This is a genomic window from Virgibacillus sp. (assembly GCF_013393565.1).
Taxonomy (GTDB): Bacteria; Bacillota; Bacilli; order Bacillales; family Amphibacillaceae; genus Virgibacillus; species Virgibacillus dokdonensis.
Window position 1 is genome coordinate 1 of sequence record NZ_JABXHF010000009.1, and the last position, 57,671, is coordinate 57,671.

A 57,671-nucleotide genomic window follows, 5' to 3' on the forward strand; every position below is an offset into this window, starting at 1 on the left:
TCAGACCTTCCATTGCGACTGAAAAAGGATACCAAGGAGAAATTAACGGGGATGCAGATGTATTAGTTGCTTCTGATGTTGTAGCCGGTAATACACTATCCAAAAGTATGCTCCTACTTGCTAACGGCACAATGGCTGGCATTATTCTTGGGGCTCAAGTTCCAATTGTTTTAACATCTAGAAGTTCAAGTACACTGGAAAAACGATATTCTCTTCTGTTGGCATTACAAATTAGCCATGCACAAAAAGAGGAAGGAGTAAATGAAGATGGCGGATCGTATTCTATCTATAAATCCTGGAGCAACATCAACAAAACTTGCATATTTTGAAAATGATGAATTGATTTTAAGTAAAGAATTAACCTATTCCTATGATGATATTGCTAAATACGATTCTATCATGGATCAATATGATTTTCGATTTAGAGAGATTACCATGTGGTTAACAGAACAAAACATGACGAATGGTTCTTTCGATGCGGTTGTAGGTCGTGGAGGATTGTTACCTCCAGTTAATGCAGGTGCATATATTGTTGATGACGCAATGATAGATTGTTTAAAAAATCGTCCTGTCTTACAACACGCTTCAAATTTGGGAGCTACGCTGGCAAAAGGGGTTGCTCAAGCGTTTGGCACATTGGATTGTATGGCCTATATATATGATCCTGTAACGGTTGATCAAATGGATGATGTTGCACGAATTTCAGGGGTTGCAGACATAGAGCGTAAAAGTATTGGTCATGTGTTAAATATGCGAGCTGTCTGTATGAAAATTGCAGAAGAAAAGTTACAGAAGCCTTATGAAGAAAGCAATCTTATTGTAGCACATGTTGGCGGAGGAAGTTCAGCTAGTGTTCATAAAAACGGCCGTATGATTGATCTTGTATCTGATGATGAAGGTTTATTTTCAACAGAACGTTCTGGCGGTCTCCCATTAAAAGAAGTTATTCCATTGTGTTTTGAACGTACGAAAAAAGAAATGACGGATTTGACACGGAAAAAAGGTGGACTTGTCTCTTATTTTGGTACAAATGACGCTCGTATTGTTGAGGAAAAAGCTAAAAATGGGGATGAAAAAGCAAAACTTGTTTTAGAGGCGATGGCTTACCAAATAGCAAAGACAATTGGTGAACTCGCTACGGTTCTTTACGGAAAAGTGGATGGAATTATTATGACTGGTGGACTTGCTTATTCGGAGTTTATTACCGGTCTGGTGAAAGATAGAACCTCTTTTATTGCCCCTGTTTTCTTTGTTCCGGGGGAAGCAGAAATGGTAGCACTTGCTAAAGGAGCGAGGCGTGTTTTAGTTGGTCAAGAAAAAGCGCAAGTTTTTAAAGAACACGACAGAAAGGCAATTGTTGTGTAAAAAAAGTAGTAGGTGAGATAATGAAAATAGCAATCGCAGGATCTGGAGCGTTGGGTAGTCGGTTTGGCTACATGCTTTACGAAGCAGGAAATGATGTTATCTTAATTGATAAATGGAAAGAACATATTGATTCCATTCGGGAAAATGGTCTCATCGTTCAAGATGGAAATAACAGAAAAATAGTTAACATTCCTATCTTTTATCCCCATGAAGTGGCTGAGGAAGTTGATCTTGTCTTCGTTTTCACAAAATCAATGGGTTTGCAGGATATGCTAGAGGACATAAAACCAATTTTAGGGGAAAATACAAGTGTGATTAGTTTACTAAATGGAATTGGCCATGAAGATATATTAAAAGAATACCTTCCTGTTAAAAACATTTTTATGGGTGTGACCATTTATACTTCAGGATTGAAAGGTTCTGGCCACGTTATCTTTGAGGGATCTGGCACCATTGAAATTCAGAACTTTACACCAGGAGATCGTGAAGAGAAAAAGGCCTTACAACTTGTAGGTATGCTCAATCAAGCTGGTTTTAAAGCATACTATAGTGAGGATGTTAAATATTCTATTTGGAGAAAAGCATGTGTTAATGGAGCGATGAATGCAATTTGTGCACTACTTGATTGTAACTTGGCAGAGTTCGTATCAACGAATCAAGCCGAAATGATTATTCGTCATATCGCGAAGGAGTTTGTTAAAGTAGCCAAGGAAAAGGGAACAATACTAGATGAGGATGATATAGTTGAATATATTTTACAGTCTTCTAGAAAAGTTGGAAGTCACTATCCCTCCATGCACCAAGATCTCATTCAAAACCATCGTTTAACAGAAGTGGATTTTTTAAATGGTGCTGTAGCCCGAATGTCGAAAGAACTTAGCTTTGAGACTCCATATAATACATTAATTACGCAATTAATACACGCTAAGGAACAAATCATAATGGATGAATAGTGTTTGTTCTTCGTTATAGGGTACGAGATAACAAGGTAATTTAGGGTATAGAAGAGCGGTCATGATCATGACAAGTATGAGCCAATATCTCTTTGATGCTGTCTCCTTAGTCATGAATGATGCCCGCTCGTTGTCAAATCGATTGCGAATGTATCTTGTAGATTCCTAACATAAGTAGCGAGGAATTATAGCAATTCATAAAACCCAATTTTGAGGTGTTCTATGACAATCATTTTAAAATAACCTACCTTTATCTGTTATTCGCATAATTTTTTAAAAAACGAAAAATTTAGTTGGATTTCAAATAATTTTAGTTAATTCTTTTTTATCGTATCAATGAAACGTATAGCAATATCTTTTAAGTGTTCATTTTTTCTTTTTGCAATTCCTATTTTAAAATAATTTGCTTTATCATTAAGCGGTATCCATTTTAAATTGTTATAGTTACTCAGGCGTTCAAGTGCTTTTGGCATTAAGGTGACACCACCTGTAATAAGCGTATTCTGTAATAAAACTTCCCAGTTGTCATTCATAAAAATAATATTTGGTTGAAATCCATTTTCCTGACAGGATTTATGAAGTATTTTTCCCAATACGTAATTAGAAGAAAATGAACAAATGGAAGCACCCTTTAAATCGGAGAATTGTATGGATTTTTTCTCAGCTAATGGATGGTTAAAAGGCATGACAACAGCGACTGAGTAATCTGGATTAGAAGTGTTCAAGTTTTCAATAGTAATGGAAGGCTCATAAATAGGGAAAGATAATAATCCAATATCTAGTTCCTTGTTGGCGAGCATTTTTTGCAATTTAATAGATCCAGTTTGAATAAGGGATACTTCAACTTCAGGATGGGTAGAAGTAAAATGAACAATTTCTTTCATATATTGAATAGCAAAAAGAACAGTTAGGCCAACTTTTAGTGTTTTGTTTTCCTTTTGATGGAGTTGCTGAATGGTTTCTGTTAATTCATCTACATGAATAAGAATGTCTTTTCCTTTTTCATAGAATATGTTTCCTGCCTCGGTTAGTTTTAACCCTTGATTTGTTTGATAAAATAAACGAACGTTTAATTCTTCTTCTAGCTTTTGTATGTTCCAACTTAAGGTTGGTTGCGTCACAAATAAATTATTTGCTGCTTCTGAATAACTTTTAGAGTTTGCAATGGCTACAAAGTATCTAATTTGTCGAAGCTCCATAGTAACAAGCCCTTTCTTTTATCATAGATTAAATCCGTATTGATCAATTAATCACAGCAATAAAACTATGTATAGGGTGATGATTCTATTATAAAATGAACGGTTAAAAAAATAAACTTTCATAAAATTATTATTAATTGATAGAAGGATAGTAGTAGTTTTCAAGTCTTAAATTTTATTTTCAAAGGGGGTTTTCTGCGATTTTTATGGATAAAATTCTTTTAAGGATTTTAAAATACATGGAAGTCGAGAAGATTTAAATTTGGTTCTCTTGCGTTCTTGGAGATAATTGAAGCAAAAAGCTAAGATATTTGGAGCATTTCTATGACAGCTTTATGCTTTACATCGGCATGCACTATATGAAAGTAGAAATGTTCATTGGCAAATATATTCCTAATGAATGTCGTGTGTTTTTTCACTGCACGTACATGATATTTTGCTTGCTTAGAAACCATTTTTATCTTGCAAAATCTTCCTCCATACAGCATAATATTTTTATACTACTGCTTGGAGGATACAGATTTGAAAAAAGTATTGTTTTTAATTGTTATTAGTATTTTGAGCCTTTCATTGGCTGCTTGTTCTGGAGAAACTGAGAGCGAAGCAAAGGCAGAAAATGAAAAAGAGACGGAGCAAGAAAATAAGGAACAAGAAGAGGCAGATAATCAAAAGACGGAAGAGAAACAAGAACAAAACAAAGGTATGAATGTGGATAAAGCAACACAATTATTAGAGGATCATGTATTAGAAGAAAATGATGAAATACAAAAATTAACGATGAACGATGGAGAAATAAAAGCTTCCATTATAATTGGCGATAACGACACGATAAATGATAAAACTTTGTTAGCTCAAATTGCTTATAGTAGTGCCGGTGATGAATTTTTGCAACATGAAGGCTGGGAAGTACTAACCATAGATTTTGTTGATCTTGCTGAAGTATCGATGCATCGAAATGAACAAGAAACCGATGAAAATGATTTTGTTTATTTTCCAATGGATAAAATAATTGATCAGTTTGAGTCAGAAGCAAACTAAATACAAGATTTTTAAAAGGAAAACTAGAACAATAAAATATATATTACGAAAAGGCATCTTGACAAGGTGTCTTTTTTCACTATAGGAAAGTAAATACATCATTTAGTTTGCGGCTTTTGCTTTGTTAGAAAACTTAAGTCGCTAGATTTTATGATATAATCATATAATTAATTGAGAATAGTTATCAATTGCTGTATATTTGATAGTAACAAATCTATATAATGGAATAAGGAGAATATATCATGCAAATATACTGGACTAAAATAAATAAGATTATTGAAGAAGCCCCTGAAGTTAAAACGTACCTGCTAGACTGTCCGAAAGGCTTTACATGGGAAGAAGGTTCCCACACTCATTTTGCGCTGGAAGGTTTTAATGCAGGAGATAAACCAAACCGCTCCCTGATTCGCCACATGTCAATCTCAACTTTACCGAACGAAAATTCAATTGGGATTACGACACGCATCAGAGAGCAGTGTTCGGAGTTTAAAACGATTTTAAGGAATCTTGAAGTGGGCAATCAAGTTGCAATATTTAAAACGCATTCAAATGTACCCCTTAAAAGAGAAGACAAAAATGTTTATCTGCTGTCATCAGGTGTCGGTTTGGCAACTTTCAGACCATTGGTGCTTGAGTATTTCGAACGTGCGGACAACGTCAAACACATTCATTCTCTGAACATCGATTCATCGCAAGGTTTTTTATTCACTAATATTTTTGAATCTTCATTGGACAAGAAGTTCACATCACAATTTGTCGATAATCGTAAAGAATATTATGAAGAAGTGAAAAATCTTTCTGCAGACAAGGATGGACTATTCTATGTTGTAGGTAGCGACGAATTCATTGTGCAGAATATGGAGGTGTTGCGTGAGCAGGGCATTAAGGTGGGACAGATTATGCTCGACAAGCATGAACGACAGATGTCTGAATTTTTACCAATGTAAGAAGCTGTAAAACTCTCATTGCAAGAATTGCAAATGTATGTGGACAAATCTAATGCAGATAAAAGCAATAGATCTTCCTATCGTAAAAGTACTTTTAGGTTATGGGTACGGCTAATCAGTGGGGGGAAGAATCCCCCACTTTTGAAGATGAAATTTAAGTTGATCATAGATTTATCAACATGTATTTTTGGAACCAGTCAGAAGTAAAAATTTATCGTTAGTTAGCTCACATATTAATTGCGATCAATATTGTTCCAAAGAGCATTATAAAAATGGTTAGCCAAGTACCTATAGTAATTGATTCAATCCCTTTAAAAATAGCTGCACTAATTAAAATAGTAATTAATGGTTCTGTAGCTGCAATTACACTTACATAGGAAACTTCCATCGTTTGCGCAGCCAGGAAAAAGAATAGTGGACCAAGACTTGTTAGAACGCCAGCAGTTAAATAGAAAGGGTTCCTCGTAGTAAAGCTCTTCTTTAATTTTGCTGCTGTAAATTCTTTGCGAACGGTTTTATAAAGAATTAAGAAAATAAAAGAAGCCAAAGCTCCTATCCATGCACCTAAAAATGCGTCATTCGTTTCTATTAAGCCTTGTTTACGAAATCCTTGACCAACTCCGAAAGTTAAAGCTGATAATAAAGCCAACCCTACGCCTAGATACTGATGTTTCTTAGAATGAACTGTAAAGGAATTAGGGATATGTTCTTGTTTCGATGTCTTAGACGTGGAAATTCTTATTCCTTCATTAATTATTCCTCCAAGTAGGAGTACCATTCCAACGCCTGGTAAAAACGCAATATTTTCTTTAATAATAATAAGGGCAAACAAAGTTGTAAAAATGGGCGTTGAGTTACGAATTGCCGATGCTTTTGATGGTCCTATATATGAAATGCTTGAAAATAATGTAAATCTACCTATCCCTGTTGTACATAATCCAGCAAGTGAAAAGAAGAAGATAGCTGTCCATGAAAACTCAAAATTCCATCCTCTTATTCCAATAACAATGAAGCATAATAAACCCAAAAGAATTATATTTATGATAACAGTAATAAATAAGCCATTATCGTTATGAGTATCTCGCATGATACCTTTCTTTACAACCACGTTGTTTATAGCAAACGTGCAGGCTGATAAAATTGCAAAAGTAATCCCCATATTATCTCTCCTCAATAAAAATATGTTTTTTGAAATAGGAATCTTGTTCGTTAAATAGTTTAGGTGCTAAACTATTTAATTTTAAAAATCCCCCATCTGCAATTAAAACTGATCTACTACTTGCAGATGGGGCATTCAATCATCTACTTCGTCTAGTAATGATGAAAAAATCTTTATACATTTTTCAAAAATAGCAATTTCGTCAGCATTTAGCTGTTTACTAAGTTTTTGGTAAAAGTTCTGATGAAGTTCCATATGTGCTCGAAAAGCTACTACTCCCTTTTCAGTTAATGAAATTAACACTGCTCTTGAATCTTCGGGATGTGAAGTCCGAAAAACAATTTCTTTCTTTTCCAACCGACTAATAATCTGTGTGATTGCTCCTTTGGTAATTCCAAGTCGTTCTGCAATCTGGCTCATAAGTACATTTCCGTCTTCTCCAATTGCATCTACTGCATGAATCTCACTTGGAGTCAACGTACCTGCTTTACCAAAGGTACGAGGGTTTCGTTCGAGTCGTTGAAGTTGCAAGATTAATCTACCGATATGCTGGCTGTTAGGGATTAAATCGTTATTTGTAATGTATTTTTTATTCTTCATGTTATTTAGTATAGTACCTAAACTAAATAAAAGCAATTACTTTATGATATCAAAATTTAAGAATAAAGCGAGACAATGAAAAACAAGCCATGATATATTCAATCTATATAACCTGTGTTATAACTTGTTCCGTAGCACTCTTCTCTGAGAGCCTCACAGCATTTATATGCAAAGGTAAAGGTAGTAAAATCATCCCTATTTGTGTTCTAACAAATAGGGGTGAAGTTCACTACAGTTGATATTTCATATCGGGGTGTGAAAATATTTTCAAACACCTATTTCTTTTAGTTATATAAATACAGGTTCATATACTAATTTACGCAGAAGCGATTGGTTTACGAATGATTTTGACTTCGTAATAAGAGATGGTATTGGTAATAATGTATTCAGGTTTTCCGCCATCATGCGTATGTGCTTTTTTAAAAGCATCGCTCTTTATCCATTTTTTAAAAGAACTTTCTGAGTCCCATCGAGTTACGATATTTACCTCATCGTAATCATTTAATTTATCTGTTATTAGTACTTCAAGTCCCAAAAATCCTTGCATTGATTCAATATGACCTACTTTATTAAAACGCTCTATCAGCTTATGTGCTTGATTTTTTTTGATTTTCGTCGTATTTGTAACAATGTACACGATGTTACCTCCTTATATTAGGTATGATTAGTGGATAACCATCTTCAAATTTAATTCGTGCTTGTAGATTATAGACACTTTGTAAAAATTCTTTCGTTAACACTTCGTTGGGGATACCGCGTTGTACTATTTTACCTTGTTTTAATGCAATCATATAATTACTGTATGTTGCTGCTTGTTGTAAATCATGCAAAACCATAATAATAGTTATATTAAAATGCTTGTTAATATATTGCAGGAGTTCCATAACTTCAAATTGGTGTGAAATATCTAAATAAGTTGTTGGCTCATCCAACAATAAGATACTAGTTTTTTGGGCTAAAGCCATTGCAATCCGTACTTTCTGTTGTTCTCCACCAGACAAACTATAAAACAGACGATTTTTATAATTTGTTATATTTGTAATCTGCATCGCCTCAGAAATTATTTGTTCATCTTCCATAGATAATTGATTGCTAAAAAAATGTTTATATGGTGATCTACCAAAAGAAATGAGTTCTTTAACTGTTAAATTAGGTAGTTGATTTTTTGACTGCTGTAACATAGTAATTTTTTGCGCGAACTCTTTATTTTTATAACACTGGGCTTCTTTTTCATATATATAAACAGAACCTTGATCTGCCTTAAGTAGATTACTAATAATTTTTAAAAGCGTTGATTTACCTGAACCATTTGGCCCTACGATAGAACTAATTTTTTGGTTCGGAATAGTCAAAGAGATGTTATCCAATTTAAAATGATGGACATTTAATGAAATACAATTGGTTTGGATAGCATTCATCACAATATCCTCCGTTTCTTGAGTAAATATAAAAAGAACGGTGCTCCGAGGCAAGCAAGTAATATGCCAACGGGTATTTCAATCGGATCAAACCAAGATCGCGCAATAGTGTCTGCCAACACAACGAGTATAGCACCACTGATAATACTTAAAGGTAATAAAAAGATATAATCATCACCAATTAAAAGTCGAATCACATGTGGAATAACTAATCCGACAAATCCCACTAGTCCAGCTACACTAACAGCTACACCTGCTAATAAAGAAGCTAGTGTGATGAGTAAAAAACGTTGTATTTCTACATGTTCTCCTAAAAGTTTAGCTGAGTCATCACCAAGCAGTAGAACATTTGCAGGTTTAATAGCCAATACGGATAGAAGAAGCGCAAAAAGAGCATATGGAGCCATAAATTCCAGTTGATACCACCCTTTGCCAGTTAAGCCACCAGAGAGCCAAGGTAAGACAGCTTGAACACGGTCACTATATAAAACCATGATCCCGCTCATGATTGCCCCCAATAAAGCATTTATAGCGACACCGGCAAGTATAATTTTTACAGGAGAAGCGCCACGATCCCACGCTAATAAATAAATTAAGAGTGATGTAAAAAGTGCGCCGATAAATGCAGCTATAGGTAATAAGTTGATGAACTGTGGTAACAAAACCATCGTAATTATTGCTGCAAGTCCAGCACCAGATGAGACGCCAATGATTCCAGGATCAGCTAATGGATTTTTCATAACACCCTGTAATATAGCACCTGAAGCTGCTAAACACGCTCCTGTGAGTAATCCAATTAATACTCGTGGTAGGCGTATATCCATAATTATTTTTTTCTGCATGGTGTTTTCCTCTGTAAACAATGCAGTCCATATTTCTGTGAGAGAAATGGAAATTGGGCCATAAGAAATACCATACAGAGTGACAAGTATTAAGAGAAGAGGAGTAATAATCGTTATATATTTCCTACGCATACTTCTTTTTTGCACTGACATCCCACTATTCCCTCGTGTTTTTTAGTACATCATATAGATAATCAATGGATTCAATTACTTTTGTTCCAGGATTTGTTCCAAACAGATTAGAAGGAAGAATAACCAGGCGATTATTTTTCACAGCATCCAGTTCATCCCAGCCGGCTGTTTGCGACATTTCCTTTATTAAACTCTCTTTTACTTTTTCTGGATTGCCATGTGTCATTAAAAGAATGATTTCTGGATTGGATTCTATAATTCTCTCTGTGTTTAATTGTGCATACTGTGGATACATTTCTAAACTTGGATAATCACTAGCAATATTTATTCCTCCAGCTAATTCTAAAATATTTCCACTGAGAGAATTAGGTAATGCTGCCATGTTGGTTCCAGGTGCACCATAGATCAATAGTGTTCTAGGCTTTTTTTCTACTGTGTTTTCTTTTACTTCTTTTCGTTTGTTATCTATTTTATGTACGATTTGTTGTGCTTTATCTTGTTTGTTTAATAAATCTCCAAATAGAGAAATTTGTTTCTGAATGTCTTGCACCGAATTGGCACTTGTTAATACCATCTCAGCTCCAATATCTTCTACTGCTTGTATGTCCTTCATATTCATTGGATGGTTCCCTAATACGAGGTCAGGTTCTAAGGAAGTTATTTTTTCCAAATCTAAGCTATGATTAGAACCTATTTCCAGAGCGTCTTTAGCCTCGCTAACTATTGTTTTTCCTGATGGGCGACCAACTACTTTATGTCCTAAGGCATAGATAATATCTACGTCGCCATTGCTTAAAGCAACAATTTTTTCTGGTGCTTTTTCCAAAACAATCGTTCGCTTGGAGGAGTCTGTAACGGAAATTGTATCCCCTTTTGATTGCGTTTCATGTTGTTCTGATTGGTCATCCTGATTATTACATCCAACAAGGAATATAAGTAAAAAGAGTAAAGTAATAAATAAATAATTACGCATCTATATACACCCCTATTATTGATTTTCATTCGCAATTATCTGCAATTATATTGATAATGATTATCATTGTCAATATAATTGCAGATAATTGCATAAATAAAGAAAAAAACAGAAATAGTGGTTGACATTACATTTTATTTTGCTAAGGTATTAGTTGATGGGTAATTGAAAATGATTCTCATTATTAATAAAAGGGTGATCGTAATTAATTACAAATAGATTTTAAGACTTAGAAGTTATGAAAACTTCTTTTATTTTAATTCTATTTGAGAATGAGAATCAATATCTTTGGAAGCAGGGGGGGAATAAATGCAAAAACGTTGGTCTGAAATTTTAATACTTATTTTAGTACTCCTGTACTCTGTCTCCCATATTTGGTTTCCTGTAGAAACTAGTTATGCAAAGTCTAAGTTACCAAATGTAGAAGAAGGAGTATACTCATTGGATTACGTTATACTACACGCACAAACAGATTCAGTATCTATTGCCAATGACTATTTTGAGAAACCAGCAACATACATTGTACATAATGGTAAGCATTATATACGGTTTATGTTAAATCATAGTGAGTGGACCAAGGAGTTACAGTCACCTTTAGGGGACTCTTTTGTTGATGTGAAAGTAATTCAAGAGAATAAAAAGGAAAATACAAGAATAGTTCAATTTCAGGTAGATCGAGATTTAACTGAACCCATTGCGTTTAAAATGCATGTGTTTATTGAAACAATGGATCCTGTTTATGATCATCGATATACAGTACGATTTGATTTTGACTTAGATACTTTAAAGAAATTAGATCAACAAACGATAGAAAAAATGGATATAAGTGATGAAGATTTTTTAGCGATGGAAGAAAAGGATTCAAAGGTCTCCAATAAATCAACGGAACCAAAGGAATCAAATACATTGCTCTACGGTACTCTTTTATTGATTGCTTTAATAGTTTTTTCTGTAGTGTTTTATAAAATTAGAAAAAAGATGAGCTCGAAGGAGGAATGAACAAAGTGAAAAAGAAAATAATTTTATTTTTATTAATGTTAATAGCAGTCTTCTCTGTCGAAAGTACATCTATAGAAGCTGCGTCGAATTATGATGAAGGGGAATATAATTTACCTTTCACAGTATTGAAAGGGGATTCAAATGAGAGATCAATGACGAATGATTATTTAAAATCCCCAGGTAAATTAATTGTTAAAAATGGAAAGAATATCGTGCAACTTACTTTGAAGAATAGTTCATGGTGGAAGTCTTTTCATATTCAATCAAAGCCAGTCACTGTTGTCAGTGAGAGTAATGATACAAGGGTTGTTCAGTTTGATGTTGCAGATTTGAATCAGATACTGGATGCAAATATACATGTGGTTGTGCCAGATATAGATTATGACAACAAATATAATATTCGGTTTCAATTTGATACCTCAAGTTTAAAGATGGGAGATAAGACGTCTTCACCTGCAAATAATGAATCTAAGAATAACGTAGAAGCTGAAAAACAATCCACCGATGGAACGAAACATACTGGGAACAAATCAGAACCTGAAAAAAATCCAAAAACTTCAGATAACACCCCTGTTTTCTTATTGACAGCAACGTTATTTGCTTCAGGGTTCGTGATCTTAAGGAAAATATCAGTTAAATAAAAATAAACAGAAAAGAGGAGAAAGATGAAAAAATTAGGGGCTTTGTTTTTAGTTGCCATCTTAATCGTTATGGGCATTACTTCATCATTATCTTCATTATCAGCTGAGGAAGTTGATAAAGTATTTGCTAATGGAGAATATGAATTACCATTTGAAATTTGGAAAGAAAATGAGGACAAAGTATCAGTAGCTGATGGTTATATGGAGAAGCCAGCCAAACTGTTTATTGAAGAAGGAAAATACAAAATACAAGCTACTTTAAAAAACAGTTCATGGTGGCAGTACTTTAAAGTTAACAATGGGCAAGAATTTGTTGATGTTACAGTCATTAGTGAAAATAAAACAGATAATACACGTCTAGTACAATTTGAAGTTAACAATATTGAAGAAGTTGTAAATGCCAAAGTGCATATTATTGTTACGGGGATCCCCGGATTTGAATATGATAACAAATATAATATTCGCTTTAAATTTGATACGTCAAATATCCCATTGGCAGAAGAGCCAACTAATCCAGAAACGCCAAAGCCAGAAGAACCTGATTCAGAGTTAGAAAAGCCATCTGTTATCGAATTAGAGAATGGGAATTATACAATTAATGTTGCTACGTTACATGCCAAGGAAAATAAACCATCAGGAATGGCACGTTATATCGATGAATCGGCTTTTATATATGTAAAAGATGGAAAAACATATGTGAAACTTACCTTAAAGGATCATCAAACAGTAACTGGATTTCAAATTGATGGACAAGAACCAATACAAGAGGAAATAAATGAACAGCGGAATTCCAGAATTGTCACATATGCACTAAGAGAACTTATTACTCCAATGAAAGCACGGGTTCAGTACAAAGCAGGCGTTCACACGGGTGATCAATTATCTTTTAATGAATCTAGTATAAAAAAGGTAGAAAAAGAAAAACCTACAGATTCAAATGTGGGTCCGAAAGAAGATGCAAATAAAGACAAAAACGAATCAAATAACGATCCAGAGGATAAACATAAAAATAAACATGGAAATAAAAATAAGGAACTTAATCAAAATTCTTCAGACAGACAAAAAATTGATCCAAAGAACTTGAAGAATGGAGAATATTCTATTGCTTATAGAGTGTTAAAACAGGATACAGATCAGAAATCTGTAATGGATGATTATGTCATTAGTCCTGCTAGTTTAAAAGTAAAGGACGGAAAAAAAAGAGTTGCCATTACCTTTAAAAACAGTTCGTGGATTACCGATTTCAAAGTATACCACAATGGAAAGCTAATAAAACCCAAAGTTTTAAGTCATGATCCTAAAGCAGATACTCGTGTGATTGAATTTGCTGTGGAAAATTTAGATAAGAAACTGAATGAGTGGGTAAAAGTAGATATTCCAGAAATAGGTTATCATCATGAATATGATGTGCAATTTCATATTGATCCTAGTTCTATTGAGCTTCTTAGGGGTAGAGAAACGTATCCAAAAATAAAAGTAGAAGACGAAATACAGTTACCAATAAAAAAGCTAAATAATAATGGTCAGGGCCCAAAATTTGATCGTAATGCAGACCAAGGCGATAAACAGGAATTAGCTGCAAAGAAAGATGTAAATAAAACCAATAATCCAACCACTAATGATCCAGCTAAAATTATTTTGTTTGCTAGTTTATTATTTGGTTCGTTTATTCCTATAGCATTTAAATTACGTAAAAAATTCCGTTCTATTTAATAAAAGATTGATATTGGAGTCTTGTCACAATTGACAAGACTCCAGAATGCTATTTTCCAGATTTAAAATAATTGAAGTATGTATATAAGGAAAACAACAATGTTCTCAGGCAAGTAAATATTATTCAATTTTTTCAGTGTAAGGGTGGGGCAAACTTATGAAAAAAGCCTACATGTTTCTTTTGATTGTAGTAGTAGTCGTTGGGCTAGTAGGTTGCTCAGATGGAGGAAAAGCTACTGTGGGGGAAGTAAGTGACCCTGATAATAATCGTATTGTTTCAACTACAGTTGCCGTTACAGAAATAATGAATGCACTAAAACTAGACTTAATCGGAATTCCGACAAGTTATAAAGATTTACCAGAAAGGTATGATGATGTAACAGAAGTTGGTAATCCAATGAGTCCTGATATGGAACTAATTATGTCACTAAAACCAAAAAAAATACTGTCTGTGACAACACTAAAGTACGATCTAGAATCTGTATTTGATGATGCGGGCATAGATACGAGATATATTAACCTCCAAAGTGTAGAAAATATGCATAAAGCAATAATAAATCTTGGCAAAGAATTCGACCGTGAAGCAGAGGCAAAAAAAATCGTACAAACTTTTGACGAAAAGGTAGCAGACATTAATAAAAAGACGCATGGTAAGAAACCACCACGTGTTCTTATTTTAATGGGAGTACCAGGTAGTTATTTAGTAGCAACGGACCGCTCCTACATTGGAGATTTAGTTGAAATAGCTGGTGGTGTCAATGTGTTTTCAGGGGAGAAGGTTGAATACCTAGCTTCTAATACGGAACATTTACAACAGGCCAATCCAGATATTATTTTACGAGCAGCACATGGTATGCCTGATGAAGTCGTTAAGATGTTTGATAAGGAATTTAAAGAAAATGATATTTGGAAGCATTTTGACGCCGTGAAAAATGGTCGAGTATACGACTTAGAAGAACTTCTTTTCGGGACAACAGCTAATCTAGCAGCCCCGGAAGCATTAGATGAATTATATAACATGTTGTATCCTGAGGAAAATAAAGGTAAGGAGATAGAAAAGAGTGACCACAGTGAATAAGCGAATCATTAGTTTTGTAACAATTATTATATTACTCGTCTCCGTAATCCTGTTTTCGGCAATGTCAGGAAGTATTCGTGTAACCTTTATGGAACTTATTCAAGGTTTAATTTCGGGAACGAATAATGACGTCGAAGTAGTTAAAGATTTACGATTACCAAGGATTATAATCGCTATTTTTGCTGGAGCGGCATTATCTGTTTCGGGTGTACTTATTCAAGCAGTAATGAGAAATCCATTAGCTGAACCTGGAATTATTGGTGTATCTTCCGGTGCGGGATTTATGAGTATGTTGATGATAAGTATTTTTCCAACGTTATTCTTCTATACACCATTATTTGCTTTTTTAGGCGGTGCAATTGCATTTTTCTTGGTTTATTCATTTTCTTGGAAGTCGGGTTTAGATCCTTTAAGAATGATTTTAATTGGGGTTGCGATTAATGCCATTTTTACAAGCTTAAGTCAAACCTTTAATTATCGAGGTAGTTATACCTCTTCCATGGTACAAGAAGTAACTACTTCTACGCTATCTATGAAAAAATGGGCGGATGTTGAGATTATCGTTGTTTACGGTACAATAGGGTTGATTTTTGCCTGTTTGGTTTTTGCTTGGTGTAATTATTTAGCCTTAGAAGATAAAACTGTGAAAAGCTTAGGATTAAATGTAAATATTGCTCGATTTGTTATTTCATCAATTGCTGTTTTGTTAGCTGGTATTGCTACTGCAACAGCAGGTTTATTTTTATTTGTGGGTTTGCTTGTCCCACATATTGGTCGAATCTTAGTCGGTACTGATCATAAAGTTCTTATTCCTTTTTCAGCACTCTTAGGTTCTTTGTTAATATTATTATCCGATACATTAGGGAGAATTATTATTGCACCAAATGAAATTCCTGCTTCTATTATTATGGCGTTAATAGGAGGACCGTTTCTAATATTTTTGCTTAGAAAGAGTGATCGAGTTTATGGAACTTAAAGATATAACTTTTTCGTATGACCTTAAAAACAATCATTTGGTTGATGTAAACGGAGAGATTAATCGCGGGAAAATTACTACAATTATTGGGCCAAATGGGAGTGGAAAATCAACATTACTTGGAATAATGTCCAATCAAATCACTCCTCATAAAGGGTATGTTCGGTTAGACGGAAAACAATTAGTTGAATTTCGATCAAAAGAATTTGCCCGAAAGGTAGCCGTTGTACATCAAAGAAACAGCGCACCAGCTGATATGACAGTAGAAAAATTAATTAGTTATGGCAGATTGCCATATAAGTCATTTTTAGCTAATAATAAGCAAGAGGATGCTAAAGTAATTGAATGGGCACTCCAAAAAACAAATTTATCTAAGAAAAAAAACCATGCCCTATATACTTTATCCGGTGGAGAACAACAACGTGTTTGGATTGCGCTAACTTTAGCTCAACGTACTCCTTTTCTGTTTTTAGATGAACCGACGACTTATTTGGATATTTATTATCAATATGAGCTATTAGAATTTATTAAAAAACTAAATAGAGATTTAGGTATAACGATCGTTATGGTACTTCATGATATTAATCAGGCAATCCGATATAGTGACATTATTATTGCTATGAAACATGGACAAATAGTTAAAAAAGGTGTGCCCAAAGATGTAATTACTAATGAGCTTATGAAGGAAGTTTACGGAATAAATGTTTTAATCAAAGAAAACAAAGATACAGGGATTTATACAATACCCATTGGAATTTAAGATTCAAATGTGGAGTGATAAAATGAGTGGTAAGAAAATCAGAAAATCGCTTTCTAATCTGTTGATCACTATATGTCTTGGAGTGTTTGTCTATTCAGCATATGAATTAGTTTCATTAGGATTGAATTACTATCAAAATAGACAAGTACTGGCTGATGTACAGGATATATATGCAGCACAAACAAAGGCTTCAGATTCATCAGAAGTTGAGAAAGGTGAAATAAGAAAGCAATTTAAAGAGCTACACAAAATAAACCCGGACATTATTGGTTGGCTTGCTATTGATAAGACAAATATAAATTATCCAATTTTACAAGCAGAGAATAATGAGCATTATTTATATCGGAATTACAAAGAAGAACAATCAAGAGCCGGTAGTATTTTTATGGACTATCGTAATAATGTGAATGCATACAATTCAAATATTGTTTTATATGGGCATAACATGAAGGATGGGTCTATGTTTCATAATTTAAGAAAATATACGGATGAAGAATTTTTTTCAAACCATCGTAGCGTTTATTTTGATACGAAATATGAGAGCTATCAAGCAGAAGTATTCTCTGTCTATCACACGACAACAGACTTTGATTATATTCAAACACATTTCTCTACCCAAGATGAGTACAGACAATTAGTTAATGAAATTAAAGATAAATCAGTATTCCAATCTGATGTACACGTGAATGAAAAGGATACGATTATTACACTATCCACTTGTGATTATACACTCGACCCGGATGAGGGGCGCTTTGTTGTCCACGCAAAAATATCTGATCAGGAGTAAGTATATGTGGAGGCTTAAGTTGTGGCGTATCGTAAGCGTGATGGTTTTCTTGAGAATCAACACATCATCAGCTTTTGAAAATAAAAGAATTTACTGAATTTAGTGTTGTTTTTATCTTGTATAGCTATCCATTATTAGCCGTTATAATTAATGCTTATAGGTGAATGCCTGGAGAATATTTTCTATAATACGGAGTGAAATTATGGAAATAAAGAACTATTGCTTGAAAAATAAAGTTTATAAGCTAAACGACCTCATCACAATTAATGATGCCTATATTGGCGGTTTTGATAACCAGTCATTAATTAAACTCGTACAAAAAAATAAAGCTGCGTATGTGGAAAATGGCCTACTGATGTTAGAAGGGGGGCTTAATTTCGTACAAACGGTAAAGAAATTGGTGGTATCGAGTGGGCACTACCCACTCGCTCATGTTATTTGCTTCTTAATAGTAGATAAATAAAATACGGTGCTCCGATAATTGCCACGACAATACCTGTGGCAATGCCTTCTGGCTGCAATATATTCCTGCCAATCGTATCGGCTACTAGTAATAACCAAGCACCAATCAGAATAGTGATTGGCAGGAATAGCTGATGTCGTGGCCCGACGAGCCCTTTTGCGATATGTGGTGCCATTAATCCAATAAAGGCAATTCCACCTGTCACAGATACGGTTGCAGCTCCTAAGGCAACGGCTACCATTAATAATACGATTCTTTCTTTTTCTACATGCATACCAAGCCCAATACCTACTGGTTCACTCATCCCAAATATGTTTAACTGGTGTGATTTTATGTATGTATATGGAAATAAAATCAAAATCCATGGGAGCAGAGCTAAGATAAATGGCCAGTCTGTTCCCCATATATTTCCTGCCAACCAGTTAGCGATGAAGTCGACTTTCTCATTTTTAGCACCGGATGTGAGGATGACCATAAGACCAGATAATGCCATGGAAAATCCAACCCCAACAAGAACAAGATGGATAGGATTTAGACCGGTTTTTCTTTGGTAGGAAAATATATATATCAATATGGCAGTAGCCATAGCACCGATAAAAGCGACAACAGGTAGCATATATACAAAATTTCCTACTTCTATTGGCATAAATAAAAAGAATACGGCAATAGCTACACCAGCTCCCGAGTTTATCCCGATGATTCCAGGATCAGCTAAGTCGTTTCTAGTTAATGCCTGTAAAATAGCCCCAGAAAGTGAGAGTGCCATGCCGGCTAACACGATAATAATAAGTCGTGGTAAGCGAATAGAGAAAAACACGAAGTCTTCTTTAAATGTTCCGTTTCCTAAAATAGTCGGAATTAAACGATCCATAGACACAGAAGATGGGCCTACGCCAATTGCTATGATGGACGTCATGATAATAAGTAGTAGTAAAATGAATATAATGATACGTTGTTTGCGTATTAGTTGGGATGGAATCATTGAAATGCGCTTCCTCCTTTTCGCACAACAAATAGAAAGAACGGGAGTCCAAGAACAGCAACAATGGATACAACTGGTGTCTCCATTGGTGCATGAATCATACGTCCGACTAAATCTGCAAGCAACATAAAGATGGCTCCAGTAAAGATAGACATCGGAATGATATGACGATAATCAACACCAACAATCGCTCGTACAATATGAGGGATCATTAAGCCGATAAATGCCATATTCCCGACTAACGAGACGGCGGCTCCAGCTAATATAACAATCACAATAAATAACAGCCAACGAATTCGCCTTGTATTTTGACCTAAACCAGTGGCAACATCTTCATTTAAGCTGAGAATCGTTACTTGACGAGATAGAAGCAATGCAAATAGTAACCCGATTAAAATAAATGGAACAACAATGGACAGCTGTTGCCATGTCGTACCAATAGCACCTCCTGCTGTCCAAAGGGAGATGTTTTTGGAGATTTTAAAATATAAACCGATAGCATCCGCAACTGCTTGTAAAAAGATAGAAATGGCAGCGCCTGCTAATACTAATTTAACAGGGGTAAAGCCACCTTTTTGCATGGAGCCAATACCAAAGACGAGCCCTGCACCTGCTGCAGCCCCAATAAAACATGCCACCATAATTCCAAAAGTACTTACGCTCGGTAACATGGCCAGTGCGAATGCTAATGCAGCATTGGCACCGGAAGTTAAACCAAGTAACCCAGGATCAGCTAAGGGGTTACGTGTCATCCCTTGCATAATGGCACCGGAGACAGCAAGAGCTGCCCCAACAAACATCACGGCAACTTCTCTTGGTAAACGAATATCCCGAATAACGGAATAGCCTTCAGAACTACCTTTTTGGAAAAACGCAACAAAAACGTCAGCAAAACTCGTTTCTTTTGCACCCATTTTTGTTGCTATAAGGAATGTGAAGAAGCATACTATAATAGCGATGATTAATTTGATTGGAAAAGCCGTATGTTGGATTTCTCTTTTTACTTTCTTCACCGTTTATTCCCCTAAAAATTTTTCTTTGAAAAACTCCAATTGATATTCAAGTGTTGACGCATCATTAAAGTAAAATTCTTTTCCATTAACAACAAATATTTGATCATTTTGTACAGCAGGAATGCTTCGGAACGTATCCGACTCTAAGTAAGAAGTATCTTCTGCACCAGATTGATCACTAACAATTAAATAATCACCTGCAAAATCAGGGATAACTTCTTCTGAAAGAGCGTAATAACCATCTTTTAACGCCTGTTCTTTCACTGATTCAGGCATTTTTAGTCCCATGGCTTGATAGAGAATTTCGGTACCACGCCCCCAATTATCGCCAAACACATACCATTGTTTATCGAACTTTTCGATGACAGATACCGTAGCATCTTTGCCAATTTTATCTTTAATTTGTTTACCGACATCTTTTGCTTCTTTCTCAAAATTTTCTACCCACTTGCGGGCTTCTTCTTCCTTGTTTACGAGCTTGCCAATTTCAATATGTTGATCTAGGTAACCAGCTTTTCCGTAAGTAAATGTAACGGTCGGTGCAATTTCTTTTAACTTGTCTATATTTTTAGTGGAAGATAAGCCGATGATTAGATCTGGTTCTAGCTCGATGATTTGTTCCAAATTATCTTCAGAAACGGTGGCAGCGTCTTTTAATTCTTCAAAACGCGGGTTATCTTTCGCCCATGAGTCAGCACCAACAACATGGACGCCAAGTTTGATTAAATCTCCAGCAAATTGGCTAAGCACAACGACACGTTGCGGGTCGGCAGGAACTTCTACAGGACCGTCTTCAGATTCATAGGTAATGATATCTTTTTCATTTTCTGAAGCTGCTTTATCGTTATCTTCTTTCTTTTCATCGTTCGTATTACAAGCACTAAGTACAAGAATGAGGATGCTAAATAGCAGAATGAATTGTTTTTTCATCGTTATGTTGCTCCTTTTGTTTAATTAGATCGTAAGTGATGCAGATTGGTTTACCTGTACGTGGGTCTTTCCCTATTTCTCCGTCTATTTCGTATACATTTCGTAACATTTCTTTGGTAAGGACATCTCTGGGACTCCCAGTTTGAATAATTTGTCCCGAACGCATGGCAAGCAAGTGATCACTGAACCTAGCCGCTTGGTTGATATCGTGTAAAACCATTATAATGGTTCGACCTTCTTGCTTATTCAGTTGCTCTAGCAGTTGAAGAATGTCTAGTTGATGAGCCATATCGAGATAGGTTGTTGGTTCATCAAGTAGAATGATGTCCGTTTCTTGCGCTAAAGCCATGGCAATCCACACGCGCTGTCTTTGACCGCCAGACAATTCATCTACAGTGCGGTGTTTAAAATCTATTATAGCAGTTACCTCCATTGCCCAATGAATTACATCGATATCTGCTTGTTTTAATTTACCTAATCCACTTTGATGTGGAAAGCGTCCGTAAGATACCAATTCACCAACTGTTAATCCGCTTGCGCTATCTGGTGATTGGGGGAGGATGGCCATTTTCTTAGCAACGTCCTTTGTTTTCATCATGGCAATTTGGGAACCATCTAACAAGACTGAACCACCTTCATAAGGGATGATTCTTGTCATTGCTTTTAACAAAGTGGATTTTCCACAACCATTACTACCGATGATGGATGTGATCTGCTTATCAGGAATAGTAACGGATAAATTTTGTATAATGGGCACTTTGTCATAGCCAACAGTTAAGTCATTTGCGGTTAAACGAAACATTTTCTTATCCTCCTTTCTTTATGTATATAGCGAAAGGGTAAAGTTTATTGATCATACAGTGGAATTTTTTGAGAACGTTTACTCCCTGAATAACAAAAAATTGATTTACCCTTTAATTGAAAATGATTATCAATACCAGAATGATATACCGTATCTTTTTGTTTGTCAATTGCTAGTATTAAAATTAATATGGTGAAAAGCAAGCTTTATTAGTAACTCTACAAAAAAGGTTGCAACACGTTGTAAAATAGTATAAGATGGATGCAACTGATAATCATTTTCAATTGTGAGGAGCATTCAAATGATTCATATATCTGAGGCAGACGTGTATGATGTAACGATTGTTGGAGGAGGGCCAGCTGGGCTTTTTTCAGCATTTTACAGTGGTCTACGTGAATTGAAGACGAAAATTATTGAATATCATCCTTTTCTTGGTGGAAAAGTGAATGTATATCCTGAAAAAATTGTCTGGGATATAGGAGCGATGCCACCACTTCCAGGACAACAAGTTGTCGAAAATATGGTGCAGCAAGGGCTTACCTTTGACCCTGAGGTAGTGTTCAATGAGGAAGTTGTATCCATTGACAAAAATGAAGCTGGTTTCTTTGTTGTGAAAGCGTCCTCAGGAAATGTGCATTATTCTAAGACCGTAATCGTAGCAGTTGGTGGGGGGATATTAAATCCAAAACGTTTACCACTTGCTAATGCGAGCGACTTTGAAAATAAAAATCTGCATTATACGATAAAGAATTTGAAAGATTTTAAGAATAAGCGTGTATTAATTTCTGGTGGGGGAAATTCTGCCACGGATTGGGCTAAAGAATTATCAGGTATTGCGAAAGAAGTATATATTGCATGTAGAAGCGATTTTTCTTGCCATGAATCCCAGATTACATATTTACAAAATCATTCTGTTGTTTGCTTCACGCAAACTGAAATATCGGAATTAATGGCAAATGCCTCTGGCGATCGGATAGAAAAAGTAGCACTGAAAAATCGAGAGTCAGGTGTAAAGCAATATATTCCGATTGACGAGGTTATTGTGAACCATGGCTATGAGAGAGACAAATCATTATTAGAGGACAGCCCACTTGATATTCAAATCTTTGATAATTATTTTATAGCTGGATCAAGCAGTAGTGAAAGCTCTATCCCTGGCTTATTCGCTGCAGGAGATATTTTACATCATGACGGTAAGCTTCATCTTATTGCTGGTGCTTTTCAAGATGCAGCAAACGCAGTCAATCAAGCCAAACTTTACCTTGAACCCGAAGCAACGAAAACAGCAATGGTATCCTCTCACAATGAAAAACTATATAGACGGAATGAAAAAATCGTAGCGGATTTATTGAGGGAATAGAAAAATGCTGGTCTAAAGAGGAAGTATAAAGGACAGGTCAGATAAGGTTTATGAAAGGAAGGCGAGACTGATGGCATAAGCAACACTAAAGCTTATGCCATAGGTGATTTTGGCTGAACTTTCTAAGATGGCTAGGTTGTCTTAGCCTTCCTTTCGAGACGTAAAGCAGCCTTTAGAAAATGTTTTCTGAAGGCTTTAATTTTTGAAATGAAAATTTACAAGCTGGATAAAAATTTATGGAACACAATGAATTATGTTTTGTCATTTTGCCTTTTTATACGATAGAGCCACATTAACTATTGTAATAGTACAAACAAGCAAAATTACCTCTGCCCGTTTTTGCTTATATCTATTTATAGGACAGTAAAACGGATGTTACATATCATTTTGTTATTGAAGCACAGCTTTTCCGTTCAATAATATGTGTTGCTATTTCTACTTTTTTAGCTAGTTTCCTGTATCCTTTGATCCGTTCTAGAACGGTAATAATCGCTTCTTGCCCCATTTCATTTGTATTTACTTTTAATGTAGACAATGGGGGGTAAATATATTCCGTTGTATAGTCACCATTAAATCCAATGACCGACATGTCTTCTGGAACCTTTAGCCCTGCATCTTGCAATGCTTGCACTACACCAATTGCCGTTGGGTCGTTAGCAACAAACAAAGCCGTTGGTATCTCCTCAAGTTCTAGTAATTTTTTAGCGATTTCTTGCCCCGCTTCTATTCCCTTGTCTCCAAAAATAATCCAATCTTCATGATATAGATCTAGTGCTTTCATATAATTGGTGAAATGCCATTTACGTGAATCAGTGTTTAATAGATCAGATGATTCTTCGGCACCTAAGCAGCCAATTTGTTCATGACCAAGTTCTCTTAAATAGTCCAGTACCTTATACACAGCTTGTCTTGTATTAAATGAAATATGGTCATATTGATCGGCATAAGGATTTGCAAGACCAATAACAACTACATGTTGCGAATGAATATACTCACGAATAAAATCATGTTCATCTTTGGAAAGATTTCCGAGAATAATGGCGCCATCAAAAGTCGTATTCGTAGTAGAGATCGTTGTTAAATGATCCAGTGGTAAACTTACAATGGTCACATTCTTCTTCAGCGCCATATGCTCTAATCCATTACGAATGGAAAAGTAGAAGGCTCTATCTACAGTGCTTTTAAATGCTTCATTGTTATGAATCATTGCCACATGGTATTGCTTTGGTTTTGTCCTTTTTTTACGTAAGGGCTTATATCCTAATTCTTCAACGGCCGCCAGTATTTTCTCTCTCGTTTCATCCGTCACTGTAATGGTTTTGTCGTTATTTAATACGCGTGAGACAGTTGTTTTAGAAATACCAGCTTTTTTGGCGACGTCCTCCAACTTCACCATAAAAGCACCTCCAATTTTTGGCTTATTGTGAATCAAAATGTAAGGTGCTATGCCACACCAGCTGTCGATTCCAGCACCTTACATGATCATTTCGTTCCAATAGGTTTTATTAAATATCCATGAAAAGTTCTCCATGAGAGCTTGACGAGAAGCCAAGTTTTTCTAAGCTCTTTATTCATTTCGTGTTGATAAGAAGCGCTGTAATAGTCTTAGTGAGCAAGGTTTATGCTCGTTATTTTTTATAAATCCCCCGAAACACTTTTCCTTTCGTGTTTGTTGATTTCTTCAAGAACCTCGTTCCATTTTGTACCTACTAGAACGGTTTGATTTTCTGTCACCTCTACAAGTAAGCCGACCATTTCTGCGAAGATAACCGCGGCTTTATAATCCCATGCTTGTTGATCTCTTCTATAAAAGCAGCTCGCTTCTCCAATTGCTACTCGAATGATTTCGATAGCACAAACTTCTAGGTAACGAACACCTTTAAAGCGATTGGCAAATGCTTCATATTTTGCTTCCTTTAGGTAGCTGGGGTTAATATGGATAATTCCATATGCTGCTGTTTTTGGTCGGGTATTAATAAAAGCTCCCAAGTTGGTATGAGCGTGATATAGTGTGTCTTCCTTTACATCAAAAACGAGTCCAAATTTTTCTTCATTTCCTTCGAAGGCGATGGATATAGCAAATTCACGATGACGATAAATGAAGTTTGTCGTTCCATCAATAGGATCAATGTACCAGCTATTTTGTTTGTTTCCTGATTTTGATTCTTCCTCACCGACAATGCTATCATTAAATCTGTTGCTAATTTCACGAATAATATGCGTATTAAGTACTTTATCTAGATTGGTAACTAAATCTTTATCGTGATCTTTTTCTTCTATATTTTCAATGGAATGTTGCTCTAATAGAAGTTTGCAAGAGTCGATTAAGTTGATTGCAAATTCATATCGTGGCGATGTAGGTTCAAGGCTCATAGACGAGATTAACTCCTTTTTGTTCAAGATATACTTTTAATGGTAGTGGCCAATCTGTTTGAATAATATCAAAACCCATCTCTAGCAGCTTTCCCCACCCCAAATCTGGGTCTTCCAATAAGGAGATATCATCGTCAAATCCACCGCAAAGTGATAGGCGATCATTCCAAAGAACAATGGCGTTAATCATGGTGTGGTAGCCCATTTCTCGAAGTGTATGTAAAGTTTCCTTTGATACATAAGTTGCTTGCGGATCATCAAAGATCATTTCAAATCCAATGATATTAATGTGATTACGATACGACATAATGGTTTTAAAGTCAGTTTCACTCCAGACCTTTGGCAACGTCATATATTTCACCTCATGCTGTGCTAATACTTCCAAATAATCGGTTGCTTCAACATCTGTTTTAATTATAATAGATTCTCGTTGATCTTCAAATTGATCGAAATGTTCCAAAAGCTCTTTTCCCCATTTCTTGGCATGATCAACATGTAATAATGTATGGGGATGCTTTTTCATAGCTGCCATAAATTGTTTCACTGTTGGTGGGGAATCGACAGCTTGCATATTCATATTCAGTAAAGGCATACGACTTAATGCATCAGAGGTAAATTCGCGAAATTTTTCTTGTTGATTCAAGCGAATGGGCTCTTCATGCTCGTGAAAAATATAAAAGATACCGTCTTTTGATCGACTAATATCAAATTCTACAATATGAGCACCTTGACGAATGGCATTCAGCATGGACCGATATGTGTTGTAGGAAATATTCCCTCCTGCCGACCCTTGGTGACAAGCAATTAAGCAATCATTTTTTTCCAATAGATTGTTTAAGATAGTGGTGTATTTCATTTTGTACATCCTCCCTTATTTCTTCTTTTCTTTTAATAACCAGCCATAAACGATCGAAACGGTGATGGCGGCAATCGCCATCAAAATTGTCGAGAAGACATAGATTAATGCTTGTGTATCGCCAGTCGCTTCCACAGATGTATATCTGCGAATCAATAAACCGAGCGGCTCCTTTAAAGGATGCGATAAAAATGCTGCGATGTTATAGTCCGATAGTAGTGAGTTGAAATTTAAGACAATTAATGCGAGAACCGTTGGCAGGAGCATAGGTAAGACGATTCGACGAAACGTGTAAAATGAACTCGCACCGAGCGATTTTGCAGCCAGCTCATAATCCTGATCCACAGATTGATAGGAAGCTCGTAATAGTCTGGAAGTAATCGGAATGAGAATAATGATATACGCTAGCACTAATATTTCGGTTGTACCGATTAACACCTTGTTTCCAATAATTAATTTCGGCTCATCATAAGTGGTTAAAAATCCAATTGCGATTAACGTAGATGGTAGCATCCATGGTATTAAAAATGCATATTCAATAAACTGGGTAAAAAAATTGTCATGCTTTCTTCTTATGCCTACACCTAACAAAACAATTATTGTAACTGCAATTGCTGCTTGGATAGAAAAATTAGCACTATTAAAAAACGGGGTAATCTTTTCTATATCATGAAATACTGTTTGATAGTTATCTAGAGTAAATGCGGAAAAGCTTAATTTTACTTCATGAATGGCAGCAGAATTGGTAAAAGAGAATGCAATGATTAAAACCACTGGCATGACATAAATGATAAACAGTAGGTAAGCTATAGCATGAACAAAGATATGAAGTGCTTTATGATTAATCTTCTGTTTGACATATACTGCTTTTGTTTTTGATATAGAGAAAAAAGTTCCACCTTTTTCGAGTTTCGTGAATAAGATTAATAGCAAAATCGTTGTCAGTCCGAGTACTAACGAAAGCATAAGTGCCAACCCTTGTGACCCAGGGATTTTATTTAATTCTAAAATTAATGGGGCAATGGTTTGAAAGTCTTTTCCGCCAATAATTAAGGGAGCAGCAAATGCACTTAGCCCGCCCAAGAATTGCAAAATAGTAATGGCAAAAATGGTAGGCAACACGACAGGTAAAACAATTCTTCTTATAATGTAAAATGACGAAGCACCCATGTTTTTAGCAGCTTCAATCGTGTAGTTGTCAATGGATTTAATCGCATTTCCTAAGAACATCATATGTGAGGTTGTCGTAGATACTGTCATTACAAACAGAACAGCCCAAAACCCTCCAAACCATTGCACATTAAAATTAGGGAAAAACGAAGCAAGTGTCTTTGTCACAATCCCGTTTTCGCCGTAAATCATCGAGTAGCCTGAAACCAATATGATTCCGCCATAAATAAATGTTGTCATATATCCAATTTTTAATAGTTTAGCTCCTCTTATTTCAAAGTACTCGGAAACAAGTACAATAAAGACCCCAACAATATTCGTGGTAATTGCTAAGGATATAGCTAAGATGAAGCTGTTTTTTAACCCATCCATGGCAATGGGCGACTCGAATAGCTTACGAACAATAGCAAAGGAAAATCCTGATTCTGTTCGAAAACTTGCTAGAATGATGTTGAAGTTTGGATATATGAGAAAGGCAATGACAAACCATAGTAGAAAGGCGCCGATTAGTAGACGCATACTATTTTTCTTCCATTGTTTTACGTTTATAAGTTGTTTCATGTCTTTCATCGCCTCCCTACAAATGGATGAAATCACTTTGCTTTAGATACAATGTTACGTTATCGCCAATATTCATTTGGTTAGAAAGGTCTACCTCGACATTGCGAAGTGTCAGTCCAAAAACGGTTTTGAACGTATATTTGCTATAAATCCCAAAATATTCCACGTTTGTTACGACAGCATCCAGTTCTATCGCTTCTTTGATAGGCTTTGTGTGTACATGATTTAGACGAAGGTAGCTTTTCCCGCTTGGACGAGAAAGGTTCTTAGCGTTTAAAAAAGTAGCCAGTTCTTTTGTTTCTAAGACGTTGCTATCACCTATAAATGTTGCTACAAATTCCGATGTTGGGTTGTTAAATACATCGTTTGGCGTGCCCAGTTGTTCCAGTTTTCCATTGTTGAAGACAGCAATTTTATCAGACATTGTTAATGCTTCTTCCTGGTCATGTGTGACATAGACGGTTGTAATCCCAAATTGCTTTTGCAGTCTTTTTAACTCTACTCTCAATTGGTTTCGTAGTTTTGCATCCAAATTGGAGAGGGGTTCATCTAAGCATAGGATTTTTGGTTGAAGCACTAATGCACGGGCAATGGCAACCCGCTGTTGCTGTCCGCCAGATAGTTCGGAGGCGTTTCGCTGTAAATGCTCCTCGTTTAAATCAACCATCCGAGCAATTTCCAATACTTTCTCTTTTATTGCTTTTTTTGATAATCGTTTCACTCGTAACCCGAAGGCAATATTTTCAAATACATTCATCGTTGGAAAAATCGCGTATGATTGAAAAACGATGCCAACGCCTCTTTTTTCTACGGATTCCTCCGTCACATCTTTTCCATCAATAATAATTCGTCCTTTAGACGGAGAAACAAACCCTGTAATGGTTCGAAGTAAACTTGTTTTTCCACATCCAGAAGGACCTAACAGCGTAAAAAATTCGCCTTCATTGATCGTGATGTTAAGTTCATTCATGGCAATAAAATCATCATAGGCAATTTCAATATCTTGTAATTCAATCATTCATAATCCCCCATTGGTGGAATGACAGGTGTTTATTATCAGACAACCTGTCATTCATTATTGCGAATATAAGTTGTCGTATATGCAGATTGCAAAATTGCTGGAACATAGAAGGTAACTTAATTTTGGTTAAAGGCTTTTAGATCATAATTCTGTCATGCTAACCAATAGTGGGGGATGGAAGAATATCCCCCTTCATTACTTTCATGTTAGTTTACTGTGCATATTCAAGTGCCATTTTTTCACGCCATGCATCCATATGCTCATAGATATAATTCCAGTCAAGTTCTTGTGCTTCTAAACGATCAAGCAATGCTTGTATCTCTCCACCAATTTTCTCTAGTGCTTCTTTATTTGCTGGGGCTTGTCCAGTTTTTTCTCCCCAAGTTGCTTGGACGTCGGTAGAACCCCACCAGTTAATAAATTCTTCTGCGTTTTCCATTTTCTCCTCGTTACCAGTATGAATCTTTCCTACAAGAGCAGGTAAAAACGGTGTACCTACAGAAGGTTCCATAATATCTAGTTCGATATTCTTGTCACGAGCAACGGAAATCACGCCGCCTCCCCAAATGAATCCTCCCGTTACGTCTTCCTTCAGTGCTTCTTGCCAATCTTGCGGAGTTGGATTTACGGCATTTGCATAAATATCTTTTACTAATTTCCATCCTTCTTCTGATACGCCATGCTCACCATTATCGTCCTGATATCTTACAAGCATGGAAGCGAACAGAACAGCACCTGTCGTTCCAGAGGGTTCGAAAATATAGTATTGATCTTTATATTCAGGTTTTGTTAAATCAGGCCAATCTTGCGGTACTGGTGGTTGATTATTCCCACCAACTAAATCTTTATTGTACGTATAGTGAACGGTATCGATGGCCCATGGCCAGTAGTTGTTTTCTGGTCCAACTAAACTGGAATCGATATCTTCTGCCCAAATAGGAGTAAATGGTGCTAATATATTATTTTCTGCTAAAGCTAAATGCTCTAATGGAGAGCCTCCCAAAACAACATCCGCGAGTGGATTATTTTTTTCAGCGATAAGTCTGTCTTTCATTTCTCCTCCACCAGCTTGCACAAATACAACTTCAAAATCGAAATTTTGCTCTTCTACTAAACTTTTAGCTACTTCCTCGCGATCACCAGAAATTTGGTTGGTATACACGACTAATTCCGACTTCTTATCTGATTTTGCTTCAGTTGCTTCTTTTCCTTCCTCACTGCAAGCGGTAATGAATATAAGGGTTGAAACTATTCCAAGCATGAGCAATAATTTTCGCATAGTTACTCCTCCATTTTGTTTTAGTGAAATAAAAGATAAACTAACTGTTAGTTCACTGAAAATAATATATTGTGCATGTCAGCATTGCAATAGAAATCGGAATATTTTACAATCATTTAACGCTATATTTACAAACGAACAATTGGTATGTATGCGGAGGGGAATCTTTTTTATACATATTAAGAGGTTCTGTCAGATGCGTTTGGTGATATTCTATTTACAGATATTCTTTTCAATGGAGTACCCACTTTTTCATCGGCATACGTTTCATCTCGGGACCAATGATATGAAAATGAGTTCGTGTCACAGGAGTAGAAGCCGCCAATGGTTGCGTCTTGACCAGCAAAGAAACACGTTTATGACTTTGTGTTAGTGTAGGGGCGCTATAAATACAACACATTTACTAAAGATATAACGAAAATGCTGTGAAACTCCTATAATAAAAAACGACCACAGTTCCAACTGTGGTCAATAAATACGCCATCTTTTAATTAAGAGATTGTGTTATCGATCTGAAAAGGCAGAATAGTCATACGCGTTTGCCGAACAGGGGGCTATTTCATTAGCATTTCTAATTTAGCTTCCGTTTATTAAATTGTATGATAAAAAATGAATGCAACAAGAAAAAGGTGAGGGAGCGTTACTATAATTTATATAACAAGAAAGCAGATCGTTTTGGTGCCCCTCATTCTTATGTGCATATAACATCAGAGATGAAAGGACTGGAATGCCTGTTCTGTATAAAGAAAGTCCACCAGTTGCATGGCGAGTTGGCGTTGATTTGTATGTGAGTGAAGTTAATAATCCTCAGAATGTAAATTGGTTAGAAGCTTTGATTGGGCCAGGACATAAGCATAGATTAGGTTTGTTCAGAAAGGCTGTGCAACAGATGCAAGCCTGTCCTGTAAAGTTAATTGAGGGAGATGGGGTGGTGTTACTTTCTGAAATTGCTAAGCAAGCATCTCATAATGCGTCTTTATGCATTTTTCATACGCATGTAGCAAATCAAATGCTGCAAGAGGTAAAGCAACAATTGCTAACAAGCATACAAAAAGTGGGTGAAAATAGAGACGTTTTTCATTTGTATAACAATATATGGGATGCAAATCTTCATCTAGATTATGTGATAAAAGGGGAGAAACATATACATATTATTGGCCAGACAGATGGACATGGCAAATGGTTTAGCTGGAATTAGAAATTACCGCTTTAGCGATGACGACGTAAAATTCCTACTAAATTAAATATTCACTTTGTGGTAGAATATTTGGAATAGGAGGTAGGAAGATGCAAGCATTTATCAAATTCAGTCACTTTATCGGAAAAACATTTGCTATTTGGGTATTGTTGGTGGCGGTAATAGCTTTCTTGTTGCCAGAGCAATTTTTATGGATTGGTAATTACATATCAATTTTGTTGGGAATTATCATGTTTGGGATGGGGATGACATTATCGGTGCATGATTTTCGGGAAGTCGCTCGCCAACCGAAAAGTGTAGCTATTGGTGTTGTTTTACAATTTTTGTTCATGCCGCTTATTGCTTATGGTTTAGCAAAAGGGTTAAACTTACCACCAGAAATTTCCATTGGAGTTATTTTAGTTGGAGCTTGTCCCGGAGGTACAGCCTCTAATGTCATGACATTTTTAGCAAAAGGGAATACAGCTCTTTCTGTTGCTATCACATCTGTATCCACATTGCTTGCGCCTTTGTTAACACCTGCCATTATCTATTTTCTAGCGCAAGAGTGGTTACAGGTATCCGCATCAAGCATGTTTATGTCGGTTGTAAAGATTGTCTTGTTACCTATTGTTTTAGGATTAATTGTCCAACTTTTCTTAAAAGAACAAGCAAAGAAAACCGTTGATATTATGCCCCTTGTCTCTGTAGTTGCTATTGTTTTAATTGTTGCTGCTGTTGTTGCAGGTAGTAAAGACAAGATCATCGAATCAGGCTTGCTCATATTTGCAGTTGTACTATTACATAATGGGTTTGGTTATTTAGTTGGCTTCTTTATTGCGAAGTTATTTAGACTAACATACACGGATCAAAAAGCTGTTTCTATTGAAGTTGGCATGCAAAATTCAGGTTTGGGTGCGGCATTAGCTGCTGCTCATTTTAGTCCGCTTGCAGCAGTTCCTAGCGCCATCTTTAGCTTTTGGCATAACATATCCGGGCCCATACTGGCAACATATTGGGCGCAAAAAGCGAAGAAATAATGGAGAAGTAGCCCTGCTATCTGTGGGTGCTTTTTCCTTTCATTACGGATTTCTGCTTGTTAAAATAAAGCTCATTTGCTTATGGTTTAGAAAGAAATATTATTAAAATTTAAAACAGAACTTAAATAGGTTTATGCAGGAATAAAACTAGAAGAAGCGGTAATAGCTAGCATGCGGTTTTGGTAGCTAATTAAAAGGGCTTAATCCATTCAATATCAATAGGTTTATTTATTACATCGTAATAACCACTATTATAATGGATTAAACGATTTTCATAAATACTAAGTCCAATTTTTTTATTATCCGACATAATGGTAACATGGACACTTTTTTTGATGATACACCACTATTTCACATTGTTGTTCATTTTTCTAACATTGCATTTGCTTAAAAAATGAACTAATTTAATTTGCATCTGTTGAATTATCTGACACAAACTCAAAATCTATTACAATAGTTTCAAAATTTGTTGACTCATAATTAATAAGATCATCTAGTGCTTGCACTTTATTTTCACTTAGGTATAGTTAAATAGAGGAGGTGGGTGAGTTGCATCACAGATTATTTCGATCGTTCATCTTATTGCTGTTATTCGCATGTTTACTATCGAGTCAGGCTGTACAGAAAATCAATCAAATGCCTAATTTGATAGCAGAAGATACAACGATTACGTCTGTTGTACAAGCGTCTCAGGACGACGCGATACAAGTTACTTCACCTACTGTTCCGATGCCAAAGGATGCACTGTTTCTAACAAAAGCTCCTTTTGTTAAGGAAGATGTCATATTATATTTCCTAGAGGATTTTTTTCCAGATAAGGGTTTATATGCTACAGATACGCATCGAATGGTGGAATGGATGAAGTACCACTCCAATTATCTCTCTCTTCATGTTTCATAATTATTATGACAGCATGAAAGGAGAATAGAAAATGAAGTCATCACAAGAAAAAGCAGGGTGGAAAGAAACAATCATATGTTATGTAGTTATTCTTATTATTTTAAGCATTTTCTTAGGAACCATTGTAATTAGTGGAGAAATAACAGGCATACATTGGATGGATTATTTACGTAAGTTCGAATGGGATGTCAATATAGATTTATTAAGACAGCTGTTTTTGATAGACTAGAGGAGAGTGTTCCCCCAGGAGTTAGATGAAGCAATTCTAACTTCTGGGGATTTTTATTGGTTCTATACAAGTAATTATTACAAAGCTAATTTCAATATTTCCACCATATCTGTAGCATTTAATTTCTTAAGGTGTCCAATGGCTTGGGTGTTATTTTTCGTTGCACGATTTGCCATTTCTTCAAAATGTGTATCGTCAATTTCCAATTCACTCAAGCGTGACTTCATGCCCATACGGGTGAAGAAATCACGTGTCTTTTCGATACTTAATTGAATGATTTCTTCCTTCGAGTGAGCAAACGGATCAATGTTAAATACGCGAACGCCGTACTTAACAAAAATATCTGGGTGGAACTGACTTACATATTCCATCCAAGCAGGAAATACGATGGCCATTCCTTCTCCATGAACGATGCCATATTGCCCGCTAAGCTCATGCTCCATACGATGTGAGGCCCAGTCTGGTTCACGTCCTAATTCTAAGCTATTGTTATGCGCCATGACGGCAGTCCACATGACTTCTGCTCTTAAGTCATAATCTTCTAGTTGTTCCATCAATTGTTGCCCGCTAATTAAAAGTGATTGTACTGCACCTTCAAGAAGAAAATCAGTTAATTGTACATGCTCTATTTTAGTAAAGTAACGTTCTAAAAGATGTGTTAAAATATCGGATACACCTACGCCAGTGTGATAGCTTGGCAGTTTTACTGTGAATTCTGGGTTGAGAATCGAAAATGCGGGAATAATCAGGTTTGTTTCCACACCTAATTTGTGTTCTGCGTTAGAAACAATGGTAGCATTCGACATTTCTGAACCAGAAGAGGCAACAGTAGAAATCACGCCAATTGGTAGTGCTTGCTTTACTTCAGCCTTACCAATAAAGAAATCCCAGGCATCCCCGTCGTATAATGCACCAAAGGCTACAGCTTTTGCTGTGTCAATCACGCTACCGCCACCGACAGCTAAAATGAAATCAATTTCCTGCTCTTTTACAATTGTCACCAACTTGCGGATTAAGCTAATTTCAGGATTAGGAACCACATCTCCATTTTTGAAAATCTTTATATTTTTGGCATGAAGCTTTGTTTCAATGGTATCATAAATACCTAAATCAAAAATATAGTCGCCACTATAGAGTACAAGAACACGTTTAGAATGACTTTCTGTGTCAATAAGCTCACCAATACGACGTTCTTCGCCTTTCCCGAAGTAAATATTTGCTGGGTTATAGTAGTTAAAATTTTGCATGATTTATCTTAAACTCCTTTTAAAATATATGTTTTGTTGGGAAACGTATATTCATAAAGGAATCAATCAAATTAATAAATCAACTGTATATTATTATTTTGAAAGAAATGCATCCACTCTGGCGATGGCTTTTGGTCTGTAATAATGGTAGAGATGTGCGAAAAGTCATCAATTAAATGGATTGTGCGAAAATCAAATTTTGTATGGTCCACTACCAAATAATTTTTCTCTGATTGTTGTAAGAATTGTTTTCTAATCAGCGATTCTTCTTCGCTGTAATCGGTTGGACCAATATGCAAGCTTATGCCAGAGCTACTAATAAACGCTTTATCAATTAAGTATCGGGATATTACATTTTGGGCATTTACACCAATAAAGGAATGTGTTACATTCCTAAAGTTACCACCAATAATAATTAGTTTAATAGACTTGTGATCCTTTAAGACGTTGGCAATATCTAATGAATTAGATATAACAGTAATTTTTAATGTTGTCATACTTAAAAGTGTTGCTATAGATAATGATGTTGTGGAGCTGTCTAAAGCGACAGACTCTCCGTCTTCAATGAATTGCAAGCATTTACCAGCCATATTTTGCTTTTCTTCTTTTAACATCGTTTCTCTTAATAAAACAGGCACTTCTTTATCAAGTGTTTTGGGCTGATAAGCACCACCACGCACGCGTTTTAACTTCTTTTCCTTCTCTAAGGTTGCTAAATCTTTGCGGATTGTTTCTTCTGTTACATTTAACATTTTGCTCAAATCCGTCACTTTTACACTGCCGGTATTATTGAGTTGTTTTAAAATTTCTTGTAATCGATCATATTTCATCAAAACAATCTTTCCTTTACGATTTGCTACTTGCACTTTATCATAAAAAAACCGAAAAGTAAATGTTTCAGAACGTAATTGCAAACTTTTTGCAAACAAAAGCCAAAATATCAAAACAAAATAATTGTGATTTTCTTTGAAATGTATTGACATTCTGTTTTAACTCAATTACTATTAAGTCGTTGGGAGCGTATACATAAAGTTTCATATAAAGAATATAGTAGAAAGGAGTAAGGATTTGGGGGGGTTTTTGTTTTCTAACTATCATAGAGAAAAGGAGAAAAATCCTAATGCAGAAAACAGAAGAAAAAAACAAAACTTCCAATAAAGGGAGATTTATGGGGCTTGTCCCGTTAATTATCTTTTTGGCTTTATATATGTTAACAGGTTTAGTGTCAGGTAGCTTTGAAAACATGCCATTGATGATTGGTATATTAATTGCTTCAGGCGTTGCATTAATGATGTCGAATAAAGACAATCCGACAAAGTTTGAAGAGCGAGTGACGATGTTTTGTAAAGGTGGTGGCGACCACACATTGATCTTAATGGTTGTTATCTTTATTTTAGCAGGAGCATTTCATGGTGTAGCTAGTGGAATGCATGCTGTTGATTCCGTAACAAATTTAGGTCTTAGTGTTCTACCATCCAATTTAATTTTGCCAGGCTTGTTTATTATTGGTTGTGTACTTAGTTTCTCTATGGGAACGTCTATGGGGACGGTTGCGGCTTTGGCACCATTAGCTATTGATATTGCTGATAAAACAGGATGTAATGTAGCATTAGTATGTGGTGTTGTTGTTGGTGCGGCTATGTTTGGTGATAATTTATCGTTTATATCTGACACAACCATTGCAGCAACGCGTACACAAGAAATATCTATGAAAGATAAATTTAGAGCAAATATTTTAATGGTTTTACCAGCAGTAGTTATTAATATGATCTTATTGGCTTTTGTTCCGATTAATACGGTTTCTATCTCTGGATCTTATGACTACAACATAATAAATATCATTCCATATGTGTTAGTTATCGTTTTGTCATTAGTTGGTGTTCAAGTTATTACAGTAATGGTTACAGGGATATTTGCAGGTATGTTTATTGGTTTATTCCATGGAGATTTTACAATTATTGAGTTTATGAAGATTGCCCATGATGGTATGAGAGGCATGGAAGATATGGCTATTATTGCTATTTTAGTCGGTGGGCTTGTTGCATTAATGAAATATCTTGGAGGAATTGATTGGCTACTTCATACGCTTACTAGAAAGACGAAAACAGCACGAGGTGGGGAACTTTCCATTGCAGCCCTTGTTAGTTTAATGGATATTTCAACTACCAATAATACGATTTCCATCATCGCTGCAGGACCGCTAGCGAAAGATATTTCCGATGAATTCGGTATTTCTCGTTCGCGTACGGCAAGTTTACTAGATATATTTTCTGCCGCATTCAATGGTTTATTACCATATGCAGGACAATTATTAGTAATTGGCGGCATGGCAGGAGTATCACCTGTTAGTATCATGCCTTATAACTGGTACTCCATTCTAATGATAGTGATCGGTTTACTATCTATTGCTATTGGCTTTCCAAAAGGGAAAGATGTAAAGGTTAACTAATCATGTGAATTATATAACAATCGATATACGTAGGAGCTTCTTCTAGAAGACAGTTGCCCAACTTGTCTATCATCAGTTTTGGGAAGTTCCTCGTGAACGATAGCAAAAAATGAATATTCTTTCGTACCTTGAATATTTTACACGCGGAAGGTAAGATCGGTATTCTCCGTGAAACCTTTTATATTCAGTTATAAAAGAACAACTTATATACTAATAGTAACATTTGTTAGAAAAAATAACATGCAAAGAGCTTGAATATAAATATCTTTTAAGAAAACGTTAAGTCCTTACAGATTTAATTAAATTACAGGAGGAAAGTATGATGTCCAAATTCACACAGCATTTTTTAATGGCGCATGAAGACGTGAAACAGTTTGTGACGGATGAATTAAAGCTATTTCCAATGGATGCAGAGCTGAAGGTAAGTGAAATTGGTGATGGTAATATCAATTATGTGTTTAAGGTTGTCGATAATAAATCAGGGAAGCGTGTCGTTGTGAAGCAGGCGGATGTGCTACTTCGATCATCTGGTCGTCCGCTTGATATTTCAAGGAATAAGATTGAAGCTGATATATTAAAAATACAATATGAGCTTGTACCAGCATTTATTCCGGAAATTTACAATTATAATGAAGCGATGAGCACATTAACAATGGAAGATATTTCTGCTTATAAAAATCTGCGCTATGAATTAATGAATGAACAAATTTTCCCAAACTTTGCCGAAGACATTAGTACATTTTTAGCAAATGTACTTTTACCTACTACGGATTTATGTTGGGATCGTCATGAGAAAAAAGAGCTTGTTAAAAACTTCACCAATATAGATATGTGTGATATTAGTGAAGACCTTGTCTTTACGGAGCCTTATTATAACTATAAAGACCAAAATATTATTATTGAAGCGAATGAACAGTTCGTAAAAGATCATATTTATCAAAATGATGTGCTAATTGGTCATGTTGCCGCATTACGTAATAAGTATATGAATCAAGCCCAAGCATTAGTGCATGGAGATTTGCATTCAGGCTCCATTTTTATTAATCAAGCAGGGGTTAAAGTCATTGATCCAGAGTTCGCTTTCTATGGTCCGATGGGCTACGATATTGGAAATGTTATCGGTAATTTATTCTTTCCATTGGCAAGAGCTCACTATTACAATGGAGACGGAAAATTTCAAGTATGGTTAGCAAACACAATTTGTGATGTGTATGATAAATTGAAGGAAAAAATGGCAACTGTTTATGACGAAAGCGTGACGCTTCCGCTTTATAAGAATACATCTTTTAAAACGACTTATCTAAGTGAAGTAATGGCTGATTCTTTAGGGTATGCAGGAACGGAAATCATACGTCGTGTTATCGGTGATTCCAAAGTAAAAGAAGTATCCGAGGCGCCACTAGGTGAAGAACGTATTGCTATGGAACGTGCGTTACTTAAAATGGGAATGGAGTTAATTATGCAACGAAATGAGATCACAACAGGGGAAGAGCTAGTTCGTCGATGTCACCAAATAATGGCTTAACAACTGCATAAGGAGGATGTTAAAGATGCAACGAGCGGATTATGATTTACCGTTTTTATTAACTTATGAAAATGTAGCTTGGTATGAGAATGGCAAAGTGCGCATATTGGATCGGAGAATTTATCCGACAGAGGTTCGATTTGTTGAATGTACGACACATCAAGAGGTTGCCCAAGCTATTACAGATATGGTCACACAAAGTGCTGGTCCCTATACAGCGGCTGGAATGGGTATGGCATTAGCTGCGTATGAAATATGCGGTAAAAAAGAAGCGGAGCAAGTAGCGTACTTGGAAAAAGCCGCTCATACGATTGCTTATGCTCGCCCAACTACGGCAAATCGGATGGGGAAAATTACGAGCAGTTGTTTAGAAGTAGGGAAAGCTGCGCTAGCAAAGGGGGAAGATCCTGTTGAAGCGATTTTTCTCTCCACGGTAGATTCTTTAAATCGTCGTTATTCCATTATGGATAAAGTAGGCAAGCACTTAATTAAATTAATGCCACATAATGGAAAGATTCTGACGCAGTGTTTTGGGGAGACAATAGTGGGAACTTTCCTACGTGCTGCTAAAGCAGAAAATAAAGATTTAGAAATTTTTTGCGCGGAGACTCGACCATATTTGCAAGGTGCTCGTTTAACGTCTAGCTGTGCCATTGATTTGGGCTTTCCAACAACAGTAATTACGGATAATATGGTAGCTTATGCTATGGAATACAAACAGATTGATGTGTTTACGTCTGCTGCGGATTCCATTGCTAGGGATGGACATATAGCGAATAAAATTGGTACCAATCAAATCGCTATCGTCGGACAGCATTATGAAGTTCCTTATTATGTGACAGGGATTCCAGATACCGATAAGCAAACAAAAGCGGATATTGTAATTGAAGAACGTGATCCGAAGCAAGTATTAGAATATCGAGGAATTCCTAATACCTTAGCTGGAGTTCAAGCTATCTACCCATCTTTTGATATCACAAGCCCATCTCGTATCAGCGGAATTGTGACAGATAAAGGCGTTTACGCTCCTAATGATTTGGATGCATACTTCAAAGAGGAGCAAGTCCGGTTTTATTAATTCTTATGGATGTAATGTGTCATATCTTTTACCATGATTATTTTTGGAAAGGATTGGTGACCGAGATCACAAGCTTTTTACTTTCTAAAATCTAATTGTTTGTGGTCACGTGAGAAAAATTTAAAGAGTGAGGATAATAGACATGAAATATGCTGAAGAACGGAAACAGATTGTAGATTATGGCAAGAAATTATTAGAAGAGAACTTAACGACAGGTACTGGCGGTAATATAAGTATCTTTATAAGAGAAGATCAAGTGATGCTTATTTCACCAAGTGGTATTCCTTATCCAGATATAAAGGAAGAAGATATTGTATTATTGAATCTCGATGGAGATGTATTGGAGGGAGATCGTAAGCCTTCCAGCGAGTATGATATGCACCGTATTTTTTATCAACGTACAGAGCATGTGAATTCCGTTGTGCATACACATTCGGAATATGCAACTGTTTTTGCATGCTTGCATGAAGAAATCTTGCCTCTCCATTATATTATTGGTTCGGTTGGCAATAAAGTTCGCTGCTGTGAATATAAAACGTTCGGTACGTATGAGCTAGCGGAAGAAGTTTTTCAAACGATTGGCAATGATAAAGGACTGTTGCTTGGTAACCATGGTGTGATTGCAGTTGGCGAGGATTTACCAGCGTCTTTTTCCGTTGCGAAGGACATCGAGTTTATTGCGAAACTGTACTATCGGGCGCGGAGTATTGGGAAACCAGTTCTGTTAAATCATGAACAGTTAGCTGAAGTTGTTGATAAATTTGGTACGTATGGACAATTAAGAACATACGGCCAAGGTTAAGCTACTTATAGTACAAACGATCAAGGGAATGTTTGGAGGAAATCACCTTTTCTTCAAACATTCCCTTTTAATTACCTTTTACGATATTTCTTTACTTTTCTGCACGCTATATTTTGTACATAGATACTAACTTTTAATACACTAATTGTTTTAAATGTATATAGCACCTTTCATCGGTTCCACATCAAAACTTTAAAGAATGAATTATTTAGCATGCTAATTTACAAAGAAGTTGAATCGCTAGCTATTAGCGGGTGAAATGTGTTGAAAAAGATAATAGTAGTATTCGACTACTCATCTATTTCAAATTTTAGAAAAGTAGGAAAAAGAAACTTTTTACCTACTGGAAACGTAATCTATGCAAAGGTATTGTTTTAATTTTTTTATAAATTAAAAGCGTATTATTTAACTGTAAGAAATCAGCCAAGACAACTTTGAATCATGTTCCAAAGCTGGTGTGAAAATGTCGCGTGGGTTTAAAACAAGTTGATAAAAACGCAATATAAGGGAGGTGAAGTGTACATGGTTTTTCGTTCCAAATTAGATGCATTCTTTTTTTACACTATAGGAAAGTATAAAATTTTAAGGATTATAGTATAAGAAAAACTAAGGCTTCCGCTAAGGGATTTGGCGGGCAAGCCAAGTTTTTCTAAAATTCATTTTTATTGTGGTCATTATTTTTGCTATAGTATCTTTTTTCCGCTATTTCTCGAAGGAGGAACCGAGCTGCCAGTAGTTATGCTATTGACATCCGTATTCCTTGTTGTGACAAGTTTTTTTCTTTGGTGTGTACTTTCCATCAAATACGTCTTTTATCAAGACTATCTATCTGTCAAAGGTGGACCGTTTAGAAGTCGAATTGCATATGAAAGCATTACGAAGGTCTCCGCTACTTCAACTATTTTTTCTGGTTATCGCTTATTGTCATCAAGAGATGCTATTGAAATTTCATATACGATTTTTGTGAGTGTGAAAGTATCCCTGAGAGACCAAAAAGAGCAGTGTCCAAACGCGCGGTTTCAAGAATGAGCTATATGAACGATCGCTTTCGATCGGAAGTATTTGCGGTATTATATGAAGCTTAAAATTAAATAGCATGATGAATATCCATTCATATTAGTAGTAGAAATGAAATCGTCGTGTTAGCATAGATCAAAATGGGTAATGTTTTAACAGGGTGATTTTAAGTTAATACCATTATCTTTATTGCTTAGATATGAAAAGAGTTTACTATAAATCTTTTATTTTGAGGAGGAGAATAATGAAACAACAACAACTCATTTTTAATGAACGACCTAATGGGCTACCAAATGCAAGCACGTTTGCCATGAAAGAAGTGGAGGTGGGGAGTCCAAAGCAGGATCAATTACTATTAAAAACGCTTTATATTTCTGTTGACCCGTATATGCGTGGCAGAATGGCAGATGGTCCATCCTATATTGCCCCATTTCAAATTGGCGAGCCTCTTAATGGTGGAGTTGTCGGGCAAGTGATTACTTCAGAAAGTGATCAATTCCAGCAAGGAGATATTGTTACGGGAATGCTAGATTTTCAAGAATATCATATAGTGAATGCGGATCAAGTACGTAAGGTAAATACATTTGGTTTACGTCCTAGTGTTGCTCTTGGCCCTTTAGGAATGCCAGGATTGACGGCGTATTTCGGGATGATGCATATTGGTGAGCCAAAACAAGGAGAAACGGTAGTTATTTCTGGAGCGGCAGGAGCTGTTGGACAAATAGCAGGTCAACTTGCTAAAAAAGCTGGTGCACGTGTAATAGGAATTGTTGGTTCTGAGGAAAAAGCAGCGTATATTACGGAAACACTGGGCTATGACCTTGCAATCCAATACAAGCTTGGCGATGTGCATGAACAATTGAAGCAAGCTTGTCCAAATGGTATCGATGTTTATTTTGAAAATGTAGGTGGAGAAATAGGCGATGCGGTATGGCCGTTACTGAATGCATTTGCTCGTATACCTGTTTGTGGTGCTATTTCGTCGTATAACTTGAAAGAGGGCGAAAGGGACATTGGTGTACGAGTACAGACGTATTTAATCAAAGCTAGAGCAAAAATGCAAGGCTTTTTAGTCGGTGACTATACAGAACATTTTAAGGAAGCATATGAGGAATTAGGCAAAGCGATAGCGAGTGGAGAATTAAAATACCAGGAGACAATTCGCGAAGGATTCGAGTCGATCCCTGATGCTTTCATCGGCTTGTTTACAGGTGAGAACATTGGCAAGCAATTGGTGAAAGTCGCAGAACAAGAATAATTAAGGGTGAGGAGCACAATCATTTTGATTGTGCTTTGCTCTATTTTAAAAGATAAGAAAGTATAAAATTTTAGGCTTTATAGAAAAGCGGTAGCTTTCGCATAAAAACTTGTGACAAGCCAACTTTTATCTCGGATATAATGTGCTGTAAGCCTCCAAATTTAAGAATTGGATGATGTGAGTTGAACAAGTCTACGTGTGGGAGATAATAGTACTTAAATCCTCGATTTGTTCAGAGGCTTTTAGGCACACCTTGTGGTACTTTAGAATCTGTGTGAGATAAAAGAAAGCCCCCACTGTTTGAAGATTTAACTTTATACGAAAGCTTTTTAGGTGTGATGGTTATACTTTATCCTATTCTGCTAAGCCAAAGATGTGCATTGCTAGGGGTTTTTTCGTCGATATAAAATCGTCTGTGTTATCTAAGTTATTCACGGCAGATTCGCATTGAAGTTGTGCGCTTTGAATGGGTAAAAGCACCTTTCAAACTTCTTAGTTGAGTATGTTAAATGTTTCACGTGAAAAACACCGTGTATTCTCTTTTTAATAATAAGAAGTAGGGTTGAAACAGGCGATGTGAAACAGCTAACTTTTGTCAAAGGTTCAAACAGGGTACAATGATTTTGAAAGGGGCATGTATACTTTATGGAAATGAAAGAGGAATTACCAGCAAATATAAAAGAGCAATTGCAAAATTTTGCAAGGAATACGACTGCTTATACAGAATTAATTCGTGAAGGTGGCTATATGGCTCCTAATAAGGAGATCATTATTGATGCCGTTACAGCACTTTTACTAGGGAAAAACATTTTATTAAAAGGTCCTACAGGGGCTGGGAAAACAAAGTTTGCTGAAACGCTATCTTATTTATTTCAGCAGCCGATGTTTAGCATTAACTCTTCTGTAGATATAGATGCTGAGAGCTTACTAGGGTTTAAAACACTTACTTATGAGGATGAAAAGCAAGTGATTGAATTTATCCCAGGTCCTGTGATAAATGCGATGGAGCACGGAACCTTTTTGTATATAGATGAAATTAATATGGCCAAGCCAGAGACACTTCCTATTATAAATGGCGTATTAGATTATCGACGTTCGATTACAAACCCTTTTACAAATGAAATTGTAACTGCGAGTAAAGGGTTTAATGTCATTGCTGCAATAAATGAAGGCTATGTAGGAACGGTGCCTTTAAACGAGGCGCTAAAAAATAGATTTATCGTGATTGAAATTCCTTATATTCAAGGTGGACAATTAAAACAGTTAATAGCGCAAAATACCAAGTTGGAAGATGAAAAGCTGGTGGATTTATTTGTAAAACTATCGAGCGATCTGATTGAAGCAGTAGCTCAAGGTAAAATTAGTGAGGATGCAGCTTCTATTCGAGCTTTATTAGATGCATGTGATTTAAGTAAGCATATACCTGCTAAACGTGCGATTCAACGGGCAATTGCTGATAAATTAGAGGAAGATCGCGAACGAGAATTTATTATGAGCCTCGCAGAAACATTATTTAGTTAGGAGTATGGAGGATGTATCGATTTCATCATAACATCGTAGACACCCAATTATTTCGACAGTTACAAGATTTGTCTACGGTTCTATCTGGAGTTTCTGACCTTACATTCACGTATCGTTTTGGTTCTTATATTGATATCGTTGATCGGGAAGTAACAGCAAGCAGAATGTGGGATAAAGCAAAATTTGAATACCGAGTAGCTGGTTTGAAAACAGACGTATATTTACGAACAATTGGAACGCTATCCTACACGGATGTACGTGCTGTGCAACAATACGTGGAAGCTTTAAATCGCTTTTCGTTACCTAAATTCGGCAGAAACTTATTTGCTTTATTAGAAGATATTCGACTGGAGGAGCAGATTAAACAGGAACGCCCTGGTACGAAAAATGTATTTTTACAAAGAAAATCTTATTTAAAACATCAATTTGACAAAGATCGAGCAGCCCATGTAACGAGAGGGCTTGCGCTTGATGAATTATTTTGTCTAATCTACTTACGCCTGCAATCAGACGTTGCCGAGCCGAGTTTCCCAATGGCAAGCGAAGAGCAACTGGATCAACTTAAAAGGTTAGCCGCCAATTTATACGAAGTGTTTGAAGCAAAAAGCACGTCTGATATTGCTCGCATATGTGAGCAAATGCTACATGTAATATCAGAAACCAGTCATTACGACATGATTCATGATTATTTTGTCCTCCCCATTCGCCATGTTCATACATTTGCAAAAGATACGTTATTTGATGAATTAACGCGAACGGACCCACTGGAAAATGACGATAAGGAGGAATTGGACGAAGACAAAAATGAATATATTGACGAAACTTTTTCGACATGGCATAGGGAAAATGAAAACAGTGATCGTAAACAAACCTTTCTGCAGTTTGAGTTAGAAGTCGGGACAAAAACGAATATGAAAGGGAATGGTGCGCGTGAGACCGAAGATGGCGATCAAGCAATGGGGACAATACAAGGTGCTGCTGGGCAAACAAAAAATAAGGATTATTCTGACCTAGAATCACTAGATAAACAAGAAAATAAACAAGGCCAACGTGCAGAAAATGTCTATGGGGAAGAGAATAAGGATGCGGTTAAGCTTTTAAAACAAGCGGGTGCTCCAACTAAATCGGAAGTGGCGCTTTATGAAGCGTATGTAAAAGATGTGGAGCCGTATAAGCGAAAATTAGAGAATATATTAAAAAAGACCATCGAACATAAACAAAATGCACCGAGGACGAATATAATGGCTGGCCGCTTATCGAGAAAGCTGTTACCAATTGTGCTTGATGAAAGGCCACTCATTTTCTACAAAAAGAATGAGAAATCGAAGGAATTTGATGCTGCTTTTACGTTGCTAATTGATTGTTCAGCATCGATGCAAGGGAAAATGGAGGAAACGAAGCGAGGAGTTACGCTGTTTCATGAGGTATTAAAAGCTTTTCAAATTCCTCATTCTATTATTGGCTTCTGGGAAGATGCAATGGAAGTTAAAGAGCATTATCAGCCAAACTATTTCCATGTTATTCATGCTTTTACTAATTCATTTTATGAACGTAATGGTCCTAAAATTATGCAGCTTGAACCGCAAGAAGATAATCGTGATGGTTTTAGCATTCGTGTAGCGACAGAGGAACTCGCAGTAAGACGGGAAAAGAATAAGTTTTTACTTGTCTTTTCAGATGGGGAGCCAGCTGCTGCGAACTATAATCAAAATGGCATTGTTGATACAAATTTAGCGGTCATGGAGGCTAGGAAGCAAGGAATTGAAGTAATTGGAACATTTCTTGCTAATGGAGAAATCGGTGAACTAGAGGATCACTTTATGCAAAATATTTATGGGAGAGAAAGGATCCTTGTTCCCAATGTAGCTGAGCTTCCAGAACATTTTGCGCCACTTATGAAGAAGCTGTTGTTAAAAGCACTTTAAAAGTATGGAATGAAATGTGCTCTATCGCCAAAATTTCACTAGATCGTTTCACCAAGCCTTACTATAGAGAGGCTTCATGTAGTCCAAATTGATAACTTCCTCTTTAAAATGGGAGTTGTTCTCTAGTAAGTTTTGAGGCAACTCTTGTTTTTTAGACCAGTTTTGTCAAAAGAATTGTCAATCAATCAAGTAATTTTAAAAAATAAACTAATTTTCTATAGGCACATAGCCAAAAATTAACAAAAGTAATAGATTTTTATCACATTGTGCGTTAAAATTGAAGCAATATTTCTACATTTAATGCGTGAAATTTGAAAAAAAATAAGCATAATATGCAGTTTTATAGCATAAAAAGAAGCTTTCGACGGAGGATAAGCTAATTTTTTTAACACTATAGGAAAGAAAGTATAACAATTTTGGTTTATAAAATATAAATTTGGCGAAAAGCCACGTTTTTCTAAAAGAAGGGTTGTGGAAAATGTCTTATCAGAACAATGTGTTTAAATTTTTCTTTTCGATGGAAGATCACTTCGAGCATATTAAACATGCGGAAAGAATTCGAAACTTCTGGCGTGGTCTTTTCCTATTATTTTTTTGTAGCGTTCTTATATATGGATTCATGGCATATTTAGGCTTGGGAACGGATATCCTTTCAGCAAATATGCTAAAAGTGACGCCGTTGGAATATGAGCAACAGAAGTTTTGGTTTATGGTTGGAAGAATGGGATATGCTGCTTTACTTGCTGGATTTATTTTATTTGTACCATCCTTATTTTATTATGCAGTTACAGGAATACCTTATCGTAAAATAGTGATTATGCAGCAAGTCGTTTTAGTTGCCATGCTAATAGAACGATTAACATGGATTCCACTTGCTGTTTGGAATGGATTAGATTGGTATCTTTCCCCATTGTCGTTAGGTATTATTGCTTCTTATATTACCGAACAGGAGTATTTGATTTATTTTTTTGGAATGATTTCGTTATTCCAAGTTTGGATAATCGGCTTTCAAGTAAAATATTTACGGTTTTTCACTGACATGAGAAAGCTTTGGTTATGGTTTATGGTGATTGGCTTGCATGTGTTTTTCTGGTCGATGGCTTCTGTGCTCGTATTTGCTGACCAATACTTACTAAATAGGTGGTTTCATTAATGTCAACGTTAAGAAAGCGATTACAATTAATTGGTGCAACTTTGTTCATCGGTGCGAATGTTTTATTAGTTTATACAGATGATGAGGAGAAGGTAGATCGTATAGCGTATGTTTCAGAGTGGGCAGATGCTTCTCAAGCTGATTTGGAAAAAAAGCTACATACTACAGGAGTATTAACATCTGCCGAGGAAAAGCCCATTTATTTTGATTCGACGACAGGAAGTTTCGAGGCTTTTAAAGTAAAAGAAGGAGATGTGGTGAAGGCTGGTGATGCGCTATTCACTTATAAAGTTGGCCATTATCAAGCGGTGATGGCGGAGTTGCTCGAGAAAAAAATGCAGTTAGAAGAAGAAATAGCATCTATTGAAAAAGTCATCTCGCAAATGTCCTCGTTGCAAATACCGGATATAAATACTGAGAGTGCGGGATTAGAATGGACGGAAGAAGAGTTGACAATTACCATTCCGCAAGACCCTGTTCAAGCTAGATTAATGAAGCAACAATTTTTATTGGAAAAAGAAACAGAAGTAGCCGAGAAGCAAATCGCTTTAAAAAGTGTGGATAGTCAAATAACAGAACTGCAAGAAACTGGGGACACTATTACCGTCGATAGTCCGTATGAAGGGACCATAACGCAACTTTCAAAACAACTAACAGATCCCATTATTACAGTTTCTAGTACAGAGCTTCATGTAGAAGGCGAATTGACGGAATCAGAAAGAGTAGATGTGAAAACAGATCTTTCTGCAAACCTAGAGGTAACAGAGTTAAAAGAATCTCTAACGGGAACCGTCACTAAGGTGGGAGAGATGCCCAAGGAAAAAGCTACTGCAACAACATCCAGCCTTTATCCGATTATCATTAAACTAAACGAATTCAATGAGGAACAAGGGGAAGCGGTAGAAAATGATGACGAGCGGGAAGATGGGCAATCAGAAGGCAATTTATCCCTTCAACGTCATACAGAACAAAATTTATTACCAGGGTACCATGTGGATATAGATATTATAACGGAGACTTCAGAAGGAGCCACTGTATTGATGGAAGATGCCATTTTTCAACAACACGTGTGGAAAATGACAGAAATGGGCACTCTATTACGTCAAAAAATAAGTACTGGATTAAAAGAAGACTCCCGTGTGGAAATAATCTCTGATTTACAGGTAGGAGATAAAGTCGCTCTGCAACCAGGAAAACCATTTCGTTCAAATGCATCGTTTATAACGCCTTTAAAATGGGGGGCTGGTCTTAAGCCTACCGTTTCGCCCAAAGGTACGAATTGGTTGGAATTTTTCATATCGGGGATTATAAATAGATAGAGCTAGTTAGCATGAACAAAAGACTAGCTCTTGCTATTTAAAGTTTTCATATGGTTATGGAAAGTCTTGTCTTAGGATACTTGCTGTTCGTTTTCCACCCCTTTAGATCGTTTGTCGTTATATAGAACGTTAATAATGGCACCACTCAAAAAGATCATGCCTGTTAAGTAAAACCAGATGAGTAAAATAATAATACCACCAAGACTACCATAAGTTGCAGAGTAGTTACTAAAATTGCTAATATAGAAAGAGAATCCGAATGATATCAGTTGCCAAAGAACACTAGCTGTTATTGCTCCAGGTAGAATATGTTTCAAAGGGAGGCGCTTATTCGGAGCAAAACGGTATAAAAGAAGCAAAAAACCTGTTAAAACAGTTATGCTCAATAGCCACCGTAAAACTTGAAATAATAAACTCATGGCAGAAGTTAGTCCGACAAAAGAGGTAATAAATTGTAGAATAAGATCACCAAATAATGGCAGCGTAATGGCGATAATAAAAGCGAAAATCATATTTAGCGTCAAAATTAGAGCGGTAAGGCGAACAATGAGCATATTCCGTGTTTCTTCAACTTCGTAAGCTGCATTGGTCGCTTTAATAAAAGCATTCATCGCAGCAGATGAGGACCATAAGGCACCGATGATCCCTAGTGTTAGCAGGCCGCCCCTTGGTACTTCGACAATACTTACAATGTTTTCTTCTAATAGTATGGCAAGTTCATTCGGTAGCAATTGGTTTGTAAATGAAACAGCTTCTTCGGCACTAATTGGAAAGTAGGGAATCAACGTAAAACCTATTAAAAAAAGGGGAACAATGGATAAAAGAAAATAATAGGCTAATGCTGCTGCTAATAATGGGACTTGATCCGTTTGAAATTTTTCTAGAAATAATTGACTATATTTTTTAATCGTAGACATTTACTTTTCCTCCAGGTTGTTGTTTATTGCACTATAGGAAAGTATATGATTTTTTACTTTATAGTATAAGAAAAACTGTTAACTTTCGCTAAACTTAGCGATCAGCCAAGTATTTCTGGTACAAGCTCTCCTTTATTTGTCAATACCCTTTATCAGCGCTAACTAATCTAGCTTTTTAACAGGATAAGAAAGTAATTCTTTAATAAAGGGAAACTACGACATGAACAAATAGGGACAAGCCAGGTTCTTCGATTGTTGACAGCATAAAAACATATTGTGTTTCAATCTATATTGCTAGTGGTATAATCCATTATAAGAAAGGGGGATTCGTGCGTGTTAGACGTGTTATATTTTACATTATTAATGATAGCTGTGGCATTTGCATTGACAGTCGTTTTTATTGTTATTGTGTTACATCGTTTTACGAAGTTATTAAAGACGACCGGGAGTACATTGGGACAAGTTGAAACAGATATGCAACAAACTATTCCAGAGCTACATCATACATTAAAGCAAACACATGTAACGGTGGATGACATAGGGGAAAAATTGCAAGCGACAGATTCATTATTTGCGACGGCTGATAATGTCGGGCGTTCCGTCCAAAATATGAACCAAACCGTGCAAAAAACAAAACCAATATGGAAGAAAGACCGGTTAGAAGAAGATATTGAACCTTATGTGGAAGGGATACGTTGGACAGCTGTAGCTGCTTATTTATATAAGCAATGGAAAGAAGAATATATGACGAGAGAGTCTGACGATCAAACTAGAAAAGAGGGATAATAATGTTATTAGAGATAGGTGTCTTATTAATCGGTATTGCGTTTTTTATCGCAGCTATATTTGTATCTTATGCACTAAATAATTTAGCAGGTGTTCTTCGTGGCGTGGAAAAAACAGTTGAACAAGTACCTGAGCAGATGAATGCCATGGTAACAGAAACAACCGGATTAATTAAAGAAAGTAATCATACCTTAGAGGATATTAATGATAAGATGAAGCAGCTTAGCCCATTATTTTATGTAGTGGGAGATGTGGGGAACGTGACGCGCAAATTTTCCGCTTCTCTCGTCAAAGTTACAGAATCTGTCAATGAAAAGTCTAAGAATACCGCAGATGAAATGCAATCTAAAGGGTTATCCAGTTCGTTTGGGAAGGTGTATTCTTGGATGAAAAATCGTAAGCAACAAAAACAATAATAAAACCCAAGAACAGCAGTTGATGCGATATGGAAATATATAAGCAAATAAACAGAGAAGAAAGGCAACGAATGAGTGTACAACAAAACCTCATGGCAGTTGTCTTTTTTGATGTATAGTATAAGCGAAACGACGGTGTTTTTCGCCAAAAAAATTTGTCAATAAGTCAAGTTTTAGAGGACCCAAAAAAAGACAATCAATTTGTTCTAAGTAAATGATTGTCTTTAAAGATTTGGCGGTATAGCTAAGTTTCTCTAAGAAAGGGTAATGCTATTTCGAATTGTTGCTAGCTTGTTGTGGTTTACTTTGCTTTATCGCATAATAAGTTAACGTAGCAAGGCCGTAAATACCTTCTAAATGATGCTTCTTGGTAAAGCCGTTTCCTTCTGTTGATGAACCTTGTACTTTCATGATAGCATCGACTACTGTTGATGAAGCAGCCTTAGCAGCTTTTGAAGCATCTCCAACTAGATGGAAAATAGGTGTTAGCTCCTTCACTTGTTTATTCAGTTCATGAAGTGTCTCATGTCCAGTGCTTATCGTGTCGGTAGCTTGGTTTGTAATTTCTTCTACTTGTTCTGGTAATTTATCTGTTGTTGTCTGTAGGCTACGAAGCACTCCTGCTAAGTGGAATAAAGGTTTCATTAATAGAATAGCAAGGATTAAGAAAGCAACCCCCAAGATAGTAACTCCAAGTCCTAACCAATCCATATGATTCTCTCCTTTCTTCTATTTCTCTCATATAAAAGCTGTTGTGGGCTCTTGCCGAGAATTGGAATCCCGAGTTGGACAAGTTTAAGTAAGTGGGAGATCACAGCGTGTCAATCGGTATTTCTTTCCCCTAACAATCAGTAGAAAGAAAATCGCCACTCATTGATATTTCGCTTTATGTATTTCTTTAATATACCACGAAAGATCGAATTGTAAACGAGCCCTAGATAATATTTCTAGTCATAGGCATAAATGCAAGGCATGTCTCATAGATTAGAATAACATAAATTATTTACTAATAAAGGTTGAAAAGCATGGGCATAGTATCTTTTTCTTTTTGCTTGGTTTTCTTATAGAGCTATAGGGAGGCTTAGTAGAGTCTATTCTTCTTTTGAATGGGAGTTGGAGACGCTACATAATGGAATGAAAAAAAGGGGGGGGAGTATTTGAAGCGATGGTATAAAATCGTATTATGGCTGGTGGGTGTTTTTATATTAGGTTACCTTATTCAACTACCAATTAAAAATCAACTTTCACTTGACGTAGGATCTTCTTTTTCCTTACCCTTATCTGGAAAGACGATTGTGATTGATCCGGGACATGGAGGGCCTGATGGCGGAGCTGTTGGTAAGGATGATACACAGGAAAAGGATATTTCGCTAGAAGTTTCTAAGAAGTTGCAAAAGTATTTACAGCAAGTGGGAGCAATCGTGTATTTAACGCGAGAAACAGATAGGGATCTTGCTTCTGAGAATGTAAAAGGGTTATCGAAACGAAAATCAGAGGATATTCGAAATCGATTGTCGTTCATCAATGAACAAGAAGCAGATTTATTTATTTCATTGCACTTAAATGCACTACCTTCAACTAAATGGAGAGGGGCGCAGACATTTTATAACCCCCAAAAGGATGAAAATAAGCATTTGGCAGAAATGATTCAGGCAGAGTTTATTCGTAATTTAGAAAACACCAATCGTGCAGCTCTAGCCATTAACAATGTCTATTTACTGAAGTACGCAGAGACGCCTGGTGCACTTGTAGAAATAGGTTTTTTATCTAACGTTGAAGAGCGAGAATTATTAAAAGATACGGATTACCAACAGAAAGTAGCTGCGAGTATTTATAAAGGAATTTTACGGTATGCTACGGAGGAAATAAAGGCAGAGGAAGGGGAGGATTAACTTTTATTACGAATAAGAGTCACCACTTTTTCGTACATACGGACTTGTTATAATTGAACAAGCCCATGAACTGAAGGATCGTCTGTTTTATGTTATACTGTCGATGTATGCATTTACAAAGGGATGGTGATTCAATGCTAACAAAGGAAGAAGTAATTCAACTGCTTAACTCTGTAAAAGATCCTTTTTTACATATATCGCTAGAAGAAACGGAAGGCGTAAAGGAAGTAAATATTAAAGAAGAAAAGAAACATGTAAGTGTAAAAGTCGCTATCGCAAAAACAAACACTGCTGAACAGATGCAACTGCAACAAGAAATTGTTGGGATTTTGAAGAAAAACGGAGCGACAACGGTTGGTCTACGATTTGAACAATTACCAGATGATGTGATTAAGAAATACCAACCTGCCGCTGAAAAGGAGCAAGAAGCTACATTGATGGGTGGTAACAGCGGCACGAAATTTATCGCTGTTTCCAGTGGAAAAGGCGGTGTTGGTAAATCGACGGTAACGGTTAATTTAGCGATGTCGCTCATGCGTTTAGGGAAAAAAGTAGGCATTATTGATGCCGATATTTATGGATTTAGTGTTCCCGATATGATGGGCGTGGAGGAACGTCCAAAGGTTCGTGGTGAAAAAATTATTCCAGTGGAACGTTTTGGTGTAAAAGTTATTTCTATGGGATTTTTTGTAGAAGATAATTCACCAATTATTTGGCGTGGGCCGATGCTTGGAAAGATGTTAAACAGCTTCTTTAAGGAAGTAGAATGGGGCGATCTTGATTATTTATTGCTTGATTTACCACCCGGAACAGGCGATATCGCGATGGACGTCCATGAATTACTTCCATCCTGTAAGGAAGTCGTCGTTACAACACCTCATCCTACAGCGGCGTTTGTTGCCGCTCGTGCTGGTCAAATGGCGTTAAAAACGGAGCATGAAATTCTAGGTGTCATTGAGAATATGGCTTATTTCGAAAGTCAGCTTACAGGTGAGAAGGAGTACGTGTTTGGACAAGGCGGTGGCAAGAAGCTGGCAGAAGTGTTAAAAACAAAAGTACTTGGCCAGTTGCCGTTGCAGCAACCTTATGAAGAAGAGGATGTATTTGCTCCATCCATTTATCAGCAAGACCATCCAATTGGACAAGCTTATCATAAGATCGCTGCCAAAATAGTGGCGCAATTAGAAGCGTGAAAGTTAAATGACGTCTCGGGAATAGCGTGAGTGTCCCTGAGACGTCTTTTTGCGCTAATAAAAGTTTAAAGGTTGATAGTATAAGAAAAACGACAGCGTCTTTCTGTTAGAAAAATTTCGCAATAAGCCAAGTTTTTCTAATACGGTTTGCTATTCGAGTTGTATTGGGTCATAAAAGTGGGATACGTAATAGAAAAGTCGCAAAATCAACAATAAGACATCAAAACGTGGCTTTAAAGTTTACGCTTATACCTGTTATGACCGTATGTCAGTGTTCGTGGTAGAAGCAGGATAGTGTTAGCCACCACCACCTGATTCTTCTGTACCTCCATCGCTACCGCCTTCACTTTCTTTGTCTTTACCCTCTTCCTTTGGTTGCTTTCCTTGCTTCTCAGCTGCTTTTAATAATGTCTCTTGCATTTTTTCTTGGAAAAGTGGTGTTTCTAGCGTTTGTTGAATCGTTTCTTCAAGATGCTCTCGAAATTGTTGGCTTTTTACTACTTGAAGCATTTGATCTGTCATTTCTGGGTTTTGTAATAATTCAAGCATCTGTTTTTGGTAATCTGCATCATTCATTAGCCGCTTCATAAGCTTCATATGTTCTTCTTGCATTGATTTTGTATATTCTTTTACAAAGTCGGTATCTTGAAATAAGATCGTCCACATCTGTTTTCCTTTTTCTGATACGAGTGCCTCGTTAATTGATTTTTTAACAACGTCAGAGTCCAGAACTAGTTCCTGTTTCAACTTTTCATCGGTCATTAATTCACGAATTGCCTTTTTACCCTCTTCCGTTTGTAATATATCAACAACCATTTTCTTTGTTGTATCATAATCTCCTTCTTTGTCCGAGGTATTTCCATCGGTACAGCCACTAATAACTATGAAAGAAACAATGGCAACGATGCCAAGGATTTTGAATCGATTCGTCTTCAATTGGAAACCCTCCTTTCTTCTCTGTTTTAATGTGTGTGAATAACATGAAAAATATTCGTTTCGTAAGGAAAAAACGGTTACTTCATGGTAGAATACGGGAGGAAGGTTTTGTTGTAGATAAAGTGCTTCGTTCTTCATAAGGAGAGAGGATGTTTATTTATAAAAACTTTCCGTGACGGTGAAAAATATAGACAGAAACGTTACATATATAGGGGGATGGAACGTTGAACACGAGAAAATTAGTCAATTTCTTTTTTAAAACATTGCTAATAGGCGGTTTAGCAGGGCTTATTACAAGCTTTTTTGTAAAAGCAGAGGACTACGCAGCTATTCTTAATCCAATGAATTGGATGGAGTTATTAGGGCTACTTATCTTTTTTATAGGGTTAGGTCTTGTGTTTAGTGTAGTCAGTCAGACTGGTTTTTTTGCATACTTGTTTATTAATCGCTTTGGGCTAGGACTATTTCGTTCTTTTTGGCCAACCGTACAAGTACTTCTCATTGCATTTGTATTGTTTGATCTGATTTATTTTCCATATCAAGCTACAAAAGGTGAGGTGGCTATCTATTGGTATATTCTTATGGCTTTAGCTATATTAGCCTATGGGTGGATTGTTGCGACGATTAAAGCAAAGGAAACGAATAAGCAAGCATTTATTCCTGCTTTATTTCTAATGGTAGTGATAACAACGGTCGAATGGGTGCCAGGATTGCGGACGGAAGGTACGGATTATGCTTGGTTAATGATCATTCCGTTGTTAGCTTGTAACACATATCAATTGCTGGTACTTCATCGCATTAATCCGAGTAAGTCTCAAAAGCAGGATGTATCTAAAACAACTACGAAAAAAAAGAAGGCATAAATGCACTTTGGTGGAGATAAAAGCCAGAATGTAATTTCGTAATATTCGTGTTGTAGGTGTCTACTTGTGAAAAAAACAGTGAAACAAAATAAAAATGCGTCGATCATTTTGTCGACGCATTTTTATTTTGTTTACACTATTAGGAAGATATTAAATTTTTAGGGTTTCATAGTATAGTATAAGAAAAACGACGGCGCTCTATCGTCATAAAGACTTTGGCGATAGCAAGTTATTTCTAATAAAAATAGCTAGAATGCTAGTCCAAATTCTCGAATTAGTAATTAGTCAACGAATTCAGTGCTAGCGTGTGCTTGATTTATTAGTTCAGTCATAGAAACAAACGAAAACCCTTTGTTTTTCAAGCCAGGTAGAATCGTTTCCAGCGCTTTCGCTGTATGTTTGACCGAATCAGAAGCATGTAGTAAAACAATATCTCCATTCGTGGTTTGCTTCATGACATTATCTACAATTGTATCTGAGCCAGGATTTTTCCAATCGTTTGGATTCACGTTCCAGTGAATGACGTTATATCCCATATTCTCAGCTGTTTCAATAATTTCTTTATTAAAATGACCGTTAGGGGGTCGTAATAAACGCAAATCTTCATACCCTAATTTACCAAAAACTTCTTGGGCTTTTCGCAAATCTTTTTTTACCGTGTCCAATTCTCTATCCAAATAACTTTTATAGCGATAACCAAGCATTCCTAATTCATGTTTGTTTTCCGTGATTTTTTCAACAATAGCCGGATGTCTTTCTGCCCACTCTCCACTTATAAAAAAAGTTGCTTGTACACCTTCTTCTTTTAGTTCTTTTAGAATGTCATGAACGCGTTCTTCTCCCCAGCTAATATTAAAAGTTAGGGCAATATTATTTTCGTTTGCGTTTCCTTTTGACATAGCTGATGGTTCCTTGTTGGAGAAAACCGTAAATTCCCCGTTCCACTCTAACCATAAAAATGTTGCTGTAAATAGAGCAACAACAGCTACAGTTAACCACCGTTTCCACTTATTGAAACGCCATACATAAAAATGTTCCACAATCTTTCCTCCCTCTTAACATTTTGTTTTTCAGAAGCGTGAAATAACACGCCTAGTCCATTTATTGTTTATTTCCACTTTTGCTTCCCATAAATAAGGAATGTTCCAATTCCTCATACATGTGGTGTATATCCGTGCTTGGCTATGATGAAAATCGACGATAAGCCATTTGGCATTACAAGTAAGTAAACAGGTGAACGAATCTGTATCATGGCTTGTCCGCGTAAAATGAAAAGAACGATGCAGGTTATATGTTATAAAAGAACATTACTAAAAGGTATGTAGTCATACGAGATTTAAGAACTAATTTATTTCAACTATGCAATAGTATAGAAATGAAAGAGCCTATAATATTACGAGAGAAAAATTCATAAAGACTTGGCGATTAGCCACGGCCTTTAATAAAAAATACCTCAATGCGTTTGTTGTAGAAGCAGCTCCACTAAATGAGATTTATTTTAACTTGGTTGTAGATTCGTAAGATATGCTAACTAATTTTAGGCATGATTTTTATTTATAAAATAGAATAAATAGATACTTGCGTGAAAACTTTTGTTAAAGGAACGCTATAACATTCCTTGATAGAGACTAGTTAGTT

56 protein-coding genes are annotated in these 57,671 nt (G+C 36.2%); 33 read left to right on the forward strand and 23 right to left on the reverse strand.

The window, feature by feature from the left end:
* The 3 genes from HLX49_RS03175 to HLX49_RS03185 form a co-directional block, all read left to right on the forward strand.
* The coding region (locus tag HLX49_RS03175) for a phosphate acyltransferase (RefSeq protein WP_296360792.1) at positions 1–329 on the forward strand (329 nt) is incomplete at its 5' end.
* Entirely contained in the window at positions 268–1,365 is a 1,098-nt protein-coding gene (buk, locus tag HLX49_RS03180; protein WP_101932994.1) for a butyrate kinase, read from the forward strand. The genes HLX49_RS03175 and buk, both read left to right, overlap by 62 nt.
* 20 nt (positions 1,366–1,385) lie before the next feature.
* On the forward strand, positions 1,386–2,318 hold the full coding sequence (locus HLX49_RS03185) for a 2-dehydropantoate 2-reductase (RefSeq protein WP_296360793.1): 933 nt from the start codon (positions 1,386–1,388) through the stop codon (positions 2,316–2,318).
* 314 nt (positions 2,319–2,632) lie between these two features.
* Here HLX49_RS03185 and HLX49_RS03190 read toward each other — a convergent pair whose 3' ends face one another.
* Entirely contained in the window at positions 2,633–3,517 is an 885-nt protein-coding gene (locus HLX49_RS03190; RefSeq protein ID WP_073011989.1) for a LysR family transcriptional regulator, read from the reverse strand.
* A gap of 522 nt (positions 3,518–4,039) precedes the next feature.
* On the opposite strand from HLX49_RS03190, the gene HLX49_RS03195 reads away from it, so the two are divergent.
* On the forward strand, positions 4,040–4,555 hold the full coding sequence (locus HLX49_RS03195) for an acid shock protein (RefSeq protein ID WP_073011991.1): 516 nt from the start codon (positions 4,040–4,042) through the stop codon (positions 4,553–4,555).
* A gap of 242 nt (positions 4,556–4,797) precedes the next feature.
* Positions 4,798–5,502 (forward strand): ferredoxin reductase domain-containing protein, encoded by a 705-nt coding sequence (locus HLX49_RS03200; RefSeq protein ID WP_101932992.1) that lies wholly within the window; start codon positions 4,798–4,800, stop codon positions 5,500–5,502.
* Positions 5,503–5,728: 226 nt separating this feature from the next.
* Here HLX49_RS03200 and HLX49_RS03205 read toward each other — a convergent pair whose 3' ends face one another.
* The 6 genes from HLX49_RS03205 to HLX49_RS03230 all read right to left on the reverse strand — a co-directional run bounded on the left by HLX49_RS03205 (position 5,729) and on the right by HLX49_RS03230 (position 10,626).
* A complete protein-coding gene (locus tag HLX49_RS03205; RefSeq protein ID WP_296360794.1) occupies positions 5,729–6,661 on the reverse strand; it encodes an EamA family transporter in 933 nt (310 codons plus the stop codon).
* Between the two features lie 135 nt (positions 6,662–6,796).
* Entirely contained in the window at positions 6,797–7,261 is a 465-nt protein-coding gene (locus HLX49_RS03210; protein ID WP_077706660.1) for a MarR family winged helix-turn-helix transcriptional regulator, read from the reverse strand.
* A gap of 316 nt (positions 7,262–7,577) precedes the next feature.
* Complete coding sequence (gene isdG, locus HLX49_RS03215) at positions 7,578–7,898, reverse strand: heme oxygenase (RefSeq protein WP_101932990.1); 321 nt, start codon at positions 7,896–7,898, stop codon at positions 7,578–7,580.
* A gap of 4 nt (positions 7,899–7,902) precedes the next feature.
* Complete coding sequence (locus HLX49_RS03220; RefSeq protein ID WP_077706658.1) at positions 7,903–8,679, reverse strand: ABC transporter ATP-binding protein; 777 nt, start codon at positions 8,677–8,679, stop codon at positions 7,903–7,905.
* The gene (locus tag HLX49_RS03225) at positions 8,679–9,674 is read right to left on the reverse strand and encodes a FecCD family ABC transporter permease (RefSeq protein ID WP_296360795.1); all 996 of its coding nucleotides are present in this window, start codon (positions 9,672–9,674) and stop codon (positions 8,679–8,681) included. Before HLX49_RS03225 ends, HLX49_RS03220 begins: the two co-directional genes overlap by 1 nt.
* Before the next feature lie 4 nt (positions 9,675–9,678).
* Complete coding sequence (locus tag HLX49_RS03230; protein ID WP_101932989.1) at positions 9,679–10,626, reverse strand: ABC transporter substrate-binding protein; 948 nt, start codon at positions 10,624–10,626, stop codon at positions 9,679–9,681.
* Positions 10,627–10,935: 309 nt separating this feature from the next.
* Between HLX49_RS03230 and HLX49_RS03235 the strand changes: the two genes are divergently transcribed.
* The 8 genes from HLX49_RS03235 to HLX49_RS03270 all read left to right on the forward strand — a co-directional run bounded on the left by HLX49_RS03235 (position 10,936) and on the right by HLX49_RS03270 (position 18,043).
* Positions 10,936–11,625, forward strand: coding sequence for an NEAT domain-containing protein (locus HLX49_RS03235; protein ID WP_296360796.1), 690 nt, complete (start codon positions 10,936–10,938; stop codon positions 11,623–11,625).
* Positions 11,622–12,266, forward strand: coding sequence for a heme uptake protein IsdC (gene isdC / locus HLX49_RS03240; protein WP_077706654.1), 645 nt, complete (start codon positions 11,622–11,624; stop codon positions 12,264–12,266). Before HLX49_RS03235 ends, isdC begins: the two co-directional genes overlap by 4 nt.
* Before the next feature lie 24 nt (positions 12,267–12,290).
* Positions 12,291–13,979, forward strand: coding sequence for an NEAT domain-containing protein (locus HLX49_RS03245; RefSeq protein ID WP_296360797.1), 1,689 nt, complete (start codon positions 12,291–12,293; stop codon positions 13,977–13,979).
* 157 nt (positions 13,980–14,136) lie between these two features.
* Positions 14,137–15,057 carry a heme ABC transporter substrate-binding protein IsdE gene (gene isdE / locus HLX49_RS03250; RefSeq protein WP_077706652.1) on the forward strand — a complete coding sequence of 307 codons (921 nt, stop codon included), beginning with the start codon at positions 14,137–14,139 and terminating at the stop codon, positions 15,055–15,057.
* On the forward strand, positions 15,050–16,033 hold the full coding sequence (locus HLX49_RS03255; RefSeq protein ID WP_077706992.1) for a FecCD family ABC transporter permease: 984 nt from the start codon (positions 15,050–15,052) through the stop codon (positions 16,031–16,033). The genes isdE and HLX49_RS03255 overlap by 8 nt, the downstream gene beginning before the upstream one ends.
* A complete protein-coding gene (locus HLX49_RS03260; RefSeq protein ID WP_101934218.1) occupies positions 16,023–16,793 on the forward strand; it encodes an ABC transporter ATP-binding protein in 771 nt (256 codons plus the stop codon). Before HLX49_RS03255 ends, HLX49_RS03260 begins: the two co-directional genes overlap by 11 nt.
* Positions 16,794–16,815: 22 nt before the next feature.
* A complete protein-coding gene (gene srtB / locus HLX49_RS03265) occupies positions 16,816–17,580 on the forward strand; it encodes a class B sortase (protein ID WP_296360798.1) in 765 nt (254 codons plus the stop codon).
* Positions 17,581–17,782: 202 nt separating this feature from the next.
* A complete protein-coding gene (locus HLX49_RS03270; RefSeq protein WP_077706649.1) occupies positions 17,783–18,043 on the forward strand; it encodes a hypothetical protein in 261 nt (86 codons plus the stop codon).
* On the opposite strand, the gene HLX49_RS03275 is transcribed toward HLX49_RS03270, so the two are convergent.
* The 4 genes from HLX49_RS03275 to HLX49_RS03290 are packed head-to-tail and all read right to left on the reverse strand — an operon-like array spanning position 18,015 to position 21,770.
* Positions 18,015–19,025 carry a FecCD family ABC transporter permease gene (locus HLX49_RS03275; RefSeq protein WP_296360799.1) on the reverse strand — a complete coding sequence of 337 codons (1,011 nt, stop codon included), beginning with the start codon at positions 19,023–19,025 and terminating at the stop codon, positions 18,015–18,017. The two genes, HLX49_RS03270 and HLX49_RS03275, sit on opposite strands and share 29 nt — an antisense overlap.
* Positions 19,022–20,038 carry a FecCD family ABC transporter permease gene (locus tag HLX49_RS03280; RefSeq protein ID WP_296360800.1) on the reverse strand — a complete coding sequence of 339 codons (1,017 nt, stop codon included), beginning with the start codon at positions 20,036–20,038 and terminating at the stop codon, positions 19,022–19,024. Before HLX49_RS03280 ends, HLX49_RS03275 begins: the two co-directional genes overlap by 4 nt.
* A 3-nt stretch (positions 20,039–20,041) precedes the next feature.
* Positions 20,042–20,968 carry an iron-hydroxamate ABC transporter substrate-binding protein gene (locus tag HLX49_RS03285; protein WP_077706646.1) on the reverse strand — a complete coding sequence of 309 codons (927 nt, stop codon included), beginning with the start codon at positions 20,966–20,968 and terminating at the stop codon, positions 20,042–20,044.
* Positions 20,940–21,770: an ABC transporter ATP-binding protein gene (locus HLX49_RS03290; protein ID WP_077706645.1), complete on the reverse strand. Its 831-nt coding sequence runs from the start codon at positions 21,768–21,770 to the stop codon at positions 20,940–20,942. Before HLX49_RS03290 ends, HLX49_RS03285 begins: the two co-directional genes overlap by 29 nt.
* 310 nt (positions 21,771–22,080) lie before the next feature.
* Between HLX49_RS03290 and HLX49_RS03295 the strand changes: the two genes are divergently transcribed.
* On the forward strand, positions 22,081–23,130 hold the full coding sequence (locus HLX49_RS03295) for an NAD(P)/FAD-dependent oxidoreductase (RefSeq protein ID WP_141130803.1): 1,050 nt from the start codon (positions 22,081–22,083) through the stop codon (positions 23,128–23,130).
* Positions 23,131–23,512: 382 nt separating this feature from the next.
* Here the strand turns inward: HLX49_RS03295 and HLX49_RS03300 are convergent, their stop codons facing one another.
* The 6 genes from HLX49_RS03300 to HLX49_RS03325 all read right to left on the reverse strand — a co-directional run bounded on the left by HLX49_RS03300 (position 23,513) and on the right by HLX49_RS03325 (position 30,390).
* Positions 23,513–24,526 (reverse strand): LacI family DNA-binding transcriptional regulator, encoded by a 1,014-nt coding sequence (locus HLX49_RS03300; protein ID WP_077706643.1) that lies wholly within the window; start codon positions 24,524–24,526, stop codon positions 23,513–23,515.
* Positions 24,527–24,765: 239 nt separating this feature from the next.
* A complete protein-coding gene (locus HLX49_RS03305; RefSeq protein ID WP_296360801.1) occupies positions 24,766–25,503 on the reverse strand; it encodes an inositol monophosphatase family protein in 738 nt (245 codons plus the stop codon).
* A complete protein-coding gene (locus tag HLX49_RS03310) occupies positions 25,493–26,359 on the reverse strand; it encodes a glycerophosphodiester phosphodiesterase family protein (protein ID WP_296360802.1) in 867 nt (288 codons plus the stop codon). Before HLX49_RS03310 ends, HLX49_RS03305 begins: the two co-directional genes overlap by 11 nt.
* Before the next feature lie 15 nt (positions 26,360–26,374).
* On the reverse strand, positions 26,375–28,090 hold the full coding sequence (locus HLX49_RS03315) for an ABC transporter permease (protein ID WP_101932978.1): 1,716 nt from the start codon (positions 28,088–28,090) through the stop codon (positions 26,375–26,377).
* Positions 28,091–28,106: 16 nt separating this feature from the next.
* Complete coding sequence (locus HLX49_RS03320) at positions 28,107–29,108, reverse strand: ABC transporter ATP-binding protein (RefSeq protein WP_296360803.1); 1,002 nt, start codon at positions 29,106–29,108, stop codon at positions 28,107–28,109.
* Positions 29,109–29,322: 214 nt separating this feature from the next.
* Entirely contained in the window at positions 29,323–30,390 is a 1,068-nt protein-coding gene (locus HLX49_RS03325) for an extracellular solute-binding protein (protein WP_296360804.1), read from the reverse strand.
* Between the two features lie 706 nt (positions 30,391–31,096).
* Here HLX49_RS03325 and HLX49_RS03330 point away from each other — a divergent pair.
* The 4 genes from HLX49_RS03330 to HLX49_RS03345 all read left to right on the forward strand — a co-directional run bounded on the left by HLX49_RS03330 (position 31,097) and on the right by HLX49_RS03345 (position 33,736).
* On the forward strand, positions 31,097–31,588 hold the full coding sequence (locus HLX49_RS03330; RefSeq protein WP_296360811.1) for a DUF2332 family protein: 492 nt from the start codon (positions 31,097–31,099) through the stop codon (positions 31,586–31,588).
* An 89-nt stretch (positions 31,589–31,677) separates the two neighbouring features.
* Positions 31,678–32,607 carry a bile acid:sodium symporter family protein gene (locus tag HLX49_RS03335; RefSeq protein WP_296360805.1) on the forward strand — a complete coding sequence of 310 codons (930 nt, stop codon included), beginning with the start codon at positions 31,678–31,680 and terminating at the stop codon, positions 32,605–32,607.
* Between the two features lie 549 nt (positions 32,608–33,156).
* Positions 33,157–33,507 (forward strand): hypothetical protein, encoded by a 351-nt coding sequence (locus tag HLX49_RS03340; RefSeq protein ID WP_077706635.1) that lies wholly within the window; start codon positions 33,157–33,159, stop codon positions 33,505–33,507.
* 31 nt (positions 33,508–33,538) lie between these two features.
* Positions 33,539–33,736 (forward strand): hypothetical protein, encoded by a 198-nt coding sequence (locus HLX49_RS03345; RefSeq protein WP_296360806.1) that lies wholly within the window; start codon positions 33,539–33,541, stop codon positions 33,734–33,736.
* A 77-nt stretch (positions 33,737–33,813) separates the two neighbouring features.
* Here HLX49_RS03345 and HLX49_RS03350 read toward each other — a convergent pair whose 3' ends face one another.
* A complete protein-coding gene (locus HLX49_RS03350; RefSeq protein WP_077706633.1) occupies positions 33,814–34,983 on the reverse strand; it encodes an iron-containing alcohol dehydrogenase in 1,170 nt (389 codons plus the stop codon).
* A gap of 71 nt (positions 34,984–35,054) precedes the next feature.
* Positions 35,055–35,912 carry a DeoR/GlpR family DNA-binding transcription regulator gene (locus HLX49_RS03355; RefSeq protein ID WP_176087378.1) on the reverse strand — a complete coding sequence of 286 codons (858 nt, stop codon included), beginning with the start codon at positions 35,910–35,912 and terminating at the stop codon, positions 35,055–35,057.
* A gap of 191 nt (positions 35,913–36,103) precedes the next feature.
* Here HLX49_RS03355 and HLX49_RS03360 point away from each other — a divergent pair, with 191 nt between their 5' ends.
* From HLX49_RS03360 to HLX49_RS03405, 10 genes are all read left to right on the forward strand, one after another.
* The gene (locus HLX49_RS03360) at positions 36,104–37,432 is read left to right on the forward strand and encodes a Na+/H+ antiporter NhaC family protein (RefSeq protein WP_077706631.1); all 1,329 of its coding nucleotides are present in this window, start codon (positions 36,104–36,106) and stop codon (positions 37,430–37,432) included.
* Between the two features lie 319 nt (positions 37,433–37,751).
* Positions 37,752–38,957, forward strand: a complete 1,206-nt coding sequence (gene mtnK, locus HLX49_RS03365) for an S-methyl-5-thioribose kinase (RefSeq protein ID WP_296360807.1) — start codon at positions 37,752–37,754, stop codon at positions 38,955–38,957.
* 25 nt (positions 38,958–38,982) lie between these two features.
* Positions 38,983–40,035: an S-methyl-5-thioribose-1-phosphate isomerase gene (locus HLX49_RS03370; protein ID WP_101932971.1), complete on the forward strand. Its 1,053-nt coding sequence runs from the start codon at positions 38,983–38,985 to the stop codon at positions 40,033–40,035.
* Positions 40,036–40,177: 142 nt separating this feature from the next.
* The gene (locus HLX49_RS03375) at positions 40,178–40,837 is read left to right on the forward strand and encodes an L-fuculose-phosphate aldolase (protein ID WP_296360808.1); all 660 of its coding nucleotides are present in this window, start codon (positions 40,178–40,180) and stop codon (positions 40,835–40,837) included.
* A 738-nt stretch (positions 40,838–41,575) separates the two neighbouring features.
* Positions 41,576–41,866 carry a PH domain-containing protein gene (locus tag HLX49_RS03380; RefSeq protein ID WP_077706627.1) on the forward strand — a complete coding sequence of 97 codons (291 nt, stop codon included), beginning with the start codon at positions 41,576–41,578 and terminating at the stop codon, positions 41,864–41,866.
* Between the two features lie 232 nt (positions 41,867–42,098).
* Entirely contained in the window at positions 42,099–43,112 is a 1,014-nt protein-coding gene (locus tag HLX49_RS03385; RefSeq protein WP_077706626.1) for an NADP-dependent oxidoreductase, read from the forward strand.
* A 645-nt stretch (positions 43,113–43,757) separates the two neighbouring features.
* A complete protein-coding gene (locus HLX49_RS03390) occupies positions 43,758–44,633 on the forward strand; it encodes an AAA family ATPase (RefSeq protein ID WP_101932969.1) in 876 nt (291 codons plus the stop codon).
* Between the two features lie 11 nt (positions 44,634–44,644).
* Positions 44,645–46,558 (forward strand): vWA domain-containing protein, encoded by a 1,914-nt coding sequence (locus HLX49_RS03395; protein ID WP_101932968.1) that lies wholly within the window; start codon positions 44,645–44,647, stop codon positions 46,556–46,558.
* Positions 46,559–47,036: 478 nt separating this feature from the next.
* Positions 47,037–47,711 carry a hypothetical protein gene (locus tag HLX49_RS03400; RefSeq protein WP_296360809.1) on the forward strand — a complete coding sequence of 225 codons (675 nt, stop codon included), beginning with the start codon at positions 47,037–47,039 and terminating at the stop codon, positions 47,709–47,711.
* Entirely contained in the window at positions 47,711–49,030 is a 1,320-nt protein-coding gene (locus tag HLX49_RS03405; RefSeq protein ID WP_296360810.1) for an efflux RND transporter periplasmic adaptor subunit, read from the forward strand. Before HLX49_RS03400 ends, HLX49_RS03405 begins: the two co-directional genes overlap by 1 nt.
* A 71-nt stretch (positions 49,031–49,101) precedes the next feature.
* Here the strand turns inward: HLX49_RS03405 and HLX49_RS03410 are convergent, their stop codons facing one another.
* Positions 49,102–49,947 carry a YihY/virulence factor BrkB family protein gene (locus tag HLX49_RS03410; RefSeq protein ID WP_077706621.1) on the reverse strand — a complete coding sequence of 282 codons (846 nt, stop codon included), beginning with the start codon at positions 49,945–49,947 and terminating at the stop codon, positions 49,102–49,104.
* Between the two features lie 333 nt (positions 49,948–50,280).
* On the opposite strand from HLX49_RS03410, the gene HLX49_RS03415 reads away from it, so the two are divergent.
* Positions 50,281–50,733 carry a DUF948 domain-containing protein gene (locus HLX49_RS03415; protein ID WP_077706620.1) on the forward strand — a complete coding sequence of 151 codons (453 nt, stop codon included), beginning with the start codon at positions 50,281–50,283 and terminating at the stop codon, positions 50,731–50,733.
* Positions 50,734–50,735: 2 nt separating this feature from the next.
* The gene (locus HLX49_RS03420; RefSeq protein ID WP_237342808.1) at positions 50,736–51,149 is read left to right on the forward strand and encodes a DUF948 domain-containing protein; all 414 of its coding nucleotides are present in this window, start codon (positions 50,736–50,738) and stop codon (positions 51,147–51,149) included.
* A gap of 270 nt (positions 51,150–51,419) precedes the next feature.
* Here HLX49_RS03420 and HLX49_RS03425 read toward each other — a convergent pair whose 3' ends face one another.
* Complete coding sequence (locus HLX49_RS03425) at positions 51,420–51,860, reverse strand: DUF948 domain-containing protein (protein ID WP_101932965.1); 441 nt, start codon at positions 51,858–51,860, stop codon at positions 51,420–51,422.
* A 446-nt stretch (positions 51,861–52,306) separates the two neighbouring features.
* On the opposite strand from HLX49_RS03425, the gene cwlD reads away from it, so the two are divergent.
* Entirely contained in the window at positions 52,307–53,041 is a 735-nt protein-coding gene (gene cwlD / locus HLX49_RS03430) for an N-acetylmuramoyl-L-alanine amidase CwlD (protein WP_077706617.1), read from the forward strand.
* 134 nt (positions 53,042–53,175) lie between these two features.
* Positions 53,176–54,234: an Mrp/NBP35 family ATP-binding protein gene (locus HLX49_RS03435; RefSeq protein WP_077706616.1), complete on the forward strand. Its 1,059-nt coding sequence runs from the start codon at positions 53,176–53,178 to the stop codon at positions 54,232–54,234.
* A gap of 297 nt (positions 54,235–54,531) precedes the next feature.
* On the opposite strand, the gene gerD is transcribed toward HLX49_RS03435, so the two are convergent.
* Positions 54,532–55,170 carry a spore germination lipoprotein GerD gene (gene gerD / locus HLX49_RS03440; protein WP_077706615.1) on the reverse strand — a complete coding sequence of 213 codons (639 nt, stop codon included), beginning with the start codon at positions 55,168–55,170 and terminating at the stop codon, positions 54,532–54,534.
* 224 nt (positions 55,171–55,394) lie between these two features.
* On the opposite strand from gerD, the gene HLX49_RS03445 reads away from it, so the two are divergent.
* Positions 55,395–56,033, forward strand: a complete 639-nt coding sequence (locus HLX49_RS03445; RefSeq protein ID WP_077706614.1) for a KinB-signaling pathway activation protein — start codon at positions 55,395–55,397, stop codon at positions 56,031–56,033.
* A gap of 281 nt (positions 56,034–56,314) precedes the next feature.
* Here the strand turns inward: HLX49_RS03445 and pdaB are convergent, their stop codons facing one another.
* Positions 56,315–57,073, reverse strand: coding sequence for a polysaccharide deacetylase family sporulation protein PdaB (gene pdaB, locus HLX49_RS03450; protein ID WP_077706613.1), 759 nt, complete (start codon positions 57,071–57,073; stop codon positions 56,315–56,317).
* Positions 57,074–57,671 lie beyond the last annotated feature (598 nt).

Excerpts from the sequence above, each read along its gene's own strand:
- HLX49_RS03235 (WP_296360796.1), top strand. The coding sequence starts at position 10,936 with ATGCAAAAACGTTGGTCTGAAATTTTAATACTTATTTTAGTACTCCTG.
- HLX49_RS03345 (WP_296360806.1), top strand. The coding sequence starts at position 33,539 with ATGAAGTCATCACAAGAAAAAGCAGGGTGGAAAGAAACAATCATATGT.
- HLX49_RS03405 (WP_296360810.1), top strand. The coding sequence starts at position 47,711 with ATGTCAACGTTAAGAAAGCGATTACAATTAATTGGTGCAACTTTGTTC.
- HLX49_RS03385 (WP_077706626.1), top strand. The coding sequence starts at position 42,099 with ATGAAACAACAACAACTCATTTTTAATGAACGACCTAATGGGCTACCA.
- HLX49_RS03275 (WP_296360799.1), bottom strand. The coding sequence starts at position 19,025 with ATGATTCCATCCCAACTAATACGCAAACAACGTATCATTATATTCATT.
- HLX49_RS03350 (WP_077706633.1), bottom strand. The coding sequence starts at position 34,983 with ATGCAAAATTTTAACTACTATAACCCAGCAAATATTTACTTCGGGAAA.
- HLX49_RS03410 (WP_077706621.1), bottom strand. The coding sequence starts at position 49,947 with ATGTCTACGATTAAAAAATATAGTCAATTATTTCTAGAAAAATTTCAA.
- HLX49_RS03205 (WP_296360794.1), bottom strand. The coding sequence starts at position 6,661 with ATGGGGATTACTTTTGCAATTTTATCAGCCTGCACGTTTGCTATAAAC.
- HLX49_RS03300 (WP_077706643.1), bottom strand. The coding sequence starts at position 24,526 with ATGGTGAAGTTGGAGGACGTCGCCAAAAAAGCTGGTATTTCTAAAACA.
- HLX49_RS03370 (WP_101932971.1), top strand. The coding sequence starts at position 38,983 with ATGCAACGAGCGGATTATGATTTACCGTTTTTATTAACTTATGAAAAT.
- HLX49_RS03390 (WP_101932969.1), top strand. The coding sequence starts at position 43,758 with ATGGAAATGAAAGAGGAATTACCAGCAAATATAAAAGAGCAATTGCAA.
- srtB (WP_296360798.1), top strand. The coding sequence starts at position 16,816 with ATGAGTGGTAAGAAAATCAGAAAATCGCTTTCTAATCTGTTGATCACT.
- HLX49_RS03290 (WP_077706645.1), bottom strand. The coding sequence starts at position 21,770 with ATGTTTCGTTTAACCGCAAATGACTTAACTGTTGGCTATGACAAAGTG.
- HLX49_RS03230 (WP_101932989.1), bottom strand. The coding sequence starts at position 10,626 with ATGCGTAATTATTTATTTATTACTTTACTCTTTTTACTTATATTCCTT.
- isdE (WP_077706652.1), top strand. The coding sequence starts at position 14,137 with ATGAAAAAAGCCTACATGTTTCTTTTGATTGTAGTAGTAGTCGTTGGG.
- HLX49_RS03435 (WP_077706616.1), top strand. The coding sequence starts at position 53,176 with ATGCTAACAAAGGAAGAAGTAATTCAACTGCTTAACTCTGTAAAAGAT.
- HLX49_RS03200 (WP_101932992.1), top strand. The coding sequence starts at position 4,798 with ATGCAAATATACTGGACTAAAATAAATAAGATTATTGAAGAAGCCCCT.
- HLX49_RS03210 (WP_077706660.1), bottom strand. The coding sequence starts at position 7,261 with ATGAAGAATAAAAAATACATTACAAATAACGATTTAATCCCTAACAGC.
- HLX49_RS03420 (WP_237342808.1), top strand. The coding sequence starts at position 50,736 with ATGTTATTAGAGATAGGTGTCTTATTAATCGGTATTGCGTTTTTTATC.
- HLX49_RS03380 (WP_077706627.1), top strand. The coding sequence starts at position 41,576 with ATGCTATTGACATCCGTATTCCTTGTTGTGACAAGTTTTTTTCTTTGG.
- HLX49_RS03400 (WP_296360809.1), top strand. The coding sequence starts at position 47,037 with ATGTCTTATCAGAACAATGTGTTTAAATTTTTCTTTTCGATGGAAGAT.
- HLX49_RS03375 (WP_296360808.1), top strand. The coding sequence starts at position 40,178 with ATGAAATATGCTGAAGAACGGAAACAGATTGTAGATTATGGCAAGAAA.
- HLX49_RS03190 (WP_073011989.1), bottom strand. The coding sequence starts at position 3,517 with ATGGAGCTTCGACAAATTAGATACTTTGTAGCCATTGCAAACTCTAAA.
- HLX49_RS03225 (WP_296360795.1), bottom strand. The coding sequence starts at position 9,674 with ATGTCAGTGCAAAAAAGAAGTATGCGTAGGAAATATATAACGATTATT.
- HLX49_RS03325 (WP_296360804.1), bottom strand. The coding sequence starts at position 30,390 with ATGCGAAAATTATTGCTCATGCTTGGAATAGTTTCAACCCTTATATTC.
- HLX49_RS03270 (WP_077706649.1), top strand. The coding sequence starts at position 17,783 with ATGGAAATAAAGAACTATTGCTTGAAAAATAAAGTTTATAAGCTAAAC.
- HLX49_RS03425 (WP_101932965.1), bottom strand. The coding sequence starts at position 51,860 with ATGGATTGGTTAGGACTTGGAGTTACTATCTTGGGGGTTGCTTTCTTA.
- mtnK (WP_296360807.1), top strand. The coding sequence starts at position 37,752 with ATGATGTCCAAATTCACACAGCATTTTTTAATGGCGCATGAAGACGTG.
- HLX49_RS03335 (WP_296360805.1), top strand. The coding sequence starts at position 31,678 with ATGCAAGCATTTATCAAATTCAGTCACTTTATCGGAAAAACATTTGCT.
- HLX49_RS03260 (WP_101934218.1), top strand. The coding sequence starts at position 16,023 with ATGGAACTTAAAGATATAACTTTTTCGTATGACCTTAAAAACAATCAT.
- HLX49_RS03360 (WP_077706631.1), top strand. The coding sequence starts at position 36,104 with ATGCAGAAAACAGAAGAAAAAAACAAAACTTCCAATAAAGGGAGATTT.
- HLX49_RS03220 (WP_077706658.1), bottom strand. The coding sequence starts at position 8,679 with ATGAATGCTATCCAAACCAATTGTATTTCATTAAATGTCCATCATTTT.
- HLX49_RS03315 (WP_101932978.1), bottom strand. The coding sequence starts at position 28,090 with ATGAAACAACTTATAAACGTAAAACAATGGAAGAAAAATAGTATGCGT.
- HLX49_RS03285 (WP_077706646.1), bottom strand. The coding sequence starts at position 20,968 with ATGAAAAAACAATTCATTCTGCTATTTAGCATCCTCATTCTTGTACTT.
- HLX49_RS03395 (WP_101932968.1), top strand. The coding sequence starts at position 44,645 with ATGTATCGATTTCATCATAACATCGTAGACACCCAATTATTTCGACAG.
- buk (WP_101932994.1), top strand. The coding sequence starts at position 268 with ATGGCGGATCGTATTCTATCTATAAATCCTGGAGCAACATCAACAAAA.
- HLX49_RS03310 (WP_296360802.1), bottom strand. The coding sequence starts at position 26,359 with ATGAAATACACCACTATCTTAAACAATCTATTGGAAAAAAATGATTGC.
- HLX49_RS03245 (WP_296360797.1), top strand. The coding sequence starts at position 12,291 with ATGAAAAAATTAGGGGCTTTGTTTTTAGTTGCCATCTTAATCGTTATG.
- isdC (WP_077706654.1), top strand. The coding sequence starts at position 11,622 with ATGAACAAAGTGAAAAAGAAAATAATTTTATTTTTATTAATGTTAATA.
- HLX49_RS03185 (WP_296360793.1), top strand. The coding sequence starts at position 1,386 with ATGAAAATAGCAATCGCAGGATCTGGAGCGTTGGGTAGTCGGTTTGGC.
- HLX49_RS03305 (WP_296360801.1), bottom strand. The coding sequence starts at position 25,503 with ATGAGCCTTGAACCTACATCGCCACGATATGAATTTGCAATCAACTTA.
- HLX49_RS03320 (WP_296360803.1), bottom strand. The coding sequence starts at position 29,108 with ATGATTGAATTACAAGATATTGAAATTGCCTATGATGATTTTATTGCC.